The sequence below is a fragment of the Streptomyces sp. NPDC033845 genome, from assembly GCF_055576225.1.
The window spans coordinates 1-43641 of record NZ_JBVIRI010000031.1 but is presented as its reverse complement, the minus strand read 5'-3'; the positions used below and the strand labels follow the sequence as shown (position 1 = coordinate 43641).

Below are 43641 nucleotides of genomic sequence, written 5' to 3'. Positions count from 1 at the left end.
CCCGAGGTGAGCGCCGACCTGGCCGAGGAGCGGGACTGGATCCCGCCGCTGGTGGCCCCGGCGGCGACCGCCCGCTAGAACCCCCGCGGGGCGGGGCCCCCCGGCCCCCCCCCCCCCCCCCCCCCCCCCCCCCCCCCCCCCCCGGCCGGGGTGGCGCGGGGGCCGTGACGTGCGCGATGACCAGGGCGATGTCGTCCGAGGCCTCCTCGTGCCGGAGCGCCGACAGCAGCCGGTCACAGGTCGCCTCCAGGGGCAGCCCCGGCTCGGCGAGGAGCCCGCGGAGCAGGTCCAGACGGTCGTCCAGGGCCTCGTCACGCGTTTCGACCAGCCCGTCCGTGTAGAGGACGAGCCGGTCCCCGGGGGCCAGGTCCAGGACGGTGCTCTCGAAGTCCGTGCCACCGATGTCGGCCAAGCCGCACGCCCCGCCCGCACCCCCGCCGCCGCCCGCACCCCAACCGGGCCACCCGAATCCGCCCCCGACTCCGTCCCCGAATCCGACCCCGGCCCCGAATCCGACCCCGCCTTCGCCCAGGTGCGGGCCCGCCGCGCCCAGCCCCAGGCCTCCGGTGCCCAGGGGCACACCGGCCGGCAGGGCCAGGAGTTCCGGAGGCCGGCCCGCCCGGACGAGGACCGGGGGCGGATGCCCGGCGAGGGCGATCCGGCAGCGCGAACGGCGCGGGTCCCAGGTGGCGTACACGCAGGTCGCCATGGTCCCGTCGAGTTCGGCGGTGATGCGGTCCAGATGGCGCATGACCCGGGCCGGATCCAGTCCGAGGCCCGCCAGGGTGCGGGTGGCCGTGCGGAGTTGTCCCATGGTGGCGGCCGCGTGGACCCCGTGCCCCATGACGTCGCCGACCACCAGGGCGGTCCGGTTCCGGGGTTGCGGGATCGCGTCGAACCAGTCGCCGCCGATCCCGCTGGCCGCCGCCGAGGGCCGGTAGCGGAACGCGATCTCCAGTCCGGCGGCCCGGGGCGCGGAGTGCGGGAGGAGGTGGTGCTGGAGGGTGAGGGCGGTGTCGGCGGCGTGCTGGTACCAGCGGGCGTTGTCGATGGCGATGGCGGCCCGGGTGGCGAGTTCCCCGGCCAGTGTGACGTCGTCCTGGTCGAAGGGCCGGGGATCGCGGGTGCGCAGCAAGCCGAGGGCGCCGATGACCTGGCCGCGGGCGGTCAGCGGCACGGCCAGGTAGGAGTGCGCGCCGGACCGGGCCAGCAGGTCCGCGGCGGCCCGGTCGCGGGCGATGCGGGCCAGTTCGGGGCCGCCGATCCGCGGTACGAGGACGGGGCGCCGGGTGTTGACGCAGCGGGTGACCAGGCGGTCGGCCGGGTAGGCGGCGCTCTCGCCGACCGGGTCCGCCGCGCGGACGGCGGCGGTCGGGTGGGAGGCCGCCACCGCGAGGGCGGTGAACAGGGCCCGGCCGGGCCCGGGCCCGGGCGTCGTCGCCACGCTGCCTTCCAGCACGGAGCTGAGGACGTCCACCGAGGCGATGTCGGCCAGGTCCGCCACCACGAGGCCGGCGAGTTCCCGGGCCGTCCTTTGCAGGTCGAGGGTGGTCCCGACGGTGACGGAGGCCTCGGCGATCAGGTCCAGGCGCCGGCGGGCCTCCGCGGCCTCCCGGGCCGCGCGGTAGCTGTCGGTGACGTCCACCACCATCAGGGCGAGTCCGATCACCCGGCCCCCGTGGTCCTCCAGCCGGTAGTACGAGCCCGACCAGGCGTGTTCGTGGTCGGGATCGGCGGGCGTACGGCCGATGCCGTACTGGTCCAGCAGTGGTACCCCGGTGTCCAGGACCCGGCGCATGGACGCCTCGATCGCCTCGGTGTCCAGGAACGGCAGCGCCTCCCCGGGGGTCCGGCCGAGGTGCTGTCCGGCGGGCACCCCGTTGATCCGCTCCAGTGTCGGGTTGACCATGACATAGCGGAGGTCGGTGTCCAGGACGGCGAGCCCGAGCGGGGACTGTGCGACCAGGGGCACCGACAGGGCCAGGTCGCGTTCCACCCCGCGCAGGACCGCCTCGTCGCAGGCGACGCCCAGGGCGTAGACGCCGCCGTGCTCGTCCTGGAGCCGCATGTTGCGGAACTCGGCCAGCCGTGAGGAGCCGTCCTTGTGCCGTACCGGGAACACCCCGGCCCAGGTGCTGCCGTCCACCATGACCTTGGCGAACAGCTCCAGCACCATGTCGACGTACTCGTCGTCGACCAGCAGTTTCGCCGCGTAACTGCCGAGGGCCTCCTCGGCGGTCCAGCCGAACAACTGCTGGGCCTGGGGGCTCCAGAGGGTGATCCGCCCCTGGGTGTCCAGCACCACCGCGGCCACGCTGAGCACGTCCAGCAGCCCGCCGGCCTCGGAGGGCACGACGCGTACGGGGCCGGGAGGGACGGGAGCAGCGGAAGGGCCGGTCATGGAAGACCTCCTTCCCCGGCGCGGGTCCCTCTCCATCCTGCCCCCGTCCGACCGGGTCGGCAGCGGCAGCCCCCGGTCAGCTCACCGGCCGGCCCGGGCCTCGAAGCCGGCCAGCAGTGCGCGGGGGTCGAAGGTCACCCGGATCCGGCTGATCCGCCCGTCCTCCACGTGCATCCAGTTGGCCGTGGGGGCGGGCTCCGCCACGCTCGTGTGCAGGTCGAACCAGGTGATGACCTCGTCGCCCTCCGCCACCCGCACCCTGACCTCGATCTTCTCCAGTACCCGGCCGAGCCCGCGCAGCCCGTCGAGGGCCTCGGTCGCCCCCGAGGCCGTCCCCAGGGCGCCGACGAACTCGACGTCCTCGGCCAGCAGCCCCCGGAGGGTCTCGAAGTCGCCCGCCTCCCAGGAGCTGAAATAGGTCTCGGCAAGCTCCCGCGCAGTCCTCGTCTTCGTCTCTGTCTTCGGGTTCGTCATGCCCCCATGCTCCGCCCCTTCCCTTCCATCCGTCCAACAGATGGAACGGATGGGATCTATCATCTGCAGATATGGAGCTCCATCAGCTGCGCTACCTCGCTGCGATCGTGGACGAGGGCACGTTCACCGCCGCCGCCCACCGCCTGCACGTCAGCCAGTCCGGCATCAGCACCCAAGTAGCGAAACTGGAAGCGGAGTTGGGGCAGACGCTGCTCGACCGCTCCGGCCGCCGGATCCGCCTCACCCCGGCCGGCGAGGCGGTCCTCCCGCTCGCCAGGAACGTCCTCACCACCCTTGAGGACATCCGGCACACCGCCGCCGAGTACGCCGACGCCGTCCGGGGCCGGATCCGGCTCGGCATGATCATGGGCTGCTCGATCCCGGCCTTCCTCGACACCGTCGCCGGCCTCGGCCGCAGCCACCCCGGCATCGAACTCAGCCTGCACGAGGGCCATTCCACCGACCTCCAGGCCCAGGTGCTGGACGGCTCCCTGGACCTGGCCCTGATCGGCTACGCGGGCGAGGCCGCTCCGGGCCTGGAGGCCGATGTCGTCCTCGACGAGCCGGTCACCGCCGTCGTCCCGCCCGGCCACCCCCTCGACCGGACGGCCCTGCGCCTCGCCGACCTCCGGGACGAGAAGATCCTCTGCCTCCCGCCCGGCACCGGTATCCGGGCCGCCTACGAGGATTCGTGCCGCAGGGCCGGCCTGGACCCGCGGGTGGACCTGGAGGCCAGTTCCCCGGCCGCCCTGCTCCACCTCGCCGAGCGCGGGGCGGGTACCGCCGTGCTCAGCGCCTCCTCCGCACAGGGCGCCGGACTGCGGACCGTCCCGCTCACCGATGCCGCCAGCCACGCCCGCCTCGGGCTCGTCACCGGCCACGGCCGGCGCTCACCGGCCGTGCGGCTCCTGCGGAACCGTCTGCTGGCCGCACTGCGCGCGGACGGACTGCCGGACCAGAGGTGAGTGCGGGCGCCGCTCCAGCGGGTCCTCCAGCGGGTCCTCCAGTGGGACCTCCGGTGGGCCCTCCGGCGGCCGCGGCGAGCCCCGGCCGCCTGGGGCGACGCCCGGCTTCTCAGCTGCCCGGCAGGGTCTCCTGGAGCCAGTCGAAGACGACCTCGCAGTGCAGCTGCGGGGCCATGGGGGAGCAGTGCAGCTGGGCGCCCTCGGCGGCGGTCAGCTTCAGATAGTCCTTCGGCGAGGTGAGGGCCTCGTACATCCGGCGCGGCTGGCCGGGATAGAACTGCTCGCCCTCGTAGTCGAGCACCAGGGTGGGCGCCTTGATGCGGGGGACGACGTCGGTGATCGACAGCGCCCGGACGCGGGTGGCGGGGGTGTAGAAGTCGGTGAACAGCTTGCCCTGCCTGGCTTCGAGCATCGCGGGGACGGAGAACGGCTCGAAGCGCTTCTTCATCACCGCCGCGTCCGCCGGGGTCAGCTGCGGCACGACCTCCTTGTTCCAGATGTCGTTGGTCTGCTGCTTGTCGGGCGTGAGGATCTGACGGATCTCCGCCGGGAACCCCAGCCAGGGCTCCACGCACCCCGGCATCGCCACCAGTGCCGCGATCCGGGTTTCGAACGCGGCGGCGCGGGGGGCGAGGTCGCCCGCCATGCTCAGGCCCGTGAGGGCGATCCGGTCGGGGTCCACGTCGGGCCGGGCCGTCAGCCAGTCGACGAGCGGGGTGACGACCTTCTCCCAGGTCGGGGTGAACACCACCCGGTCGACGAACAGCAGCTGGCCCTGACCGGGGCCGTCGTACACGAGCGCGTTCCAGCCGCGTTCGAGGGCGGCCGGGACGCCATATGTCCACATGTCGACGTTCTGGCCGTCGCTGCCGTTGGTCAGGATGACCGTGGGGCGCGGGGTGTTGGAGGTGTCGGGCCGGAAGAACCACACCGGCAGGGGGGTGCTGCCGTACGGGACGTTCGCCTTGACCGGAGCCGGGTCGCAGAGGTCGCAGAAGGTGTCCCAGGCCGCGCGCCCGGAGCGGTAGAGCTTCTCCTCGCTGCCCGGATCGTCGGACCCGAGGACGAAGAACAGGGCCTGGCCGTAGTACTGGGCGGCCCGCAGCGCCCGGAAGCGCCGGGTCTGGTCGTCGGCCGGGGCGCCCGGGGGCGCCTTGAGGAGCCGGTCGCCGAGTTCGCGGAAGGTCGTGACGAAGGTCTGGGCCGACAGCCCGGCGTCGTTGACGGCGTTCACGGCGGTCAGGACCTCGCCGACCTCCGCGGCTCCCGCACCGGACGCGCCGAGGGCGAGCAGGCCGTTGAAGTTGTACGCCGGGTCCTTGAACAGGGTCATCACACCGGGGGTGATACCGGCGGCCGCGGCGCTCGCGGACGCGGAAGCGGCCGCCGAGGCGCCGGTGGTGGCCGCCGCCGGTGCCCCGGGCGCGCCCGCGCGGGCGCAGCCGGCCACGAGCGCCGCGCCGGCCCCGGCCCCGGCGGCGAGCAGAGCGCGACGGGTGGGGTCGGAGGACCGGGGATCCGCTGGCTGCTTCATGGCCCGGAACGTAACCGCCGCCCCCGGGGTCGGCATCCGAACCGGTGGGTGCGGGCCGCGGTCGGGCGGGCGGCGGGAGCGCCGGCCCGATGGGCGAACGTCCAGGTCGTGGGCTTGCGGAGGCGCAGGGTCGCAGGCTCCTCACCCCGGGGACCGGCTTGGTCCGCCCGGAGGACCCGGCGGTCCGCCGGACGGAGGCGCCCGGCGGCCCGGAACCCGCGCGGAGGGTCCTCGTCGATCCCCGAGAGCTTCGCGCCACAAATCGTGACCATTCATGGCCCATGATCGATTTTCGATACACGCCGAATCCCACCAGCCACAACAACCCCACCCGCCCCTGTGGCATTCGGGTGATCTTGGTCTGGCCGGAGACTTTCCACTGCTTAAGCTCCACCCTCATGACAACAAGCCAGAAAACCCCAACGGCATGGGAATCGGCCGACGTTGCCATCCTCGGAGCCGGGCCCGCCGGACTGGTCCTGGGAAACCTCCTGCTCGCCGCGGGAGTCGACTGCGTGATCCTGGAACGCGCCACCCGCGAGCACGTGCGCACCAGGGCCCGGGCCGGCTACCTCGCCGAACACACCGTGCGCATCCTCGACGGCCACGGCCTGGCCGACGGCGTCCACCAGCGCGGACAGCGGCACGCCAGCTGCGAGTTCCGCACCGAGAGCAATCGTTTCCGCCTCGACTACAGCGGGCTCGGCAAGGGCGAGTGGCACACCGTCTACCCCCAGCAGGAACTGGTCACCGACCTGCTGGCCCGCTACACGGACGCCGGCGGCCGGATCCACTTCGAAACCGAGGCGCTGGCCGTCCACGACACCGACGGACCCCACCCCATGGTCGAGGCCCGCGACAGCGGGGGCCGCCCCGCCCGATGGCGCGCCCGGTACGTCGCCGGATGCGACGGCCGGCACGGCGCCGCCCGCCGCTCGCTCCCCGACGGCGCGGTGCGCCGCCACCACCGCGACCACGGAGTGACCTGGCTGGGCGTCCTCGCGGCCGCCCCGCCGAGCCTGGACGCGGTCGGCTACGCCATCCACCCCCGGGGCTTCGCCGGGCACATGGCCCGCTCCGCGCTCGTCACCCGCTACTACCTCCAGGTCGAACCCGGCACCCTCCCCGACACCTGGTCCGAGGACCGGATCTGGGAGGAACTGGAACTGCGGCTCGGCGCGGCCGAACACGGCCCGCTGACCCGCGGCCGGATCCTCGAACGCGCCGTCGTCGACCTGGAGTCCGATGTCCTGGAACCCCTCCGGCACGGCTCCCTCTACCTGGCGGGCGACGCCGCCAGCCTGATCAGCCCCTCCGCCGCCAAGGGGGCGAACCTCGCCGTACTGGAAGCCGAGATCCTCGCCCGGGCCCTCGTCGCCGACCTCCGGCACGGCGACCCCGGAGCGCTCGACCGCTACTCCGCCGAATGCCTGGAGTACATCTGGCGGGCACAGGAGTTCTCCCACTGGATGATCGGTCTGCTCCACACCCGGCCGGCCCCGGGGGCGGAACCCGAGCCGGGCCGGGCCACCGCCGGGCCGGACGACGACGGCTCGCTCTTCCACGACCGGCTGCGCCACTCCCGGATCGAGGCGCTGCGGACCTCGCGCAGCCTCCAGGACTGGTTCGCCGAGAACTACGTCGGCCTCTGAGGGGGCCCGGACCACCGACCACCCCCGGCCCGCCCCCGCCCCCGCCCTGCCACGGCGAGCGCTCCGCCCCCCCCGAACCGGCCAGGGGCACACCGGGCCGGACCGGCACGAACCGAACAGGCCCAGCAGGCGCCGGACCGGCCAGGTACGCACCGGCCCCCGCCGGGCCGCCCCCGCCCGGGCCTCCGGCCACCCGGCCCCGGCCGGGCCCGCACACCCACCGTCCCACTCCGCCGCGGCCCCATCCGCGCTGCCCCGCCCCATCCACGCTGCCCCGCCCCACCCGCCCTTCCCCGTCATCAGCCGTCCCGCACACCCTCCCTTCCCCCATCGAGGACTCCATGACGACCCCCACCGCGCCACCCGTCACCACGTCCCCCGCCACACCCACCGTGACACCGGTCGTGACCCCCGCGAGGACACCTGAGACGGCGGCGGCGAGCACCGCCGACGACACCGCCCGTCTGGGCGCCGCCGTCGACTTCGTCCGGAACCAGGACACCACCACGCTGCTCGGGTTCCTGCTGCCCGGCCTCGACGGACCGGAGCTGGCAGCGCTGGCCGAGCGCTGCCGCTTCGCGCACGCCGCCCTCCTCGTCTTCCCGCGCGGCGAGGCCGCGCTGCGCGGGCAGTTGGCCGCCTGCGGCCTGGACGCCGACCAGCCGGCCCAGCCCAGCGTCGTCGTCCGCGACCGGCTGGCCCACCGGCACGGCCGGACCGCGGCCGAGCTGGACGTAAGGATTCTGCGTCCCTCGGTGGACTGCCGTGACGGCGAACGCCGGATGGTCGAGGTGTTCACCCTGCCGGTGCCGGCCGGCTCCGAGCTGGAGGAGATCGCCGTACGGGAGCGGGTCGCGGACCACGAGGCGCACGTGGCCTTCGAGGTCCTGCACCCGGACCCGCTGGTGCTGCGCGGGCTGTGCGCCACCTTCGCCCGGCACGGGGCCCTCGCCGACGGCGGGGGCTACAACCCGCACGAGGACGGCACGGTCCTCTACTTCACCGCCCCCGCCGACTCCAAGGCCGGATACCGGCGGGTGGAGCTCTACGCCTGCGGGGACCACCGCGACGTGCTCGCCCCGCACCTCGACGCCCTCCGTGCCCGGCAGCCCGCCGAAACGCTCCTGCGGTTGATGACCGGGGCCTGGACCACCCAGGCGCTGGCGGCCTGCGCACGGCTGCGGCTGCCCGAGGCCATGGACCTCCCGGCCGCCGGCCCGGACGCCGGGCCCGACGGCACGGCCCGTGCCGCCGTCGGCGTGGACGTACTGGCACGGGCCGTCGGCGCCGATCCGGGCAGCCTCGCCACCCTGCTCCGCTATCTGGCCATGCTGGGCGTGGTCGAGCAGGAGCCGAAGGGGTTTCGCCTCACCCCCCTCGGGGCACTGCTGCGCGCGGAGGCCGCCGGTTCGATGCGGGCGCTGGCGCTGATGTACGGGGGCGCGTTCTACCAGTCCTTCGCCCTGCTCGCCGACGCCGTGCGTACCGGCCGGACCGGCTTCGAGCAGCTTTTCGGCGAGAACCACTTCGACTACTTCGCCCGCCATCCCGCCCTGGCCGAACGCTTCGACCGGTCCATGGCCGCCAGCTCGCACATGTTCGAGACGCTCCCCGCCCATCCGGTCATCGCGGCAGCGGCCGCCGGCGCCGCCGCCGGCGCCAGTGCCGGCTCCGGCCGGCGGACCGTGGTCGACGTGGCCGGCGGAACCGGGGAGCTGCTCGGCCGGATCCTCACCGCCCACCCGGACCTGAACGGCCTCCTGCTGGAACGGCCGCACGTGGTCGAGGCCGCCCGCGAACACCTCGACACCACCGGCACCGGCGCCCGCTGCACCTACCGGGTGGGCGACTTCGCCGAGGTCCCCGCGGGCGGTGACGTGTACGTGCTGTCCAGGGTCCTGCACGACTGGGACGACGACCGCTGCCGGGAGATCCTCGGCCACTGCGCCCGGGCCATGCCCGAGCATGCCGACCTGCTCATCGTGGAGCGGCTGCTGCCGGACGACGGGTCACCGTCGCTGGCGACCGCCTGGGACCTCCACATGATGTGCAACGTGGGAGGCCGCGAGCGCCGCCTCGGCCACTACGCGGAACTCCTCGCCCACGCGGGCCTCCGGCTGGTCGGCAGCGAGCCGCTTCCGCTGGGCGCGAGCGTCCTGCACGCCCGTAAGGCGGCGCCGGGGGTCCGCTAGCGGCCCGGCCCCCGGTCGCCGGGGTGACCCGGCTGGGCCGGGGGCGGACGGGCAGGCTAGTTTGCTCGGATGAGTCTTCTCGATGATGTGGCGGAGCGCGACGGCTGGCGCTGCTGGGTGTGCGACGAACCGGTGGATCCGGACGAGTCGGTGAACGACCCGAGGGGCCCCAGCGTGGACGCCCGGACCGCCGACCGGAAGGCCAAGGTCGCCGAGCGGCTCGCGCACCGCGGCTGCAACAGCCGCAAGGGCGCGGTGAAGGTGGTCATCGCCTGGCCGGAGAGCCTGTACGTGGTCGAGCCCGCTCCGCTGATCGCCGTCGCCGAGCGGCTGGAGCGCAAGGGCGGCCGCGAGATGGTCGGCCGCTGCCCGACCAGGAAGGACGCCCAGGAGGCGGCGGACTGGCTGGTGGACCGGTTCTCCCGGCTCGTGCCCGGGCTGCCCGTGACCGCCTCCGTGGACGCGGGCGGCGGCCAGTTCCTCGTCACCCTGGCCACCGGCCGCCGCTGATCGGGGGCGGTGCCGGCGCCGTCCGAGGACGGCGAGTGTGTCGCATATCTCAAATCATCCGATTTGTGTATGAATCTCTCTGGCCGGTCCCGGCCCTGTCCCGCGCATCGCGGGAGCGGGCCGCAGGACGGGCCATCCGAAGAGTCGATTCAGCACGAACCGGAGTGGTAGATGGCTCAGGACCGAAGGTTGGGCATGCGGCGGGCGTTCGTCAGCGCCGCCGTGGCGCTGGTGCTCTCGACGACCAGTGCCGGGGCGGCGGCGTTCGCGGCACCGGCCGCCGCACCGCATCCGGCCGGATCGAAGGGCACCGCGGTCACCCAGGGCGGCGCCCAGGCCGCCCGGCCGTCGGCGCGCGCCGTATGCCCGCCCGGGCCGGTGTGGGCCAACACGGGCGGTCCGGTGCAGCGCCTGTTCCAGTACGACTCGACCGGCGTCCAGCTGTCGACCGCCCCCCTGGTCCGGGACTACGGCGACATCGCCTTCAGCGCCGACGGATCCAGGCTGTACGGGGTGGACTTCCCCGGCACCGGCGGCGCCAGCCTGTACACGATCGACCCGGTCACCGGGGCGGAGACCGCGACCGTGGCCATCACCGGTGCGATCCCGCTGTTCGCGGGGGCGGGCAACACGGCCGTCAACGCGCTGACGGCGCGCGCGGACGGGACGCTGCTGGCCGGTTCGTTCGCGACCCCGCAGATCTTCGTGATCGACCCGGCGACCGGGGTCAGCACGAACTTCACCGCGTCGTTCCCCACCGGGTGGGTGTCCGCCGGTGACTTCCTGACCCTGCCCGACGGGGACGTCCTGGCCTTCGGTACGGCGGCGGGCTCCGTGGCCGGGGTGCCGTCCGGAGTGTTCCGGATCCACCCGGACAACTCGGTCACCCAGATCGGCACCATGCCGCAGATCTTCGGCGCCGCGCTCTCCGGCGACCTTCCCGTCGGGTTCGGCTCCGGCGGCGACATCTACCGGCTGACCAGTGTGCCGACGGCGGCCTCCACCAGCCCGCTGCCGGTGACCACCCTGGCCTCCCCGGGCGTCGGATTCTACGGCGGCACCTCCGGGCAGGACGCCGGGCAGTGCCCGCAGCCCTCGTACACGGTCGCCAAGTCGGCCTCCACCGCCGGCCCGGTGTCGGAGGGCGACACGATCACGTACACGGTGACGGTGACCAACACCGGCACGGCGGTCGGCAACGGCGACTTCACCGACGACCTGTCGGGCATCCTGGACGACGCCACGCTCGTCCCCGGCTCGGTGACCGCCTCGACCGGAGACGCGGTCGTCCAGGGCGACGAACTGATCTACACCGGTGTCCTCAACGGCGGGGCCACCGCCACGGTCACCTACCAGGTGCAGGTCAACGCGCCCGTCACCGGTGACTACAGCCTGGCCAACACCGTCACCGCCACCTCCGAGGGCGGCTCCTGCGCCACCGCGGGCGGTTGCACGGTCACCGTGCCGGTCAACGGAGCCGTCCGCGGCCTCACCGTCGTCAAGGACGCCACCGAGGACGACTTCACGGCGGCCGGCCAGACCCTGCACTACAGCTACCTGGTCACCAACACCGGCAACGTCCCCGTCTCGGCGCTCACGGTCTCCGACAACGGACCCGGCACCCCGCAGGTCACCTGCCCCGACACCACCCTCGCCCCGGGTGCGTCGACCACCTGCACCGCCACCCACACCACCACCGCCGCCGACATCCGCAACGGCAAGGTCGTCAACACCGCCACCGGCAAGGGCACCGCCCCCGGCGGGGTCGCGGTCACCGGAGGCAGCAACACGGTGACCGTGCCGTACGCGGGTCTGCGGATCGCCAAGTCCGCCTTCGAGCAGAGCTTCTCGGGGGCCGGCCAGACGATCCACTACAGCTTCACCGTCACCAACACCGGGCAGACCGTGCTTAACGACCTCGCGGTGGCGGACGACGGACCGGGCAACCCGGACCCCGAGGTCAGCTGCCCGGTCGACTCCCTGGCCCCGGGCACCTCGACCACCTGCACGGCCGTCTACACCACCACCCTCGCGGACGTGGCCGCCGGCCGGGTCACCGACCTGGGCCGGGCCACGGCCACCACCCCCGGCGGCAGCCCGGTGACCGGCACCAGCAACACCGTCACCGTCCCGGCGGTGGGCACGGAACCGAAGCTGACGGTGTACAAGGACGTGGAGGAGACCGCGTTCTCCGCCGCCGGCCAGCTGCTGCACTACACCTTCACGGTCACCAACACCGGCACCGTCCCGGTCTCGGGGATCAAGGTCACCGACATCGGGCCCGGCAACCCGAAGGTCAGCTGCCCGGCCACCACCCTGGCCCCGGGTCAGTCCACGATCTGCACCGCGACCTACCGGACCACCGCCGCCGACGTACGCGCCGGGAAGATCACCGACGTGGCCAAGGTGACCGGAACCGGTCCCAACGGGCAGCCGGCGGACGCCACCAGCAACACCGTGACCATCGTGGCCTGCGCCCCCTGCCGGGACAAGGACCACGGCGGCTGCAAGGGTGACCACCCGGAAGGCAAGCCCCACAAGGCCGCTCACAAGCCCGGCAAGCCCGCCCACAAGCCCGGCAAGCCCGCCGGCAAGGCCGCCCACAAGCCGGCCGGGGCCGGCCACGGCGCCCGGACCATCCAGGCCGGCTGACCCGCCGATCCACCGGCCGACCGACTGACCGACTGACCGACGGGCCGGCCGGCCGGCCGACGCCTCAGCCGTCGGCCGGCCGCCGAACCCGCTCCTCCCGGAGCACGCCGGGGGTCAGCCCGGTGGCCCGCCGCAGCACCCGGGTGAGATGGCTCTGGTCGGCGAACCCGTGCGCCACGGCGATGTCGGCGATGTCGGCGATGCTGTCGTCGCTGTGGAGCAGGGCGCTCTGGGCCCGCTCGACGCGCTGCCGCAGCACGTACTGGTGCGGGCTCTCGCCCAGCGAGGCCCGGAACAAACGGTTCAGATGGGCGGCGCTGACCCCGGCGACCGAGGAGAGCTCCTCCAGGGTGATCCGCCGGTCCAGGTGTACATGGATGTAGTCGCGCAGTTCCGCCAGCCGCCGGGCCGGCAGGCCGCCCGACTCCGACCGGGGCTCCACACCCGAGGCGCACCGGCGATGTGCGCGGATCATCCAACCCGCTGCGCGGATCCTTCAAGCCCCCCCGGCCACGGCGCATGCTGCTGAGCGCGGGTGCGCCACCTCACACGGCCCGCGGGGGCACACCCCACACCCCTGATCTCAAGGAGACAGCCATGGTGAAGACCCCGGACAAGACGCTCGCCGGGAAGGTCGCCTTCGTCGGCGGCGCCTCCCGCAACCTCGGTGGGCTGATCAGCACCACCATCGGCGCCGAGGGCGCCAAGGTCGCCGTCCACTACAACAGCGACTCGGCCCGGGCCAAGGCCGAGGACGTGGTCGCGACGATCAACGCCGGCCCCGGCGAGGCCTTCGCGATCCAGGCCGACCTCACGAAGGTCGCCGAGGTCGAGCGGGTCTTCGACGAGGTGGTCCGCCGCTTCGGAAAGCTCGACTACAGCGTCAACACCGCCGGCATGGTTCTCAAGAAGCCCCTCACCCAGATCACGGAGGAGGAGTACGACCAGATGTTCGCGGTCAACTCCAAGGCCGCGTTCTTCGTGATGCGCGAGGCCGCCCGCCGGATGGAGGACGGCGGCAAGATCATCACCATCGTCACCTCCCTGCTCGCCGCCTACACCGGCCTCTACTCCTCCTACGCGGGCAGCAAGGCACCCGTGGAGCACTTCACCCGCGCCCTGTCCAAGGAGCTGTTCGGCCGGAACATCTCCGTCAACAACATCGCGCCCGGACCGATGGACACCTCGTTCTTCTACCCGGCCGAGGACGACGACTCCGTCGCCTACCACAAGTCCTCGGCGATGAACGGGGACCTCACCAAGATCGAGGACATCGTGCCCTGGGTCCGCCACATGCTCACCGACGGCTGGTGGGCCAACGGCCAGACCCTCTTCCTCAACGGCGGCTACACCACCCGCTGAACCCGCCGAACCGCTGACCCGCGAATCCGCGGGTCCGTCCAAGACCGTGGTGCGGGGCGAGGTCACACCGCCCCGCACCACGGTCTTCCCGCACCACGGGCCTCCCGCACCGTTCCCGCGCCCGCCGCCATGACCAGGGCGCCGGTGATCTGGGCGAACCAGGAAGTTCGTCCAGGCCCACCAGGTGGGGCGCGGGCGCGGCCGTCGCGGACTACGACTTCACCGTCATCACCATCGGCTACGTCATCATGCGCCTGGCGATGGTCCCTGTGGTGGCTGTACTTCGCCGACGAGACGGCCCCGCCGGCTCGACTCGCCGGCCGCCGCGCTCCGTTGGGGGGTACGGCCACTACTTCCTGTTCACCGCCGCGGCGGCGGTGGGCGCCGGACTCGCGGTGAACGTCGCCCAAGCCACCGGCCACGCCGACATCTCGCGGACCGCGGCCGCCGCCGCGTACACCCTGCCCGTCGCCGTCTGCCTCACCGCGTTCGCGCCCGCCCCGGTCCTGCTGACCGGCCTCATCACCGCCGCCCTCGTCACGGCCACCCTGGTCATCCTGAAGAGGCCCCCTGACCCCGGCAGACTGAACACCCCCGAGGAGACCTGATGCCCCCCTCACCGTCATGGTCACCGGAGCCGGCACCGGAGTCGGCAGGCAGACCGTCGAAGCCCTCGCCGAGGCGGGACGCACCGTCTACGCGAGCCTGCGGGACATCCGGGGCCGCAACGCCGACCGGGTCCGGTACCGCCCGCTTCAGCGAGGGCACCCGGCCCGCCGAGCGGGGGAACTCCAGGCCGCCCTGATGGCCCGGCTGGGCCTCGAACGTCTCCTGTCACCGGCGGCCGACGGGCCCACCGACGAGAAGCCGCAGGGGTCGTGACCGTACGTCAGCGCGCCGGGAACCGGTACCCGGCGAAGTCGGCGATCCTGAGGTAACCGAGGCGCCGGTAGAGGGCATTGCTGGTGGGGTTGGCCGGGTCCGTGAACAGGACGACCTCCGTGGCGCCCGCGGCCCGTGCGGCCCGGCTCGCCCCGGTGGTCACGGCTCCCGCGTAGCCGAGGCCGCGGAAGCGGGCCGGGGTGTAGACGGGGTCCACCCGGACCATGCCGCCGACCACCGAGGTCACCGCCGCCATGGAGACCGGGGAGCTGTCCGGGGTCTCCCAGAACAGGAAGTGCCGGTCGCCGAAACGTGAGGACTCCCAGGCACCGGCGTCGATCAGGTCGATGGAGACCTGCTCCCCGACATCCACGCAGAACTCCCGGCACCACCGCACGACCTGCTCCCGGTCCCGGTCCCGCTCTCCGTCCTCCGCCGGACGGACCCGGCCCGGCAGGGCCGGGTGGGGCGGGGTGAGGGTGTCGAGACGGTGGAGGTGGGTGTGCCAGAAGGGTTCCGGGGCCGCGCCGGTCTGCCGCCGCCATGAGGCGGCGAAGGCGTCGGCGGTCTCCCGGTCGGCGATCACCTGGGCGGGGGAGTGGCCGAGCCCGGCCAGGTGCGCCGCGAGCGCCTCGGCCTGCTCGGCGGAGAGGGGCGTGAGGCCCAGTCGGCCGTGCGGGGCGAGATGGAAGACCGCGCCGGTCCCGCCTCCTCCGGAGTCCAGACGGCCGAAGACGGCGGCGGCGCCGTCCGGTCCGGCCACCCCACGGGCGCGCCGCAGTTTCTCGATGTCCGTCAGCACCATGGTGTGCAGGGCGGGGCGCGAGGCCAGGAATCCCCCGGCCCGGGCGAGGAACGCGTCGACGTCACGGGTCAGGTGCCAGCCATCGGAAAGCATGCCCCATCATCCCCGATCCCCGATGCCCCTCCCCGGTGCGCTTGACCTTGCCGCGACGTCATGGTTTCCACTGGCCTCAAGCGGGCGGAGACCCGCGGACGTGCCGGCCGGCCAGGACAGGGAGATCCGAGATGACCACCACCCCCGCGGCACCCGCCGCACCCGCCCCCCGGCGCGGCCCCTCGCCCGCCCTGCGGTTCCTCGCGCACGAGGCGCGGATCGCCGAGAGCCTCGTCCGATGGATCGCCCGCCGCCCCCACGGCACCGACCGGGCGGACACGGTGTTCACCCACGGCCGGGACCAGGCCGCCATGATGTACGGGCTCACCTTCGCCTGCGTGGTCGAGACCGTGGCCCTGACCTATCTGCTCGCCGACTGGCCGGTGGTCCACACCGTGATGCTGGTCGTGGACGTCTACACGGTCCTCTTCGTCCTCGGCCTGCACGCGGCCTCCCGCACCAGGCCGCACACCCTGACCGGCACCACCCTGCGCATCCGGCAGGCCGCCGGCGTCGACCTCCGCATCCCGCTCGACACCATCGCCTCCGTCCGCCGGGAAACCCGCTTCACCCACGAGAAGACGGAGGGGGAGCTGAACCTCCCGATCGGCTCCCAGACCTCCGTCACCCTGCGGCTCACCGAGCCCGTCGACGCCCCGACCTTCCTCGGCGCACCCCGCCCCGTCCACCTGATCCGCCTGCACGCCGACGACCCGAACACCCTCCACACGACCCTCCACCAGGCCCTCACGGCCCATACGGGATGAGCCCCCTTGTGCGCCCCTCCGTGCGGGGCCGAAGTTTCGGCTGGTGGTGGCCGTGTAGTGCCCTCGGTCAGGGAGGCTCGTTGTTCCGGGGGTGAAGATGACCGAGCTCGACCAGTACCTCGTGCGGCCCGGACAGGTCCGGGAGTGGACGCTGTCGCCAACCGCACTCGCGGCTGCGGACCGGGCCCAACGGGATGTGGCTCCCCCCTCCTACAACCAGGAATCCCATATCCGCACGATGGCCCGCCTCCAGCAGCGGGGGGCCCGCACGGCCGACTGGGTCGGTGTGGCCTTCGAGATGCCGGGCCGACTGGACGTGGAGGCCTTCGGGCGTACGCTCAGAAGCTGGATCGGCAGACACGAGACCCTGCGCAGCGGGTTCCGCAGTGACGGGGACGAACTGCACCGGTTCACCGTGCCGTTCGACAGCATCGGCATCAGCAGTACGGAACTGGGGGAGTTCCGCGACCCCCTGGTGCTCAACCGGTTCCTCAGGGACCGGCTGGACGCCGGGACGCACACCCTGAAGTGGCCCAACTACGTCATCGAGACGGTGCAGCGCGCCGACTCCGCGACCATCCTGATCGCCAGCGACCACAGCCATGTGGACGGATACACGATCTTCGAGCTGGTCCACGAGATCCGTACGCTCTACCTTGCGGCCCTCGAACGGCGCACACCCGAACTCGAAGTGACCGGCAGTCATCTGGACTACAGCCACCACGAGCGGGAGTCGGCCGCGCTGATCGGCCGGGAGCATCCGGCGGTCCGGTTCTGGGAGAGGTTCATCGCCGACAGCGGCGGCAGCCCCCCGGACTTCCCGCTTCCGCTGGGCACCCGTGAGGGCGAACTCCTGCCCCAGCGTTCGGTGTTCGAGTGGCTGCTGGATCCGGAGGAGACGGACGCGGTCGCGGCCGTCTGTCGGGCCGAGCGCGGGGTGCTGCTCACCGGGGTGCTCGCGGCGGCCGCGCTCGCCGCCCGGCAGCTGGGCGCGCCGTCCCCGTACCGCACGGTGGTGCCCTTCCAGAGCCGGTCGCGTGCCGAGTGGACCTCCTCCGTAGGCTGGTACGTGGACGCCGGCCCGGTGGAGATCGACCTGACGCCCGACTGCGACTTCCGTACGGCGGTCCGGCTGGCCCGGCAGGCGGCCCGGGAGGCCCGGCAGGTGGCGCGGGTGCCGTTCTTCCGGGTCTGCGAGCTGCTGGGGGTGGACTTCAAGAAGACCTCGCCCGATCCGTTCTCGCTGATGTCCTACATGGACCTGACCGGCTTCAACGGGGCCGCCGACTGGCAGCGGCAGAACGCCCAGGTGGTGGTGCGGATCTCGGACAGCGGCAAGTCGTGCGTCTGGGTCAACCGCACCCTGGACGGGCTGTACCTGTTCGCCCGCCATCCCGACACCGATATCGCGGCCATGAACATGGAGCGGTTCGTGCGCCGGGTACGGGAGATCCTGCGGGACGCGGCGCGGACCGGGAACCCCGCGCGGGAGGGCGCGCTGCTGGAGCGGACCGTGTGAGGGCGGGGGACGGGTTCCCTGTGCGGGGCGGGGTGCGGCGGGGCGACGGCTACCCGGGCCCGGGCCTGGGTCCGGGTGGCCCGAGGAGGTCCAGGACCTGGGTCAGGCCGGTCGGGCGCTGATCGACCGGCAGGTGGTCGACGAAGTGGACCGGGCAGCCCAGGGCGCGGGCGCCGCCGTCCGCGGTGCGGTCGTCGCCGACCATCAGGACCTCGGCGGGTGACAGGCCGAGGCGGTCGCAGGCGGTCCGGAAGATCGCCGGGTCGGGCTTCTGGACGCCGAGCTCGAACGAGAGCGCATAGGTGTCGACCAGGCCGTCCAGCCCGTGCGCGCGGAAGACCGGCCGGAGGTCCCATCCGATGTTGCTGACCACGGCCACCGGGATCCCGCGCCGGCGCAGCTCGCGCAGGGTGGGCCCGGTGTCCGGGTAGGGCCGCCAGGCGGCGGGTTCCCGGTGCCGGTCGTAGAGCGCCCGCGCCATATCCGGTGCGGGCAGGCCGGCTTCGCGGGCCAGCGCGGTGTACGCGGCGTGGTGCCGGGCGGCGCTCAGATCGCGCTCCCGCCACGCCGCTTCCAGATGCGCGGGGACGCGCAGCGGTGCCGGGCCGCCGGGCAGGGCCCCGTACTCGGTGAGCCGTCGCACCCGCTCGGCGAACTCCGCGGCCGGCAGTGGGAGTCCGGCGGCGTGCAGCACCGCGCCGAACCACTCCTCGGTCGATTCGATGCGGAGCAGAGTGCCGGAGAAGTCGAACATCACCCCTTTGACCATGCCGCGATCGTACGGGGCGGTGGGCCGGCGGCGGCCCCTTTGCGACGGTGATCGTTCTGGAGGCACCGGGAGCGGAGCGGCCGGGCGCGAGGGTGGTTCCGCAGTGGCTTGGAAGCCACCCGCGTAGCGCTGCGGAGTCGCGCGGTTGCGAGCGTTCCAGCAGCGAATGAACGTAAGTTGATGAACCGTCAAATTTGATCATGGTCAAGGATGTTTGGGTAGAAGTCCGTGCAGCTCGATCCGCACATGGTGGTGGATTCCGGGCTGTGGACGGGCCTTGACGGTGCTGGGGCGTTGTGCGAATCTCTCGACAGGTCTGGACCAATGGTCTTCATCGGGCGGGGCCGGAGATTCCAGACGCCCCGGGGCATCCTGGGGTGTCCGGCGGTCCTGACCGCTCACGGCCACCGGCCGGCCCACTGGGGGGTGGGCCTCCGCGCTCGGCGGCCGAAATCCGACCTGACTTCCCGACTTCCTGACTTCCTGACGGCCTGACCTCCCGACCCGAAGACTCTCTGCCTTCTCGACCTCTTGACCACGGTCACCCGTGCCGCTCCTCCGCTCCGCTCCGACGTCCTAAGTGAGCCGCCGATGTCCGAACTCCTCTCCGATCCCGACCGCCTCCCGGCCTCCCCGGCCCAGCAGGGCGTATGGCTGACCGATCGGCTGGGCCTGGCCCGCGAGGCGTTCCACATGCCCATGAGGATCTCCTTCGACCGGATCGACCCGGTGGTGCTGAGCCGCGCGGTCGACACGCTGGTGACACGCCATCCGGCACTCGCCGCCCGGCTGGTGGAACACGCCGGCAAGGTCTGCCGGGAACCCGCCGCACAGCGGCCCGGGCTCGCCGTCCACGAGGCGCCGGCCGACGAACCCGACCTGGAGAAAGCGCTGTTGGAGGAGGCCGCCGCCCCCTTCGCCCTGGAGACCGGACCGCTCAGCCGGTTCGCCCTCTACCGGCGCTCCGACGGCAGCGCCGAACTGCTGGTCACCGCACACCACGCGGTCTTCGACGGCGGTTCCAAGGACATCCTGGTCCGGGACCTCGCCGCCGCCTACGGCCCGGCAGGGCTTCCTCCCGCGGCCGCCGAGCCGACGGAGACGGCCGGACCGGCCGTGGATCCGGAGACCGTCCGCCGGGCCGCCGACTGGTACGGGCCGCGCTGGGCCGCGGCCGGCGAGCCGGTACTCCCGGGCGCGCCGCGCACCGGGACCGCCGCCGGGCCCGGCGAGTCCGTCGAATGGCGGCTCGACGGGGCCGGGGCCGAGCGACTGCACGCGGCCGCCACCCGCACCGGAACCACCGCGTTCGAGTTCCTGCTCGCCACCCTGCACGGCCTGCTGCGCCGCTACGGCGGCGAGGCCGTGCCGGTGTCCGTCCCGCTGTCCACCCGCACCCCCGAACTGGCTGGGGAGATAGGCATGTTCGTCAACGAACTGCCGGTTCACGCCCCCGCCTCCGACGAGGAATCGGGAACCGGGGAATCGGGAACCTTCGCCGACTTCGCCGCGGCCGTCCGGGCCGAGCTGCGCGCCGGCTATCCCTTCCGCGGTGTGCCCTTCGGGGCGGCGGTCACCGGCCTCGGCCCCCGGATCGGCCTGACCCCGGTCTCGCTCGGATACCGCCGCCGCGGCCCCGACCCCGACTTCGGCGACACCGGCGCCCGGATCGGCTGGGCCGTCCACAACCGTGTCGCCCGCAACACCCTCCACCTCCAGATCGTCGAAGCCCCCGGCGCCACCGCCGTCACCGCCACCACCGACACGTCCGACAGACCCGACACGCCCGACACCTCGGGTTTCGGCGAAGTCCCCTTCGGCGGCTTCGAGTTCAGCCTTCAGTACGACCCGACCGCGCTCGACCCGGACGCCGCCCGCCGGATCGCCACCCACTACCGCACCCTGCTGGCCGGCGCGGTCGCCACGCCCGAAGCCAGACTGGTGGACCTGCCCCTGCTGGACGCGGCCGAACTCCGGGCCGTCACCACGGGGCCGAACGACACCGGCCGCCCCTACCCCGCCGACCGGACCGTCCTCGATCTGATCCGCGCCCAGGCCGCCGCCACCCCCGCGGCGATCGCGGTCAGCAACGCGGGCCGCAACCTCAGCTACCGCGAACTCCTGCGCCGTGCGGACCAGTTGGCAGCCGTGCTGCGGGCCGGCGGGGTTCGGCCGGGCGATCTGGTCGCCCTCCACCTGGACCGCACCGCCGACCTGCCCGCCGCGCTGCTCGCCGTCCTCGCCGCCGGCGCCGCGTACCTGCCGCTGGACCCCGGCTACCCGGCCGAGCGTCTGGCCCTGGTGCTGCGCGACTCCGGAGCCGTGCTGGTGCTCGCCGACCGCGAGCCCGCGCCCTCCGTCGCCGAAGCCGCCCCGGCCGTCCTGCGGCTCCCCGCCGCACCGGACGCCGGGAGCGGGCTCCCCACCGCCACCGCCACCGCCACCGCCACCACCGCCACCGCCACCGCGCCCGCCCCGGAGACCGTGCCTGCCCCGGACTCCGCCCCCGGCCCGGAAGACCTGGCGTACGTTCTGTACACCTCCGGCTCCACCGGCCGCCCCAAGGGGGTGGCCGTCGGCCACCGGGCCCTGGTCAACCTGCTCACCTCCTTCGCCGACCGGCTCGACTCCGAGCCCGGACACGCCTGGCTCGGCCTGACCTCGCTCTCGTTCGACATCTCCGCGCTGGAGCTCTACCTGCCGCTGATCACCGGGGGTCGGCTGGTGCTGGCCCCGGACGGCCTCGCCCTCGACGGCCCCGGACTGCTCGCGCTGATCGAGGAGCAGGGCGTCACCCACGTCCAGGCCACCCCTTCCGGATGGCGGGTGATGCTCGCCGCGGGGACCGCCACGGACGCGCTCTCCGGTGTCACCGGTCTGGCCGGCGGCGAGGCGCTTCCCCTGCCGCTCGCCCGGGAACTGCGGGCGTGCACCGCCCGGCTGTTCAACGTGTACGGGCCCACCGAGACCACCATCTGGTCCACCTGCGCCGAGATCCCCGCCGACCCGCGGGAGGTGGGCATCGGCCGCCCGATCGCCAACACCCAGGTCTACGTGGTCGACGAGCGGCTCAACCCGACCCCGCTCGGCATTCCCGGAGAGCTGCTGATCGGCGGGGACGGGGTCGCCGAGGGCTATCTCGGCCGCCCAGAGCTCACCACCGAGCGCTTCGTGCCGGACCCGTTCGGCCCGCCCGGCGGCCGGCTCTACCGCACCGGGGACCGCGCCGTGCTGACCCCGGGCGGGGAGCTCGAATTCCTGGGCCGGGCGGACGACCAGGTCAAGATCCGCGGCCACCGGATCGAGCTCGGCGAGATCGAGTCCGCCCTGCTGGAACACCCGGACCTGGCCCAGGCGGCCGTCGCCGTCCGGGTCGAGGAGGACGGGGAGCCCTTCCTGGCCGGCTATCTGGTCCCGGCCGCCGGGGCCGCCCGGCCCGCCCCCGCCGACCTGCGCGCCCACCTGATCCGTACACTGCCCGCGGCCATGGTCCCGCAGCGCTGGCTCACCATGGAGCGGCTGCCCCTCACCCCGAACGGCAAGCTGGACCGGCGGGCCCTGCCGATCCCGCCGCGCGAAGCCCCGGCGGTGGGCGAAACCGACGGCGCCGGGCGCGCCGAAGCAGAAGGCGCGGGCGAGGGGGACGCGACGCTCGGTACCGTCCGGCGGATCTGGGCCGAGGTGCTCAACCTCCCCGAGGTCGGCCCCGAGGACGACCTGTTCGACCTCGGCGGGCATTCCCTCACCGTGGTCCAGATCGCCGCCCGGATCCGCGACGCGCTGGGCGTGGAAGTCGACTTCGACGTGTTCTTCGACGTCCCCACCCCGGCCGGCATCGCCGCCGCCGTCCACGAGCGCCGTTAGACCCGGCGCCCCGCGCCCGAGCCCGGCGCCCCACCCCGGGGCGCCGGTCGCGGGCACCCGCCGGGCCGGCCCGGGCCGGCCTCGATGCCGGGCCTGGCTCGGCCCGGGCCCCGACCCCTTCGCGCCCGCGCCCCCGAGCCCCGCGCCCCTTCACCTGCGCGCTCCCTCGCGTCCGTACCCCTCGCTTCTCGATTCCCCTGCCGAACGTCCGAACAGGAAACCGATGACGGATACCCAGGACCTGCCCACCGGCTGGTCCGCAGCCAAGCGCGCGCTGCTCAGCCAGCGGCTGCGGGGCACCGCGGCCCCCGCCAGAGTGGTGGATCCCCGCCCGGCGGACACCGCACCACCCCTCTCCAGTGGCCAGGAGCGCCTCTGGTTCATGGACCAGTTCGACCCCGGCTCCACCGCCTACACCCTGGCACCGGCCCGCCGGCTCCGCGGTCCCTTCGACCGCGCCGCGCTGGACGCCGCGCTGACCGACCTGGTCACCCGGCACGAGAGCCTGCGGATGACCTTCCGCACCACCGAGGCCGGGACCGCGGAGGTCTGCGTCGCCGAGCCCGGCCTGTTCGCCGCCCAGCACCTGGACGCCAGCGCGGATCCGGACCCGGCCGCGCGCGCCGCCGCCGAACTCGGCGCCCTCATCGCCGAGCCCTTCGACCTCCAGACCGGCCCGCTGCTGCGCGTCCTGGTGGTCCGGATCGCCGAGGAGGACCACGTCCTCGCCCTGGTGATGCACCACATCATCTGCGACGGCTGGTCCATCGACCTCCTCAACCGCGAACTCGACCTCCGCTACGCCCACCACGCCCACGGCACGCCGGGCGAACTCCCGCCGCTGCCGGTCCAGTTCGGTGACTACGCCGCCTGGCAGCGGGACCGTCTGGAGAACGGCCCGCTCGCCGCCTCGCGCGACTACTGGCGGGCCCAGCTCGACGGCGTACCGGCACTGGAGCTGCCCTCCGACCGGCCCCGGCCCCCGCTGTTCACCTTCTACGGGGCGGCCGCCGAGTTCCGCTGGAGCCCGGAGCTCTTCCGGCGGATCGGCGAGGTGGCGCGCGCCCACGGCGCCTCCCCGTACATGGTGCTGATGGCCGCGTTCCAGACCCTGCTGGGCCGCCACTCCGGCCAGCGGGACTTCGCCGTCGGATCCGCCGTCGCGGGCCGCCTGCACCACGAACTCGAAGGCGTGGTGGGGGCGTTCGTCAACATGCTGCCGATCCGGGCACGGCTCTCGGCCGAGCTCGACTTCGGGGGCCTGGTCAGCCGGGTCCGCGAGACCACGCTCGACGCCTACGCGCACCAGGAGGTGCCGTTCGAGCAGATGGTGAACGATCTCGCGGTGGAGCGGGACGTCAGCCGGGCCGCCGTCTTCCAGACCACCTTCGCGTTCCAGAACTACGGGGACCGCGCCGCCACCCCCGCCGCCGCCCGGTCGGCGACGGACGGGCCGTCCGGGCCGGCCGCCGAGGGCTTCGGCTACGAGGCCACCACCACCCACGCCGACCTCGCCCTCTACATGCGCGAGGAGTCCGACGGGGGCCTCTACGGTCTGCTCACCTACCGCACCGACCTGTTCGAGGCCGGTACCGTCGACCGCCTGATCGAGCGGTTCCGGCTGCTGACCGAGGCCGGTACCGCCGACCCGGCGCTCCCGCTGGACCGGCTCCCGCTGCTCACGGACGCCGAGCGGACGGCCGTACTGGAGACCTGGGCCACCGGCCCCGCCCTGCCGGAGGGCGGCCCGGCCACGCTCACCGGTGCCCTGGCCCGGACCGCGGCCCGCACCCCCGGGGCGCCGGCCCTGGTCTTCGAGGACAGCACGCTGAGCTACGGGGACCTCGACCGCCGGGCCAACGCCATGGCCCGTCGGCTGCGGGCGCTGGGCGTGGGCGCGGACGACCGGGTGGCGGTCTGCCTGGAGCAGTCGGCCGAGCTGGCGGTCTCCCTGGTCGCCGTGCTGAAGGCCGGCGGCGGCTATCTGCCGCTCGACCCCGAGCAGCCGCCGGCCCGGCTGGCCCGGCTGGTCGCCGACTCCGGGGCCAAGGTGCTGATCACCGATCCGGTGCTGCGGCCCCGGTTCGGCGAGCACCCGGCCGTGGACCTGCTGACCGGCACGGCCGGCAGCGCGGCCCAGGACCCGGCGGAGGAGGACGGGGCGCCGCTGGAGGAGGTGTCCGGTCCGGACCACCTGGCCTACGTGATCTACACCTCGGGCTCCACCGGCGCACCCAAGGGGGTCGCCGTACAGCACCGCCAGATCCTCAACTACCTTGCGGGGGCCGGCGAGAGGCTGCGGATCGAGCCCGGTTCCTCCTTCGGACTGCTCCAGTCGCTGTCCTTCGACTTCAGCATGACCATGCTCTATCTGGCGCTCACCACCGGCGGCCGGGTCCATCTGCTGCCGCGCCGGATCGCGGGGGTGGAGCTGGCCGCCGAGATCGAGCGGGCGGGCATCGACTACCTGAAGATGACCCCCTCCCATCTGGCCGCGCTGACCGCCGACGCCCCCATGGAACGGCTGCTGCCGCGCCGTGCGCTGGTCCTCGGCGGCGAGGCCAGCAGTCTGACCTGGGCGTCGGACATCGCCGCGCTGGGCCGCTGCGCGGTGTTCAACCACTACGGGCCCACCGAGGCGACGGTGGGGATCACCGTCCACGAGATCACCGGCGACGAGCCGGCCGGGCCGGGCAGCACGCCGATCGGCAGCCCGCTGGCCGGAGCCCGCTGCTATGTCCTGGACGAGGCCCGCAACCCGGTGCCGCCGGGTGTCACCGGCGAGCTGTACCTGGGCGGGGACCGGCTGGCCCGCGGCTACCTGGGGCGGCCCGACCTGACCACGGAACGGTTCCTGCCCGACCCGTACACCGACCACCCGCACGCCGGTCCGCACGCCGATCCCTCGGCCGTCGGCGGCCCGCGGATGTACCGCACCGGCGATCTGGCCCGCTGGCGCTCCGACGGGGTGCTGGAGTACCTGGGGCGCGGCGACGACCAGATCAAGGTGCGCGGCTACCGGGTGGAGCCCGGTGAGATCGAGGCCGCGCTGACCGCGCTTCCGGGCATCACCCAGGCGGTGGTGCTGGCCCGCGGCGAGGGGGTCCGGCAGAACCTCGTTGCGTACCTGGAGCGGCCGGCCGGCGGGGAGGAGGCGGCGACCGAGCCGCCCACCGCCGCCGAACTGCGCGCCGTACTGGGCGAGGTCCTGCCCGACTACATGGTCCCCGCCCGCTACGTGGTGCTGGAACGGCTGCCGCTGCTCGCCCACGGCAAGGTGGACCGGAAGGCACTGCCCGCCCCCGCGGAGGGCCCGGCCCCCGGCACGCACGTGGACCCCGAGCCCGGCGCCGAGCAGGTGATCGCCGCCATGTGGGCGGAGCTGCTGGAACTGCCGAAGGTCGGCGCGCTCGACGACTTCTTCGAACTCGGCGGCCACTCCCTGCTCGCCACCCAGGTGGTCGCCCGGATGCGCCGGGCCTTCCCCGAACTGGCCACCCCGGTCAGCGTGATGGACCTCTTCAAGCATCCGACGGTACGCCGGCTCGCCGAACTGGTGTCCGCACCCGAAGGCGACCGCGGGCCGCGCCGGCTGCTGCACCTGCTCACCCCGCAGGGCCGCCGGGTGACCGCCAGCGTGGTCTGCGCCCCGTACGGCGGCGGCAGCGCACTGATCTACAAGCCGCTCGCCGACGCCATGCCGGCGGACTGGGCCCTGCACTCCATCGCCGTCCCCGGCCATGAACTGGGCGAGGAGGCGATGGACATCGACGAGGTCGCCCGGCTCTGCGCCGAGGAGATCCTCGCCGAGGTCACCGGCCCGCTGGTGCTCTACGGGCACTGCGGGGTCGGCGTGCGGCTGACCGTGGAGATCGCCCGCCGGCTGGAGGCGGCCGGCCGCGAGATCGAAGCGGTCCACCTCGGCGGCATCTTCCCGTTCGCCCGCCCCAAGGGCCGGGGCGCGGCGATCGCCGAACGGTTCACCGAACTGGCCGCCCGGCTCCGCAGCGACCAGGGCATGATCAACGCGCTGGCGGCGGCCGGCCTGGACGTGGACGAGGTCGACGAGGAGCAGCTGCGGCTGATCGTCCACAACCGCCGGGTGGGCACCAAGGGCGCCGAACGCTACTTCGGCACCCTGTACGAGAGCGAGGGCGGCACCATCGCGGCCCCCGTCATCGCCGTCTGCGGCGACCGCGACCCGGCGACCGAGTTCTACCAGGAGCGCTTCCGCGAATGGCACCGGATCACCGGGACCGCCGCCGTGGTGGTCCTGGACGAGGCCGGGCACTTCTACCTCAAGTACCGGGCGGGGGAACTCGCCGGGATCCTCACCGAGGTGCACCGGTCCATCGCCGAGGGCGAGGAGGCGCGCCACGAACGCACCCCCGACGCCACCTGGTGGCTGGCCGGACTGTCCCGGGGCACCGCCGGAACGGCCCCCGACACCGAGCCGGAACCCCGCCCGGAGGCCGGGGCCGGAGGGGGTCCCCGTGCCCGCCGCCCGGTCCGTCCGACCATGGGCCGGTTCCTGGCCGTCGCCACCGGCCAGCAGCTGTCGATGATCGGTTCGGCGCTCACCGAGTTCGCCCTGCCCATCTGGATCTACCTGCAGACCGGTTCGCTGTTCCAGCTGGGCCTGCTGGCCGCCTTCGGCCTGGTGCCCGGCATCGTGGTCGCCCCGCTGGCCGGCGCCATCGTCGACCGCGGCGACCGCCGCAGGGTGATGCTGTGGGGCGATGTCGCGGCCGGACTCACCCAGGGGGCCCTGCTGGTGCTCTACCTCAGCGACTCGCTGGCGATCTGGCACTGCTACGTGATGATCTCCCTGCTCTCCGCCGCCCTCGCCTTCCAGCGCGTCGCCTGGGGCTCGGCCGTGCCCCAGCTGGTGCCCAAGCGGTTCCTGGGCCGCGCCAACGGCGTCGTCCAGATGGCCCTCGGACTCGCCCAGTTCCTCGTCCCGCTGATCGCGGTCGGCATCCTGCACGTGATCGGCCTCGGCGGCATCCTGATCTTCGACGTGGTCAGCTATCTGCTCGCCACCGGCATCACCCTGGCGGTCCGCTTCCCCGACGCCATGGCCGCCACCCGACGCGAGAGCGTCGCCACCGAGATCCGGGCCGGATTCCAACGGGCCCTCGGCAGCCGCCACTTCAGGGCCATGCTGTTCTGGTTCGCGGCACTGAACATCTTCCTCTCCCCGCTCTTCCTCCTCGTCACCCCGCTGGTCCTGTCCTTTTCGACCACGGCCGCGGCCGGCTGGGTCTCCACCGCGGCCGGCCTCGGCGCGGTCCTCGGCGGCCTCACCCTGCTGGTGTGGGGCGGACCCCGCCGGATGCGGCTGCGCGGGGTGCTGCTCGCCACCCTCGGACTGGCCGCCGCCTGCGTCATCACGGGCCTGCGGCCCTCCGTGGCCGTGGTCGCCTTCGGCGCGTTCGGCATGACCTACGGACTGGCGCTGCTCAACGGCATCTACGCCACGGTCGTCCAGACCAAGGTGCCGATGCGCTTCCACGGCCGGGTGATCGCGGTGAACACCATGGTCGCCTGGTCCACCCTGCCGATCGGCTTCGCCCTGGTCGCCCCGGCCGGACCGGAACTCCTCCAGCCGCTGATGGACGAGGGCGGGGCCCTGGCCTCCAGCGTCGGCGCACTGATCGGCACCGGCGACGGCCGCGGCATCGGCCTGCTCTACCTGGTGTTCGGCCTCGCCATGGCCGCACTGGTCCTGATCAGCTTCTGCATCCCCGTCCTGGCCCGCTTCGACCGGGAAGTCCCGGACGCCGAGTCCGACGACCTGATCGGCCTGGAAACCCTGAAGGCCCGAGCGAAGAGCGAGAGGAACGCATGAGCTCCCCGACCCCGACCCATGCCCCGGCCCAGGCCGCGGCCCAGTCCCAGACCCCGACTCCTGGTCCGCACCCGGTGCTCGCCCCGATCGCCCGGTACCCGCTGACCGACGAACAGCGCAGGCTCTGGTTCCTCCAGCAACTGCAACCGCAGGACGCCGGGTTCAACATGTACCTCAACCGCCGCTGGAGCGGCCCGCTCGACCCGCGCGCCCTGGCCGCCGCCCTGACCCGGCTCACCGACCGGCACCAGGTGCTCCGCACGCGGTTCGCGCTGGAGGGCGAACAGCCCGTCCAACTCGTCGAGCCCGTACGGGAGATCGAACTCGTACGGATCCCGGTCCCGGACGCCGCGGAGGAGTCCTTCACCGCGGCCTGCGCCCCGTACGTCAACGCACCCTTCGACCTCGGCGAGCGGCCACCGCTGCGCGCCGTCCTGGTCAGCGCGGGCGAGCACGAGCACGCCCTGAGCCTGGTGGTCCACCACATCGTCTCCGACGGCTGGTCGTTCACCGTGCTGTGGCGCGAACTCCTCGCCCTCTACCGCGAGGAGATCGGCGAAGGCATCGTCGAACTGCCGCAACTCAAGCTCCAGTACGGGGACTTCGCGCTCGCCGAACGCGCCCGGCTGGACGGCGGCGCGGCCGAGGAGGCCTTCCGCCACTGGAGCACCCGGCTGGCCGGCATCGGCGCCCTGCGGATGCCCCTGGACCACCCCAGACCCGCCGACCCCACCCATCCGGCCGGATTCGCCGACCTCTCCCTCGACCCCGAGCTCACCGCCGGCATCGACACCCTGGCCCGCGAACAGCGCTGCACCCCCTTCATGGTGCTCCTCGCCGCCTACCAGTGCGTGCTCGCCCGCTGGAGCGGCAGCCACGACTTCGCCGTCGGCACCCCCCTCGCCGGCCGCAACGAGACCGCCCACGAGGACCTCCTCGGCTACTTCTCCCGCACCGGGGTCATCCGCGCGGACCTCACCGGGGACCCCGACTTCACGACCGTGCTGCGCCGGGTCCGCTCCGCCACCATGGCTGCGCTCACCCACCAGGACATCCCGGTGGAACGGGTGGCCGCCGAACTGGACCTGCCCGTCCTCCCCGGCGTGGGCCCGCTCTACCAGGCGGTGTTCGTCCACCAGAGCCAGTACGAACTGGCCGGAGCCGACCAGCGGACCGGGCTGCCCGAGGGAGTCCGGACGGCCGACATGGACTCCGGCTTCGACCGGGCCAAGACGGACCTCCTGCTGGACAGCTGGCGCACCCCGGACGGCGGGATGACGCTCTCCTTCTGCTTCGACCGGGAGCTCTTCGAGCGGGCCACCGTCGAGGCGCTGGCCCGCCGGGTCCGCGCCCTGCTGGCCGGAGCCGTCGCGGACCCACGGATCCCGCTGCACGGACACTGGCTGGTGCCGGCGGAGGAACGCGCCGAACTGCTGGCCCTCGGCGCCGGCCCCGCCCTCACCGAGGAGGCCCATCCGATCCTGCGCGGGTTCGCCGCGCAGGTCGCCGCCCGGCCCGACGCACCCGCCCTCGAATGCGCGGGCGCGGTCCGCACCTACGCCGAACTCGACCGGGCCTCGGACGAGCTCGCCGCCCGTCTCGGCCCGGTCGCCGGCCGGGTCGTGGGCGTCCGGATCGAACCCTCCTTCGCCCTGGTCACCGCCCTGCTCGCGATCTGGAAGGCCGGCGCCGGCTATCTGCCCCTGGATCCGGCCCACCCGGCCGAGCGCCGACGGCTGATGCTGGCCGAAGCGGACGCCGTCCTGCTGCTCACCGACGGCACGCACCCGGAACCGGCCCACCCCGAGCCGGAACGTCCCGGTCCGGACCACGCCGGGCCGGACCACGCCGGGCCCCGGGTCCCCGAACTCCGCGTCCCCGGGCCGGAGGCACCGGCCCCGGCACCGGCGGTGGCCCCGGCCGCCGCGCTGCCCGGGACCCGGCCGGGCGGACTCGCGTACGTCCTCTACACCTCCGGCTCCACCGGCACCCCCAAGGGCGTCGCCGTCGAGCACGCCGCGCTCGCGACACGCGTACGGTGGATGGCCGGCCCCGAGGGCTACGACCTGCGGCCGGGGGACCGGATCGTCCAGTTCGCCTCCATCGGCTTCGACACCCACGCCGAGGAGATCTGGCCCGCCCTCACCTCGGGCGCCTGCGTGGTCCTGCTGCCCGGCGGCGGCCGGACCCTGCCCGACCTGCTGCGCGGCGAGGCCGGACGGTCCGTCACCGTACTCGACCTGCCCACCGCCTACTGGCAGGAACTCGTCTCGCTCGGGGAGGAGACCCCCTGGCCGCCGGCCCTGCGCCTGGTCGTCCTCGGCGGCTCCGAGGCACGCGCCGACACCCTGGCCGCATGGCGGCGGCAGCACGGCGGCTCCGTCCGGCTGGTCAACACCTACGGACCGACCGAGGCCACCGTCATCGTCACCGCCGGCGACCTCGTGCCCGGGGGAGGGGCCCCCGGCCACAGCCCCGAGCCCGCCCGCCGGCCGCCGCTCGGCCGCCCGCTGCCCGGGGTCCGGCTCTACCTCCTGGACGAACGCGGCGACCTGCTGCCCGCCGGATCCGAGGGCGAGCTGTACATCGGCGGCAGCGGTCTGGCCCGCGGCTACCTGGCCCGCCCCGAACTCACCGCGGCCGCCTTCCCGCACGATCCGTTCACCGACGCCCCCGACGGCCGGATGTACCGGACCGGGGACCGTGCCCGCTGGCGCACCGACGGCCAGCTGGAGTTCCTCGGCCGAGCCGACGACCAGGTGAAGATCCGCGGATACCGGATCGAGCCCGCCGAGATCGAGGCCGCCCTCACCGCCCACCCGGCCGTGGCCGCCGCGGCCGTCCTGGTCCGCGACGGCCGCCGGCTGATCGGCTACGCCGTGCCCCGCACGGCCGCCGGACAGCGCCCCGAGGACCCGCCACGGCCGGCGGAGCTGCGCGAGCACCTGGCCCTGAACCTGCCCGCCTTCATGGTGCCGGACACGGTGGTGCTCCTCGACGCCCTCCCGCTCACCACCAACGGGAAGCTCGACACCGCCGCCCTGCCCGACCCCGCCCCGGACCCGGACGGCACGGGCGGCACCGGGTACCTGGCACCCCGTACCGACGCCGAGGCCCTCGTCGTGGACCTCTGGCAGGAGGTCCTGGGCCTGCCGAAGATCGGCGTCCTCGACGACTTCCTCACCCTCGGCGGGGACTCGCTGCTGGTCACCCGGGTCACCGCCCGCATCCGGGCCGGGGTCGGCCTCGACGTATCGGTCCGCGACGTCTTCGACAGCCCCACCCCGGCAGCCCTCGCGGCCCGGATCGAGGCGCTGTTGATCGCCGAGATCGACGCCCTCAGCGAGGAGGAGGCCGCAGGCCGGCTGACCTGACCCGTTCTGCCCCGACCCGTTCTGCCCCGACCCCGGAAGCCGCCATCGGCACAGCCGGGCGGGCGGCCCCACCGAGCCCGCCCGCCCGGCACCGCGCAGAACCGCAGCGCACCGCACACAGAACCGCACCGCACCGCACCGCACCGCACCGGAACCGGAGTACGCCATCGCCACCACCCTGCCGCCCGCCGCGACGACCGTCCCCGAACTCCTCGACGCGCGGGCCACCGAACACCCCGACCAGATCGCGCTCCAGGTCATCGGCGGCGGCGGGCTCAGCTACCGCCGCTGGCGCGAGGAAGCCCTGCGCGCCGCCGCCGGACTCGCCTCGGCCGGGGTCGTACCGGGGGACCGGGTCCTGCTGCGGTTCCCGAACACCCGCTGGGACCGGTACGCCGTAGCCTTCCTCGCCGTCCAGTACGCGGGCGGGGTGCCCGTACCGGCCCGTGAGGACCTGGGCGACACCGACACCGCGGCCCTGGCCGCCCTGGCCGAAGCCCGCACCGCCCTCACCGACGGACGGCCGACTCCGGTCCCCGGCCTGTCGGAGCTCTCCCTCGACTCCCTGCTGACGGCCCACCCGCACCCGCCGGCCGAACCCCCGCACCGGGTCACCCCGGCCGACCCCGCCCAGGTCATCGGCACCTCGGGCACCACCGGCGCGCCCAAGGGGGTGCTCGCCGCGCACGGAAACCTGACCGCCGGCCTGTCCACCCACCCGCGCCGCCGCGCCTACGCGCACTCCCGCCACGCCCTGCACGCCTTCCCGATCGGGACCAACGCCGCCCAGGTGATGCTGCTGGGCGCGCTCACCGCCGCGCCCACCACGCTCAGCCTGCCGCGCTTCGACGCGGACGAGTTCGGCACCGCCGTACAGGAGTTCGCCGTCGGCACCGCCTTCCTGGTGCCCTCGATGGCGATCGAGCTCGTCAACTCCGGGACCGCGCGGCGGTACGACCTGAGCAGTCTGCGCCTGGTCAACTCCTCCGCCGCCGCGCTGCCCGTCCCGGTGGCGGCCGCCCTGGCCGCGGCACTGCCGGCCGCCACCCTGGTCAACACCTACACCTCCGCGGAGGCCTCGCCCGCGCAGATCTCCACCGTGGTCGACACCCGCCGCCCCGGATCGCTGGGCCGCCCGGCCGACCCCTGCGACCTCCGCATCCTCGACGCGGACGGGCTGCCGCTGCCCGCCGGGCTGCCCGGCGAGGTGTGGCTGCGCCAGCCCGGACCCCCGCGCGGCTACCTGGGCGACACCGGGCGGAGCGACCGGGTCTTCCGCGACGGCTGGGTGCGGATGGGCGATCTCGGACGCCTGGACGCGGACGGCTACCTCTACCTGCTCGACCGCGAGAGCGATGTCATCAAGAGCGGCGCCCTGAAGGTCTCCACCCTGCGGATCGAGGAGGTGCTGCACGAACACCCCTCGGTCGCCGACGCCGCCGCGCTCGGCCTCCCGCACCCCGTCATGGGCGCCGTCCCGGTCGCGGTCGTGGTCCCCGGCCCCGACGGGGTGGACCCGGACGAGCTCCGCCTCTTCCTGAGCGCCCGGCTGAGCCGCCCCGAACTGCCCGTACGGATCCTGCTCGCCCGCGAGCTGCCCAGGAACCCGAGCGGCAAGGTGCTCAAGCAGCGGCTCCGGCCGCTGTTCGACGCCCCGCCGTCGCCCTCCGGCACCGCGCTCGCCCCGTCCACCGCCACCGAACTGCGGCTGGCCGGGATCTGGCGGCGCCTGCTCGGCCGTCCGGTCGACGACGTGGCCGCCGAGTTCTTCGCGCTCGGCGGCGACTCCTTCCGGGCGGTCCAGCTGGCCATCGGCATCAGCGACGAGTTCGGCCTGCGGGCCGGCACCGCCCTGGTCTTCGAACGGCCCTCGCTGCGCTCCCAGGCCGCCTGGGTGGACCACCCCGACCGGCGGCGCACCGCCACCGCCGGGGGAGCGGCCGGCACCGAGACGGTGACGCCCTATCTGGCCGCCCTCCGCGCACAGCCGCACGCCATCGCCCTCACCTCCCAGCAGGAGAACTTCTTCCGCTGGATGGCGGAGGCCCCCGGCCGGGACGCCGGTGCGGTGACCGCCCTCTTCCGGGTCACCGACCGGCTGGAGCCGGAGACCCTGGGCCGGGCGCTCACCGAGGCGGTCCGGCGCCATCCGGCGCTGCGGACCCGCTTCGAGGCGGCGGGCGACGGGATCGTACGGGCCGTACTGGACGAGGAGCCCCGGGTGCGGATCACCCTGACCCCGGCCCCCGGAGCCACGGACGCGGAGGTGGACGCCCTGCTGATCGCCGAACGCGACCGCCTCACCGACCTGGCCCGGGACCCGATGGCCCGACTGCTGGTGGTCAGCCGGTCGGAGACCGACCACGTGGTGCTGGTCGCGGTCCACCACATGGTCTCCGACGGCTGGTCCACCGGCGTCCTGCTGGCCGACCTCGGAGTGCTCTACTCGGCGCTGCGGCGGGGGAGGACGGCACCCCCGGTCCGCCAGGGCCCCGGCTACCGGGAGCTGGTCGACTGGGCGAACGCGCACTGGCCGGCCTCCCGGGCCCACTTCCAGCGCGCCCTGGCCGGCGCCCCGGAGGCCCTGGAACGCTTCGAGGGCCGCCGAGAGGTCGACGAAGTGCTCACCCAGGGACACGAGTTCGAGGTGTCGGCCGCGCTGGCCGAAGCACTGCGGGCCAGGGCGGCCGAGCTTGGCGCCACCCCGTTCCTCGCCGTCACGGCGGCCTGGACCGCACTGCTGGCCAGCCGCAGCGGCCGTCCCGACCTGGTGGTGATGACCCCCGTGCCCGGCCGCCCGCGCCAGGACGCCGAGCGGGCGGTGGGCTGCTTCGTCCAGTCCCTGCTGCTGCGGGTGGACACCAGCGGCGGCCCCGGATTCGCCGAACTCGTCGACCGGCTGCGGGTGGTCTACAGCGAGGCCCTGGACCACCAGCTCTACCCCTTCGCCGAGTTCAGCCCCGCCGTCCCGTTCGCCGCCTGGCTCCGCTACGAGGCCTGGGCCGCACCCGCGCAGCTCCCCGGGCTGGCCTGCGGCCCCTGGGAACTGCCGCGCGGCAGCACCGTGCCCTGGCCGCTGCCGGGCGGCGACCGGGGGGTCCCCGAACTGACCGTGGTCGAACAGCCGGACGGCGGACTGCGCTGCTGGCTCCAGTACAACGCGCTGGCCTTCGACCTCCCGGTGATCGCCGGCCTGGCGGCCGAGTTCACCGCCGCCCTCGCCGCGGCCTGCGGGACGCCCGCGGGTTAGGCGGTGTCGTCGAGCGTCGCGGCGAGCCGTTCGAGGAGGCCGGCGAGCTGCGCCCGCTCCTCCGCGCCGAGTCCGGAGAGGAGCCGGTGCTGGTTGTGGAGGTGGGCGGCGATGAGCTCGTCGGCCAGGGCGACTCCCGCGGCGCTGAGGGTGATCAGGCGTCCGCGGGAGTCCTCCTCGGCCACGGACCGGCCGACCAGGCCGCGGGCTTCGAGCCGGTCGATCCGTTTGCTGATCGCACCGGTCGTGACCAGGACGGTGCGGCTGAGCTCGCCCGCGGACAGGGCGTAGGGGTGCCCCGCGCGCCGTAGCGCCGCCAGGACGTCGAAGTCGCCGCTGCCCAGCCCGGCCGCCTGGAAGGGCGGCCGCAGCCGTCGGTCCAGTTCGTCGGTGAGCCGCAAGAGGCGGCCGATGACGAGCATCGGCGAGGTGTCCAGATCGGGGCGCTCGGCCGCCCACTGGTCGACGATGGCGGCGATGGGATCGGTCTCCTGCATGCCTTCACCTTATCTTCCACGGATGATAAATTACCTTCCATGGAAGATAAGGCGGGGCCCGACACCCGCACCCGGCGCCGTCTCATCACCGCGAGCCTGGTCGGCTCGATCGGCGACGGCATCTACGTCCCCCTGACGATGCTGTTCGTCCACGCGCTCACCGGCCTGTCACTGACCGCGATCGGCGCGGGCCTGACCGCCGCCGGAGTCTGCGCCCTGCTCTCCATGCCGGTCGTGGGCGTGCTCATCGACCGGTTCGGCGGCCGGCAGGTGCTGATCGGCGTCCTGGCCCTGCGCGCGGTCGGGTTCGCCGCGTACCCCTTCGCCGACTCCTATCCGGCCTTCCTGGCGATCGCCCTGCTGGTCGCCGTGGGCGCGTGGGCCTCCTCGCCCAGCCAGCACGCCCTCATCGGCGAGCTCGCCCAGGGCCCGGCACGCGACCGGCTGCTGGCCTGGGACCGCAGCCTGCGCAACGCCGGTATGGGCTGCGGCAGTCTGGCGGCGGCCGGCATGCTGGCCTGGAACGGCACCACCGGGTTCCTCGCCGCTGCCGGAGTCCTCGCCACCGTGTTCGCGCTCGCCGCCGTACTGGTCTCCCGGATCCCGCCCGTCCGCCGCACGGCCGGGCCGCCGCCGGGCGCGGGCCCCGCAGGCTCCGCGGGCGCCACGGGAGGATACCGGCAGGTGCTCGCCGACCGCCCCTATCTGCTCCTGACGGCCGCCAACCTCCTGATCGCCTTCGGCTACACCGCCCAGGCCATCGCCCTGCCGATCTTCCTCACCCGCGACGTCGGCATACCCGACGCCCTGGCCGGAGCGGTGTTCGCACTCAACACCGTCATGATCGCCACCCTCGGCGTACCCGCCACCCGGCTGACCCTGCGCGGCCGGCGCACCCGCACGGCAGCCGCCGGCGCGGTCCTCTTCGCCCTCTCCTTCGCCGCCTTCGCGGCCCTGCCCCTGCTCACCGGAAGTGGGGGCGGCCCGGCCGGCCCGGCCGGTACGGGCACCGTCGTCGCCGTCCTCGCCGTCGCGGTGCTCTACACGGCCGGCGAACTCGTCCACTCCGCGCCCTCACAGGGCCTCTCGGTCCAGGCCGCCCCCGACCACCTGCGCGGCCGCTATCTGGCGACCTACCAGCTGTCCTGGTCCCTCTGCCGCACCATCGCCCCGCTCCTCCTGGGCTTCCTGCTCGACGCGGGCCGCTGGCACCTGTGGACCGTCCTGGCCCTCCTGGTCCTCGCCGGCGCCGCGATCCTCCTGCGCGCCGAGCGGGTGCTCCCGCCCCACGTCCTCGGCGGCGACCACCCCGCCGTCCCGGCCGCGACACACCCCGACCCTGCCGTCCGGAACCGGAGAACGGGAGACGCCCGGCCGGAGGGATCCGGCCGGGCGTTTCCCGGGTACCGCTAAGAGACTACCAGGTTCCGGGTGCCGCCTGCCAGCTCTTCAGCGGGGCGTCGAACCCGCCGTCGGTACGGCCTTGAAGGTGAACGCCGTGGTGGCGCCGGTGGAGTAGTTGTACATGATCGAGATGTCGTCCCGACCGTCCTTGTCGTTGTCGCCGGACACCGGCATCCCGTAGGACCCGGCGTACCAGGAGTCCACGGGGCTGTCCCAGCCCTTGGCGTCCTCGTTCACCCCGCCGTCGGGCCGTCCGGTCAGGGTGAACAGCGAGGCCCTGTTGCCGTAGTCGTAGAGGATGGCGAGGTCGGCGCGGCCGTCGGCGTTGTAGTCGCCCGCCGTGATCCGGCTCCTGCCGTACTCCCACATGCCCGGGGCACGGGTCCAGGAGGCGACCGGGGCGGCGAAGCCGCCGTCGGTCCTGCCCAGCAGGGTGTAGGCCGTCACGGTGCCGTTGGCGTGGCCGTAGACGGACAGGATGTCGTCGCGGCCGTCGCCGTTGAAGTCACCGACGACCCACTGCGACCGGGGGTACTCCCAGTTGCCGCGGCCGCTGTTGTAGACCAGCTGGGGTGCCTCGTAGCCGCCGCCCGCCTTGCCCTTCAGGGTGTAGAGGGCGGTGGCGCCGGTACCGGCGCCGTAGTCGTAGACGGTGGCCATGTCGGACAGGCCGTCGCCGTTGAAGTCACCCGCCAGGTCGGTGCGCAGGTGGGCGGTGCGGTCGTTCGGCTTGTGCTCGGTGGTGGCGCCGGTGGTGTCGTTGGTCCGGACGTAGCCGCCCTCGAAGTCCACCCGGGGCCCGGCGTACACCTCGTACTCGTCGGAGGTCGGGTAGCCGAGGAAGCTCTTCTCGGCTCCGAGCGACATCCACTTGTCGCGGATGGGGCCGCGGACCGTCCAGGCCTTGCCCGCGACCAGGTAGATGGACCCGGAGTCGGAGGTCTGGCCGCGGAGCCGGAAGTGGTTGTACCGGCCCTTGCCGTCGGCGTTCTGGACCTCGTCGGTCGTCGGGTAGCCGAGCGGGCCCGCGGGGCCGCCGGCCGCCAGGTACTTGCTGTGGATGGTGCCGTGGACCTCCGCGGAACCGGTCGACGGGGACCAGTACATCGCGCCCCCGCCGCCGGAGCCGCGGAAGGTGGTCACCACGCCGACGCCGTCGGACTTGAGGGTCTCGTCCGAGGTCGGGTAGCCCAGGTGGCTGTTCTCGGCCCCGAGGGCGAGCCACCTCTGGCGGATGCCGTTGATGACGATCCAGGCGCCGGTGGTCCGGTGCCAGTAGATGGAGGCGTTGTCGGAGGTGGAGCCGTTCATGCGGACGTGCACGAACCGCCCGCCGTCGGCGGCATCGCCGACCGGCCCGACCGGTTTGCCGAAGCCGGCGGTACCGCCCGCGGCCCTGAACTTCGCCAGGACCGGTCCGCACAGCGAGTGCTGGACGGCCGCGTCAGCGGAGGACGGGACGCTCTCGCACTCGTTCCAGGGCGTACCGCCGAGGACGAGGGGCTTGGCGGCGGCGAAGGCCGAGCCGGCGGTCAGCGCACGGCCGGGGAACTCGGTGATCGCACCGTCGCCGTTGCGCGACCACAGATCGACGAAGCCGTCGTTCTCGAAGTCGCCGTTGCCGGCCAGGTGCGGGTACGCGGCGCCGGTGAAGCCGGTGCCGATGGAGGTGTTGCGGACCGAGGGATCCGAGTACACGTTCAGGTCGAGGGCCACTACGGCCGCCGGGTCCGTGTTCTTCCTGCTGGTGTACTGGTGGATCTTTCCGGTGGTCCTGTTGCGGGCCCAGATCTCCGGGAGGCCGTCCTTGTTGAGGTCACCGGGGGCGATCAGGGTCATGTCCTGCCAGTCGGACTGACCGAGCGGGATGGGCCGGAAGTTGCGCAGGCCGAGAGTTCCCGACGGGGTGCCGGCGTAGAGCCAGAGGTTGGATCCCTCCTTGACCAGCAGGTCGGGGTTGTCGGCTTCGTCGATCCTGCCGTTCCCGGCTTCCAGCACGGGGTCGATGTCGTCGTTGACGCTGCTGATCGCCACGACCTGGTCGGCCTGGCCCCAGCGGTCGTCCGAGGAGTACTGGGTCGACATCGCTGTCGCGGTGGCATCGCTGTGTTCGAGGTCGCCGTCGCCGTTGCCGCGGTAGAGGTACAGGTTCTTGCGGGTGTTGTCGGGCGCCGGCCGCAGGGCGACCAGGTCCTCGTAGTAGTCGGCGTCCCAGCTGCCCCGGTGGGTCAGCGAGGTGGTGTTGGCGAAGGAGCCCCTGTCCAGCTTCTTGGACAGGTCGAAGGAACCGTCGCCCTTGCCGGGGTGCATCCACAGCCGGCCGGAGCCGTGGTCGACGCTCCAGATGTCCACGCTGCCGTCACCATTGAGGTCGCCGGGCTTGTCCCGGGTGGCGAGGCGCTTGACGTAGAAGGCGTAGGCCTTGGCGTCGGAGCGGTTGCCCGCGGCGTCACGGCTCCAAACGAAGAGGCTGTGCGGTCCCGCTGTGGTCGGGGTGTACGTGAACTGCGCCGGGCCGCCGGGGGGCGCCGTCTTGACCGTGCGGACGGTCGGGTCGCCCGCGGTGTACCACTGGTAGTCGACGACGTCGTCGACCCCGTTGGCCGTCAGGGCGAACGTGCCCTCGGTACGGGCGGTGCCGGTGTTCACCGGGTCGTCCGCGGGGAACTGCACCGAGCTCACCTTCGGCTGCGAGCCGGGGCGGTCCTGGTCGACGTGGAACACGCACTGCCCGGCCCAGGGGCCGGCGCCGCTGTCGTCGAGGGCACGGACGTCCCACCGGTAGGTGGTGCCGGTCAGTTCGGACTTGGGGATCCGGAAGACGGCGACGTTGCCGTTGGTGACCTCGACCTGCGGGCGCTTGATCGTGCCGTTGTAGTCGTCCTCCTGCCAGTAGTTGTACTCGGCCCGGAGCTTGTTGTCCTCGGCGTCGCTGATGCGGGCACGAAGGACGACCTGGTCGGTCGTACCGATCCGGCCGCCGCACTCCACGGACGGGCCCATCGAACGGTCGGCCGCCGGGAGCGGGTTGGGCAGGGTGTTGACCGTGGTGGAGATGCGGACGCTGTCCGGGTTGAGCTTGCGCCAGGACACGTCGACCGTCTCGGTGTCGGACCTCAACCCGAAAGTCCAGGCCGGCCAGCTCAAGCGGGCGGCGTCCGCGACCGCGGAGGTCACGTTCATCTCGATGGTGTCGCCGTCACCGGGGCAGTTGCGGCCGCCGGAGGAATAGTCGGAGGAATCGACGTGGCGCTTCCAGGCGGGCTGGTTGTTCCAGGTGGTCGAGCGGGTGATGGTGTCGGTGTCCCACACCTGGATGTCACCGGACTTGCAGCTCCAGGAACCGGCCGACTTCTGCTGCATGCGGAGGGTGGCCCCCAGGATCTGCTTGCCGCCCAGGCCTCCCATGCCGACCTGGAGGAAGGTCCTGGCGCAGACGACGGCGTAGCCCCGGTCCTGGTCCTTGGCACAGCCGACGCGGGCGTCGTTGCTGAGGGTGCCGCCGTTCCAGTAGTTGGTGTTCGCGGAACCGGCGATGGCGTTGTGCTTGTAGGCGACCGCCCACGCCGACTTCCAGTCGTCCCGCCACACCGGGTCGATGACCACCGGGAAGGTGGTGTCGGCGGCGGTGAGCAGCTTGCGGTCGGTCGTCAGCGTCAGCTTGTCGGACTTCAGCTGTACGCCCAAGTCGGCCTGCTTGCTGCCGAGGGAGATGCCGTCGACCGCGGGCACCCGGTCCGCGACGGGGGCCGGGGGAGCGGCGAGTGCCTCGGCGGCGCCCGCCGACTTCGCCTTCGCGGACATGCCGGCGGCCCCCGCCGCGGCCGGCTTGTCCGCGCCCGATTCCCACATCTGGGGCTTGGCGGATAGGCTCCGCCGCGGCGGACCTTGGTGGGAACCAGCGACTGCTCGGCGGTGAAGGTGCCGTCCGGGTTCGCCCAGACCTCATCGGTCTCCGAACGCTGCGAGACGACCTCGACCCGCTTGCCGCCGCGCGTGGCGGCGGCACTGGCCTTGGCACTGGCCTGAGCCTCGGGGGAGGAGAAGCCTTCCCCCTGGGCGCCCTTGACCGCCTTCGCGGCCCGGTCGGCCTGGGCCGCGGTGGCGACGGCCGGCGCGGCCGCGGCGGCCACGGGCATGGCTCCGATCAATGCGGCGGCCAAAGCGGTCGCCAGGGTGAGTACGGGCGCCCTGCCTGAGGGCGGTGCTCCCGCGACGCGCTCCCGCGTCGTGAAGGGTCTCAACTGAGTGATTCCTCGGGGTCGGTCCGGCGACCCCGATGAGGGGTGGCCGAAAACAGTGGACTGAGCCTCCTCGTAGAGGCCGAGTTTCAGCCACCTGCTGTCGGCTCAGATGTGTTCGACTGTTTTGTAGCACCTCCAGGGCCGGATATTCGAAGCGACTGTGAAGTGCCATCGCGCGGGGCGGGCTCTCTACCAGAGGTTTGACGGAACGCAAAATTCCGAATGCAGGATTCCGTTTGAGGCTTCTGAGCTGCCCAGTTGGCTTCCGGCAGGTCTCTGCTCACCCCTTGGAATACCCCGACGGACCCTCGCGCATCCTGTTAAATTCCCGGCGATTACTCACCGGTTCGCAATCCCGGTTGCGCGCCAACTCAAGGAGATGTGTTCGATTTTGAGAAGGACCCAGGCGGGCGCGATGCGCGCGCCTTTGAGGCGTGTCTGGCGGTGGCCGATACCGTTGCTGGCCACGACGCTGCTCGCGAGCGGTATGACGGTGATCGAGGCCTCGGCGGCCTCGGGGGCGAAGCTCCCGGGCCTGCAGAAGCTGACGAAGGTCACCGGCGAGGACGTGAAGGGCAAGCCCGCGAAGGGCCCCGCCGAGTCCGACCTGAAGGCGTGGAAGGGCGCTCCGAAGATCGCCTGGCCGGCGGCCGGGACGGCTGAAATCGCCCTGCCGGACGCCCCGATGGCGCCGAAGACGGCGCTGAAGTCGGCCAGCGTGGGCGCGTTCGGGCAGCCGGTGAAGGACGCCGGTCTGGCCGGGAAGCCGGTCAAGGCGGGCAAGCTCCCGGTGTCGGTCGCGGCCGTCACCCCGGCCACCGTTCCGGCGGCGGCGAAGTCGAAGTCCTCGCTGGCGGCGAAGGCCCCGGCGGCGCCCGCGACGGGTGTGAAGGTGAAGGTCGACCTCCTCGACCAGACGGCGGCGAAGCGTGCCGGGCGTCCGGGCAACGTGTTCCTGAACGTGGCCCGTACCGATGCGGGCAAGACTGCCGCGCCGGTGTCGGTGGAGCTGGACTACAAGGCGTTCAAGAACGCCTACGGCGGCAGCTGGGGCTCCCGCCTCCGCTTCACGGCGATCCCCTCCTGCGCCCTGACGACTCCGAAGCACCCGGACTGCCAGGGCAGCTTCCCGGTCACCACGCAGAACAACTACGAGACCGGCAAGCTGGTCGCCACCTTCGAGATCCCGGCCAAGGCTGCTCCGCAGTCGGCCGGGAAGGCACTGAAGTCGGCGTTCGCCTCACCCGCCTCCTCGGGTGGGATGACCCTGGCAGCCGCTCCCGGCGCCCAGGGCGCCAACGGCACCTTCAAGGCCACCAGCCTCAGTGCCTCGGGGTCCTGGCAGGCCGGCGGTTCGGCGGGTGACTTCTCCTGGTCGTATCCGCTGGACATCCCGGCTTCGCTGGGTGGTCCGAGCCCGTCGCTGTCTCTCGGCTACTCCAGCGCGAACATCGACGGCCGTACGAATGCCTCGGCGCAGCAGACGTCGTGGGTCGGTGACGGCTGGGACCTCGCCTCGAACTACATCGAGCGCGGATACACCGCCTGTAGCCAGGACAAGCGCGAAGGCTCGGGGTTCAACAACCCCAAGGACGACACCGGCGACCTGTGCCACGGCGCCCCGATGGTCACCATGTCCCTCAACGGCGGCTCCACCCCCCTCGTCCTGGACGACGCCACCAAGAAGTGGCGTCCGGCCAAGGATGACGGCTCGCGTCTGGAACTGCTGTCGGGTGCCGACAACGGTGACAAGGAAGGCGAGCACTGGCGGTTCACGAACCCGAACGGCATCCAGTTCTACTTCGGTCTGAACAAGCTGAACGGCTGGGCGGCGGGCAAGCCGGTCACGAACTCCACCTGGAACGTGCCCGTCTACGGCAACCACCCCGGTGAGCCCTGCTACAACGCCACCTTCGCCGATGCGGTCTGCAACCAGGCCTACCGCTGGAACCTCGACTACGTCGTCGACCCGCGTGGCAACGCGATGACGTACTGGTACCAGAAGGAAGGCAACTTCTACGGCTCCAACTACAAGATCGCCGGTGGTTCGACGGCTCGCGCCTACGACCGCTCCGGCTGGCTGGAGCGCATCAGCTGGGGCCTGCGCAGCGACAACCTGTTCGCTTCTGCTCCGGCCGAGGCCCGCTTCAAGGTCGAGGAGCGCTGCCTGAAGACGCAGACCTTCGACTGCGACCCGGCCAAGCTGAAGCCCGAGGTCGACTGGAACATCGCCAAGGAGTGGCCCGACACCCCCGGTGACCAGCTGTGCGCCTCCGGCGAGGAATGCAAGGGGCGTTTCACCCCGACGTTCTTCTCCCGCAAGCGGCTGACCGAGGTCAGCACCTTCGTCTGGAACGGGACGATCCACAAGCCGGTCGACACCTGGAACCTGGTGCAGGGCTTCCCCGACACCGGCGACGGCACCGACTACCCCCTGTGGCTCTCCGAAATCCGCCACACGGGCAAGAACGGGACCGCCATCGAGCTGCCCCCCGTCAAGTTCCGGGGCAAGCAGCTCGACAACCGCGTGGACGCCCACGCCGACGGCAAGGCCCCGTACAAGCGCTACCGCATCGAAGC

23 protein-coding genes and 1 pseudogene are annotated in these 43641 nt (G+C 73.2%); 16 read left to right on the top strand and 8 right to left on the bottom strand.

Features of this window, described 5'->3' with window-relative positions:
* The coding region (locus ACZ50K_RS34790; protein ID WP_468910884.1) for a SpoIIE family protein phosphatase at window positions 1–2401 on the bottom strand (2401 nt) is incomplete at its 3' end.
* Window positions 2402–2482: 81 nt separating this feature from the next.
* Window positions 2483–2875, bottom strand: a complete 393-nt coding sequence (locus ACZ50K_RS34785) for a nuclear transport factor 2 family protein (RefSeq protein WP_468910882.1) — start codon at window positions 2873–2875, stop codon at window positions 2483–2485.
* Window positions 2876–2946: 71 nt separating this feature from the next.
* On the opposite strand from ACZ50K_RS34785, the gene ACZ50K_RS34780 reads away from it, so the two are divergent.
* Window positions 2947–3840, top strand: a complete 894-nt coding sequence (locus ACZ50K_RS34780; protein WP_468910879.1) for a LysR family transcriptional regulator — start codon at window positions 2947–2949, stop codon at window positions 3838–3840.
* Between the two features lie 109 nt (window positions 3841–3949).
* Here ACZ50K_RS34780 and ACZ50K_RS34775 read toward each other — a convergent pair whose 3' ends face one another.
* On the bottom strand, window positions 3950–5374 hold the full coding sequence (locus ACZ50K_RS34775; protein ID WP_468910876.1) for an alpha/beta hydrolase family protein: 1425 nt from the start codon (window positions 5372–5374) through the stop codon (window positions 3950–3952).
* Between the two features lie 398 nt (window positions 5375–5772).
* On the opposite strand from ACZ50K_RS34775, the gene ACZ50K_RS34770 reads away from it, so the two are divergent.
* The 4 genes from ACZ50K_RS34770 (at window position 5773) to ACZ50K_RS34755 (ending at window position 12380) form a co-directional block, all read left to right on the top strand.
* Complete coding sequence (locus ACZ50K_RS34770) at window positions 5773–7026, top strand: 4-hydroxybenzoate 3-monooxygenase (RefSeq protein ID WP_468910873.1); 1254 nt, start codon at window positions 5773–5775, stop codon at window positions 7024–7026.
* A gap of 341 nt (window positions 7027–7367) precedes the next feature.
* A complete protein-coding gene (locus tag ACZ50K_RS34765; protein ID WP_468910870.1) occupies window positions 7368–9218 on the top strand; it encodes a methyltransferase in 1851 nt (616 codons plus the stop codon).
* A gap of 69 nt (window positions 9219–9287) precedes the next feature.
* Window positions 9288–9728 carry a hypothetical protein gene (locus ACZ50K_RS34760; RefSeq protein WP_468910867.1) on the top strand — a complete coding sequence of 147 codons (441 nt, stop codon included), beginning with the start codon at window positions 9288–9290 and terminating at the stop codon, window positions 9726–9728.
* A gap of 171 nt (window positions 9729–9899) precedes the next feature.
* On the top strand, window positions 9900–12380 hold the full coding sequence (locus ACZ50K_RS34755) for a DUF7507 domain-containing protein (RefSeq protein WP_468910865.1): 2481 nt from the start codon (window positions 9900–9902) through the stop codon (window positions 12378–12380).
* A 64-nt stretch (window positions 12381–12444) separates the two neighbouring features.
* On the opposite strand, the gene ACZ50K_RS34750 is transcribed toward ACZ50K_RS34755, so the two are convergent.
* Window positions 12445–12822, bottom strand: coding sequence for a helix-turn-helix domain-containing protein (locus ACZ50K_RS34750; protein WP_468910862.1), 378 nt, complete (start codon window positions 12820–12822; stop codon window positions 12445–12447).
* Between the two features lie 155 nt (window positions 12823–12977).
* On the opposite strand from ACZ50K_RS34750, the gene ACZ50K_RS34745 reads away from it, so the two are divergent.
* From ACZ50K_RS34745 to ACZ50K_RS34735, 3 genes are all read left to right on the top strand, one after another.
* Window positions 12978–13742, top strand: coding sequence for an SDR family oxidoreductase (locus tag ACZ50K_RS34745; protein ID WP_468910859.1), 765 nt, complete (start codon window positions 12978–12980; stop codon window positions 13740–13742).
* Window positions 13743–14014: 272 nt separating this feature from the next.
* Window positions 14015–14350 carry a low temperature requirement protein A gene (locus ACZ50K_RS34740; RefSeq protein ID WP_468910857.1) on the top strand — a complete coding sequence of 112 codons (336 nt, stop codon included), beginning with the start codon at window positions 14015–14017 and terminating at the stop codon, window positions 14348–14350.
* A gap of 16 nt (window positions 14351–14366) precedes the next feature.
* A complete protein-coding gene (locus ACZ50K_RS34735; protein WP_468910854.1) occupies window positions 14367–14624 on the top strand; it encodes a hypothetical protein in 258 nt (85 codons plus the stop codon).
* A 7-nt stretch (window positions 14625–14631) separates the two neighbouring features.
* Here ACZ50K_RS34735 and ACZ50K_RS34730 read toward each other — a convergent pair whose 3' ends face one another.
* Entirely contained in the window at window positions 14632–15522 is an 891-nt protein-coding gene (locus ACZ50K_RS34730; RefSeq protein WP_468910852.1) for a GNAT family N-acetyltransferase, read from the bottom strand.
* Window positions 15523–15653: 131 nt separating this feature from the next.
* On the opposite strand from ACZ50K_RS34730, the gene ACZ50K_RS34725 reads away from it, so the two are divergent.
* Both ACZ50K_RS34725 and ACZ50K_RS34720 read left to right on the top strand, forming a co-directional pair.
* Entirely contained in the window at window positions 15654–16289 is a 636-nt protein-coding gene (locus ACZ50K_RS34725; RefSeq protein WP_468910849.1) for a hypothetical protein, read from the top strand.
* A gap of 97 nt (window positions 16290–16386) precedes the next feature.
* On the top strand, window positions 16387–17808 hold the full coding sequence (locus ACZ50K_RS34720) for a condensation domain-containing protein (RefSeq protein ID WP_468910847.1): 1422 nt from the start codon (window positions 16387–16389) through the stop codon (window positions 17806–17808).
* Between the two features lie 49 nt (window positions 17809–17857).
* Here the strand turns inward: ACZ50K_RS34720 and ACZ50K_RS34715 are convergent, their stop codons facing one another.
* Window positions 17858–18577 (bottom strand): HAD family hydrolase, encoded by a 720-nt coding sequence (locus ACZ50K_RS34715; RefSeq protein WP_468910845.1) that lies wholly within the window; start codon window positions 18575–18577, stop codon window positions 17858–17860.
* Window positions 18578–19168: 591 nt separating this feature from the next.
* Here ACZ50K_RS34715 and ACZ50K_RS34710 point away from each other — a divergent pair.
* The 4 genes from ACZ50K_RS34710 to ACZ50K_RS34695 all read left to right on the top strand — a co-directional run bounded on the left by ACZ50K_RS34710 (window position 19169) and on the right by ACZ50K_RS34695 (window position 34916).
* Complete coding sequence (locus tag ACZ50K_RS34710; protein WP_468910843.1) at window positions 19169–22441, top strand: non-ribosomal peptide synthetase; 3273 nt, start codon at window positions 19169–19171, stop codon at window positions 22439–22441.
* 223 nt (window positions 22442–22664) lie between these two features.
* Entirely contained in the window at window positions 22665–28292 is a 5628-nt protein-coding gene (locus ACZ50K_RS34705) for an amino acid adenylation domain-containing protein (protein WP_468910840.1), read from the top strand.
* Complete coding sequence (locus ACZ50K_RS34700; protein WP_468910838.1) at window positions 28289–31666, top strand: amino acid adenylation domain-containing protein; 3378 nt, start codon at window positions 28289–28291, stop codon at window positions 31664–31666. The genes ACZ50K_RS34705 and ACZ50K_RS34700 overlap by 4 nt, the downstream gene beginning before the upstream one ends.
* A gap of 166 nt (window positions 31667–31832) precedes the next feature.
* Entirely contained in the window at window positions 31833–34916 is a 3084-nt protein-coding gene (locus ACZ50K_RS34695) for an AMP-binding protein (RefSeq protein WP_468910886.1), read from the top strand.
* On the opposite strand, the gene ACZ50K_RS34690 is transcribed toward ACZ50K_RS34695, so the two are convergent.
* Window positions 34913–35413 carry a MarR family winged helix-turn-helix transcriptional regulator gene (locus ACZ50K_RS34690; protein ID WP_468910835.1) on the bottom strand — a complete coding sequence of 167 codons (501 nt, stop codon included), beginning with the start codon at window positions 35411–35413 and terminating at the stop codon, window positions 34913–34915. The genes ACZ50K_RS34695 and ACZ50K_RS34690 overlap by 4 nt on opposite strands.
* A gap of 39 nt (window positions 35414–35452) precedes the next feature.
* Between ACZ50K_RS34690 and ACZ50K_RS34685 the strand changes: the two genes are divergently transcribed.
* Complete coding sequence (locus ACZ50K_RS34685) at window positions 35453–36826, top strand: MFS transporter (protein WP_468910833.1); 1374 nt, start codon at window positions 35453–35455, stop codon at window positions 36824–36826.
* A gap of 36 nt (window positions 36827–36862) precedes the next feature.
* On the opposite strand, the gene ACZ50K_RS34680 is transcribed toward ACZ50K_RS34685, so the two are convergent.
* On the bottom strand, window positions 36863–40621 hold the full coding sequence (locus ACZ50K_RS34680; RefSeq protein WP_468910830.1) for an FG-GAP-like repeat-containing protein: 3759 nt from the start codon (window positions 40619–40621) through the stop codon (window positions 36863–36865).
* 897 nt (window positions 40622–41518) lie between these two features.
* Between ACZ50K_RS34680 and ACZ50K_RS34675 the strand changes: the two are divergent.
* A pseudogene (locus tag ACZ50K_RS34675) lies at window positions 41519–43641 on the top strand (RHS repeat protein); the annotation flags it as partial.

Excerpts from the sequence above, each read along its gene's own strand:
- ACZ50K_RS34785 (WP_468910882.1), bottom strand. The coding sequence starts at position 2,875 with ATGACGAACCCGAAGACAGAGACGAAGACGAGGACTGCGCGGGAGCTT.
- ACZ50K_RS34780 (WP_468910879.1), top strand. The coding sequence starts at position 2,947 with ATGGAGCTCCATCAGCTGCGCTACCTCGCTGCGATCGTGGACGAGGGC.
- ACZ50K_RS34775 (WP_468910876.1), bottom strand. The coding sequence starts at position 5,374 with ATGAAGCAGCCAGCGGATCCCCGGTCCTCCGACCCCACCCGTCGCGCT.
- ACZ50K_RS34770 (WP_468910873.1), top strand. The coding sequence starts at position 5,773 with ATGACAACAAGCCAGAAAACCCCAACGGCATGGGAATCGGCCGACGTT.
- ACZ50K_RS34765 (WP_468910870.1), top strand. The coding sequence starts at position 7,368 with ATGACGACCCCCACCGCGCCACCCGTCACCACGTCCCCCGCCACACCC.
- ACZ50K_RS34760 (WP_468910867.1), top strand. The coding sequence starts at position 9,288 with ATGAGTCTTCTCGATGATGTGGCGGAGCGCGACGGCTGGCGCTGCTGG.
- ACZ50K_RS34755 (WP_468910865.1), top strand. The coding sequence starts at position 9,900 with ATGGCTCAGGACCGAAGGTTGGGCATGCGGCGGGCGTTCGTCAGCGCC.
- ACZ50K_RS34745 (WP_468910859.1), top strand. The coding sequence starts at position 12,978 with ATGGTGAAGACCCCGGACAAGACGCTCGCCGGGAAGGTCGCCTTCGTC.
- ACZ50K_RS34735 (WP_468910854.1), top strand. The coding sequence starts at position 14,367 with ATGGTCACCGGAGCCGGCACCGGAGTCGGCAGGCAGACCGTCGAAGCC.
- ACZ50K_RS34730 (WP_468910852.1), bottom strand. The coding sequence starts at position 15,522 with ATGCTTTCCGATGGCTGGCACCTGACCCGTGACGTCGACGCGTTCCTC.
- ACZ50K_RS34725 (WP_468910849.1), top strand. The coding sequence starts at position 15,654 with ATGACCACCACCCCCGCGGCACCCGCCGCACCCGCCCCCCGGCGCGGC.
- ACZ50K_RS34720 (WP_468910847.1), top strand. The coding sequence starts at position 16,387 with ATGACCGAGCTCGACCAGTACCTCGTGCGGCCCGGACAGGTCCGGGAG.
- ACZ50K_RS34715 (WP_468910845.1), bottom strand. The coding sequence starts at position 18,577 with ATGGTCAAAGGGGTGATGTTCGACTTCTCCGGCACTCTGCTCCGCATC.
- ACZ50K_RS34710 (WP_468910843.1), top strand. The coding sequence starts at position 19,169 with ATGTCCGAACTCCTCTCCGATCCCGACCGCCTCCCGGCCTCCCCGGCC.
- ACZ50K_RS34705 (WP_468910840.1), top strand. The coding sequence starts at position 22,665 with ATGACGGATACCCAGGACCTGCCCACCGGCTGGTCCGCAGCCAAGCGC.
- ACZ50K_RS34700 (WP_468910838.1), top strand. The coding sequence starts at position 28,289 with ATGAGCTCCCCGACCCCGACCCATGCCCCGGCCCAGGCCGCGGCCCAG.
- ACZ50K_RS34690 (WP_468910835.1), bottom strand. The coding sequence starts at position 35,413 with ATGCAGGAGACCGATCCCATCGCCGCCATCGTCGACCAGTGGGCGGCC.
- ACZ50K_RS34685 (WP_468910833.1), top strand. The coding sequence starts at position 35,453 with ATGGAAGATAAGGCGGGGCCCGACACCCGCACCCGGCGCCGTCTCATC.
- ACZ50K_RS34680 (WP_468910830.1), bottom strand. The coding sequence starts at position 40,621 with ATGTCCGCGAAGGCGAAGTCGGCGGGCGCCGCCGAGGCACTCGCCGCT.